Below are 55985 nucleotides of genomic sequence, written 5' to 3' on the forward strand. Positions count from 1 at the left end.
TCGAAGGCGCCTACAAGGTGACCCGGGCCGCCTGGCCGCACCTGCGTGAGCAAAACTACGGGCGGGTGATCTTCACCGCGTCCACCTCGGGCATCTACGGTAACTTCGGCCAATCCAACTACGGCATGGCCAAGCTCGGCCTTTATGGCCTGACGCGGACCCTGGCCATCGAAGGCCGCAAGAACAACATCCTGGTCAATGCCATCGCCCCCACCGGCGGCACCCGCATGACCGAAGGCCTGATCCCGCCGCAGGTCTTCGAACAACTCAAGCCCGAACTCGTCAGTCCTCTGGTGGTGTACCTGGCCAGTGAGGCCTGCCAGGAAACCTCCGGCTTGTTCGAAGTGGGCGGCGGCTGGATGGGCAAGGTGCGCTGGGAGCGCAGCCTGGGGGCGGGCTTCGACCCGCGCAAAGGCTTTTCACCTGAAGACGTCGCCGCCCATTGGCAGCAGATCTGCGATTTCGAAAATGCCGTGCACCCGAACGACAATCTGGAAGCCTTGAAGGAAATGATGGCGAATCTGCAACGTCACGCCATTTAAGACTCACTGCCCGGGCCGGTTGCTGCCAGCTGTGGCAACCGTGCTCATGGACAATGTTTTCGCTAGGGCCGCCGGGTTCTCGGCGGTCTCGATATCCATCACACCGTCATATTTCGCCGGGCGAAAGTGCCCTTGGTGATCAGTGACGAGGTCGACGATTTCAACGCCACTCGAAGTCTCGTTCAGATTGCGTCGACTCCCCAACGGCTCATCCCCGTATGCCGGGCGCGCTGTCTTTCGTTCACATAAAAAAGGCCACTGCAAAAGCAGCGGCCTAAGCGTGACGTTGCAAAGGAGCTACAAACCAACGTCGGTGAACACGGGATGATGGACCGATGCGCCAATCCATCCGAATGACGGTGCGCCAGGCAGGAGGAATGCCATGGCGACTTGGGCTTGCAGGCCCGTTGCCCTGCAAGCCCGGCCAGCATAGGGATCGAGCCCGACGGGAAACAGCCCGGATCCGGACATGCACCGTTGCAGGGCGCGTAACAGTCGCAGGCGGGACAGGAGTATGCGTGGCGCTGATGACCCATCATCCAGTCTGTCCATGCGCCGCGCAAAGGCCCGCTGCGCAGGGGCTGTAATCCTTTTGAGGTACAGCGCGAATACCTCCTTGGTGCGCTTATCGCCCATGGCGTGCGGCAGTAGGGTGAAGCCTCTGTCACTCACCGGGGAAGACGCATGACAACAATAACAATGCGCGCCATCTTCAAGCCGCAGGCGCTGGCCGTCGCGGTGGCCTTGGGTTGCTGTGCCCAGGCGCAGGCCGTTTCATTCAACATTGGCGAGATCGAGGGTCAGTTCGATTCGTCGCTGTCCGTGGGCGCGAGCTGGGGTATGCGCGATGCCGACAAGGACCTGGTCGGCACGGTCAACGGCGGGCGGGGCCAATCCTCCACCGGTGATGACGGACGGCTGAACTTCAAGAAAGGCGAAACCTTTTCCAAAATCTTCAAGGGCCTGCACGACCTCGAGCTCAAGTACGGCGATACTGGTGTGTTCGTGCGTGGCAAGTACTGGTATGACTTCGAGCTCAAGGATGAGGGGCGCGAGTTCAAGGACATCAGCGACAGCAATCGCAAGGAAGGCGCCAAGTCCTCGGGGGCGCAGATTCTCGATGCCTTCGTCTATCACAACTATTCCATCGCCGATCTGCCGGGCACCGTGCGCGCCGGCAAGCAGGTGGTTAGCTGGGGTGAGAGTACCTTCATCGGCAACTCCATCAACAGCATCAACCCGGTGGACGTGTCCGCCTTCCGTCGTCCCGGTGCGGAGATCAAGGAAGGCCTGATCCCGGTGAACATGCTGTTCGCCTCCCAGGGCTTGACTGACAAGCTGACCATCGAAGGGTTCTACCAGCTGGAGTGGGACCAGACGGTTGTTGATAACTGCGGCACGTTCTTCGGCAATGACGTGGTGGCGGACGGTTGCACCAGTGGCTACACCGTGGGCAGCCCGGCGATTGCGCCGTTCGTGCCCTTGACCCAGGCATTCGGGCAGGGGATCCAGGTGTCCAGCGAAGGGGTGATCATTCCCCGTGGCGGCGACCGCGACGCCCGCGACTCCGGCCAGTGGGGCACGGCGTTGCGCTGGCTCGGTGATGACACCGAGTACGGCCTGTACTTCATGAATTACCACAGCCGTACGCCTACCGTCGGGACGACCACGGCGGGGCTCTCGACGCTGGCTGCGTTGCCGGGCATGGTCGCGATTGCCAACGGCCTGGCCCCTGGCAGCGGTGCGGGTCTGGCGCAAAGCGTGATGCTGGGTCGCGGTGGGTATTACCTTGAATACCCGGAAGACATCCGCCTGTACGGCGCCAGTTTCTCCACCACGTTGCCCACCGGCACGGCGTGGACCGGGGAAGTCAGCTACCGTCCAAACGCGCCAGTGCAGGTCAATACCAACGACCTGACCCTGGCCCTGGTCAACCCGATTGCCGGTGGCGCGGCGTCGCCCATCGCGACCACGCCGGGTGCCGACAACACCGGTTACCGACGCAAGGAAGTGACCCAGGTCCAGAGCACCCTGACGCACTTCTTCGATCAGGTGCTGGGGGCTGATCGCCTGACCCTGGTCGGCGAGGCGGCGGTGGTGCATGTCGGCGGTCTGGAGTCCAAGGACAAGCTGCGTTATGGGCGTGATTCGGTCTACGGCCAGTACGGCTTCAACGGTGACACCGATGGCTTCGTCACCTCGACGTCCTGGGGCTATCGCGCCCGGGCGATTCTCGACTACTCCAACGTGATCGGCGGGGTGAACTTCAAGCCCAACGTGTCCTGGTCCCACGACGTGGCCGGCTATGGCCCCAACGGTCTGTTCAACGAAGGCGCCAAGGCCGTCAGCGTTGGTGTCGATGCCGATTACCGCAACACCTACACCGCCAGCTTGAGCTACACCGACTTTTTTGGCGGCGATTACAACGTTCTCGAAGACCGCGATTTCCTCGCGTTGAGCTTCGGCGTGAACTTCTGATCTGGCTGACAAGGAAAACCCAATGCGCAAGATGATCCTGCAATGCGGTGCCCTGGCCTTGAGCCTGCTGGCCGCGAATGTGATGGCGGCGGTTTCGCCGGAGGAAGCGAACAAACTGGGCACCAGCCTCACGCCAATCGGTGCGGAGAAGGCCGGCAATGCCGATGGCTCGATCCCGGCCTGGACCGGCGGCATCCCGAAAAATGCCGGGGCCGTGGACAGCAAGGGCTTTCTGGCCGACCCGTTCGCCAATGAAAAACCGCTGTTCACCATCACCGCCGCGACCGTGGACAAGTACAAGGACAAACTCTCCGAAGGCCAGGTCGCGATGTTCAAGCGCTACCCGCAGACCTACAAGATTCCGGTCTACCCGACCCATCGCAGCGTCGGCCTGCCGCCGGAAATCTACGAGTCGGCCAAGCGCAGCGCCCTCAACGTGACATCCATCAACGACGGTAACGGCCTGTCGAATTTTACCGGCAACCGCTACTACGCTTTCCCGATTCCCAAGAATGGCGTGGAAGTGCTGTGGAACCACGTCACCCGTTATCACGGTGGCAACCTGCGTCGGGTCATCACCCAGGTCACGCCGCAGACCAATGGCAGCTTCACACCGATCCGCTTCGAAGAAGAAATCGCCGTGCCGTTCCTGATCAAGGACGCCGACCCCGAAAAGGCCAGCAACGTGCTGACTTATTTCAAACAATCGGTCACCGCCCCGGCGCGCCTGGCCGGTAACGTGCTGCTGGTGCATGAGACCCTCGACCAAGTGAAGGAGCCACGCCTGGCCTGGATCTACAATGCCGGCCAGCGTCGTGTGCGTCGCGCCCCGCAAGTGGCCTACGACGGCCCGGGCACCGCCGCCGACGGCTTGCGTACCTCCGACAACTTCGACCTGTTTTCCGGCGCGCCGGACCGTTACGACTGGAAGCTGATCGGCAAGAAGGAAATGTACATCCCGTACAACAGCTACAAGCTCGATTCGCCAAGCCTCAAGTACGACGATGTGATCAAGGCCGGCCACATCAACCAGGACTTGACCCGCTACGAGCTGCACCGGGTCTGGGAAGTGGTGGGGACGGTCAAGCCCAGCGAACGGCACATCTATGCCAAGCGCCACATGTACATCGACGAGGACAGCTGGCAGGCGGCGCTGGTGGATCACTATGACGGTCGCGGCCAACTGTGGCGGGTGGCCGAAGGTCATGCCCAGTTCTACTACGACCATCAGAACCCGGGCTACACCCTGGAGGCGCTCTACGACATCATCGCCGGCCGCTACATCGCGCTGGGGATGAAGAACGAAGAGAAACACAGCTACGAGTACGGCTTCGAAGCCCGGGCAGCCGACTACACGCCGGCGGCGCTGCGCTCGACCGGGGTTCGCTAAGGTCTGCAGTCAACTGTGGCGAGGGGATTTATCTGTGGGAGCAAGGCTTGCCCGCGATGAACGATAACGCGGTTCAGCTTTTGGACCGCAGTGAGGCTATCGCGGGCAAGCCTTGCTCCCACAGTAAATCCAACCCTCGCAAGGTTGTGCCTGACTTGATAATCGTGATCGACCGGCAGTGCCCCTGCCGGTCGTTTTTTTATGGGCGCCAATCAGCGCGCTGAATACTTCTCCAAAGGTCGGCGACACAGGACTAGGGTGTTGAGATAACAATAAACAGGATCGCCCACATGACCGCCATGACCCCGTGTCCGGACCGTCCAGGATTGCTGCCTCGCCTGTCCTCGACGCATCTGCCGCGGCGGTCCCTGAGCGAGTCGCTGCTGACTTCCGAGGCGCGGGTAAAACTGCTCTGCGCGCCGGCGGGCAGTGGCAAGAGTGCGTTGTTCGCCGAGTGTTTCCTGCAGGCCCCCGGCGACTGTCGGCTGCATTGGCTGCCCCTGGGGGGCGCGGCATTGAGCGTGGTGCAAATGTGCGAGCTCCTGGCACAGACCCTCGGGCTGGCGATGCTGGATGAAGCGGGGCTGTTGGCCCACCTGGCGCGTTTGCAGACGCCTACCTGGTTATTCCTGGACGACTATTGCCGGGTGCCGAATCCCGAGCTGGACCAACTGCTCGACCGTTTGTTGAACACCAGCAGCCCGGCGTTGCACCTGTGGCTCAATGGTCGCCGCCGCCCCCACTGCAACTGGCCGCGGTTGTTGCTCGATGACGAGTTGTACGAGTTTGACCCGCAGGCGTTGTTCTTCACCCCTGACGATGTCCAGCCACTGCTTCGTCATCTGCCCGCTCCCCAGGCCGCCCGCACGGCCCGCGAGGTGATTCAGCGCAACGGTGGCTGGTGTGCCGGGGTGCGCATCACCCTGCTTGAGCGCTGCGAATGGGCGCGCAGTCATGCATCGCCAGGCCGGCCAGGGACCTTGCTCGACTACCTGGAGTACGAACTGTTCAGCACGCTGACCCCGGACCTCGCACAGGCCTGGCGGGTGCTGGCGCATCTGCCGCGTTTCAATGCCCGGCTGTGCGAGCACCTGTTCGGCGACACGGTGGGTGCGCAATGCCTGCCGTTGTTGCTGGAGCTGGGATGTTTCATCGAACCGTGGGAGCAGACCTCGGACTGGTTGCAAATCTTCCCAGCCCTGGCCCTGCTGGTGCGTGAAGAGCCCTGGTCGCAAGGCCGCTCCTGGCATCGACGGGCCTGCCAGTGGTTTGCGGCCGAGCAGGACTGGCAAATGGCGTTCGAGCAAGCCATGTTGGCCGAGGAATTCGAGACCGCCGTCAGTTTTTTGCAGCATTTGAGCTTCGAGCACGTCTTGCAGCGCCGCAACGCGGTGCTGTTGCTGAGCTTGCATGATCAACAAGGCGACGCGCTGACCCTCGGCACGCCGCAATCGGTGGGGCTGGTCACCGCTGCGCTGTTGTTCGCCGGACGCTTCGACCAGGCGTCGACCTGTATCGAGCAACTGGCCAGGTTCCTGCCGCAGCCTTCGGCCTGTCGACAGCGACAGGTGCTGGCAAGGTGGCTGGTCTTGCGCGGCTGGTTGCTGCACCTCTCGGGCGATGGTGAACCGGCGCGTGAACATTTCCTCCAGGCCCAGGCCAGCCTGGACCCCGAGGCCTGGGCCCAACGGGTGCTGTGCCTGGGTGGACTGACGCAGCAGGCGCTGCTTGCTGGAGAACTGGCCTCGGCGCACGGGCTCAACCGTCAGGCGTTATGCCTGGCGCGTGCGCAAGGCTCGCTGGTCTTCGAAGGATTGCTGGAACTGGATCACGCCCAGGTCCTGGAACAACGCGGCGCGCCGCATCGGGCCGATCATTTGCTGGCCGCCGTCCAGGCGCTGCTGGATAAACCGGGCCAGGATTTTTCTCCATTGTTGGGGCGTATTGTCCTGCGGCGCGGTCGCCTGGCGCTGCGCATGGGGTTTGAGGAACGGGCTGCCGAGCACTTTCAAACGGGCCTGGAAACGGGCCTGCACAGCCAAGACAAACAGGTGCTCTATGGTTTTCTCGGCAAGGCCTGCCTGGCGGCCAACCAGGGTGACTATGGCGAGGCCTTCATGCACCTGCGCGACGCCGAGCGGACCATGCAGCAACGGCACATCCCCGATACCGTCTACCGTGGCGTGTTGTTGCAAACCAGCTGCCAGTTCTGGTTGCAACAGGGGCGGGCGGAACTGGCCCATGAAGCCTTGACCCGCGTCTTGCGGCATTTCCGCGGGCCGCAGGCCAAGCACGCGCCTCCCGCGACCCTGGAGTTGATTGCGAAACTTGAATATCTGCTGGTGCTGGCCGAGGTCTACTTGCAGCGGGCACAGGATCCGCAGGCGCGCCTGCAGGTCCTGATCGCCCAGGCGCAGCACGGCGAAATGCACAGCCTGGAAACCGAACTGCACCTGGTGCTGACGGAGGTCGTCTGGTTGTCCGGCGATCGCGCCCAGGCCCGGGAACGCCTGCAAGAGGGGCTCAAGCGTGTCACGTGCTGGCGGGCCCACCAGGCGTTGTGGGAGCTGCGCATGCGCCAGCCCGAGCTGTTGCGCTGGGGCCAATCGGCAGAACAGGTCGAGTCTCCCGTCACCGTCGAGGACACCTTGCTCAGCCATCGCGAGTTGGAGGTCCTGGAGCTGATTGCCCAGGGTCATTCAAACCAACAGATTGCCGAACAGTTGTTCATCTCGTTGCATACGGTGAAAACCCATGCGCGGCGTATCCACAGCAAGTTGGGTGTACAACGGCGTACACAGGCGGTGGCAAAAGCCAAGGTCATGGGCGTGATGGGTTAGATGCAATGATTTCGAAACTTCACGCACGCTTACACTTGCCTTTTTTACAGTCGGGCACTGGCCTGTGTATAACTGCGTGACTGAAGTTCAAGCCTAAGTTGCCGCTTCAGTTGAACCGAGATGCCGTACTGTTGCATCAGCCGCATAACTAAAAACGGCTCGAACAGGAAGTTCGAGTCCATGAAATGACAAGGATGTCTTATGAATACCCCGTTGTTTTCTTCCCACTCCGAAAGACTGATCGCGCTGAAGAGCACCCGCGTGGATTTTGCCGTGCAGGTGCTATTGGGGCATTACCTGGAGCCGTTGGGCGTTAACCCATTCACGGCCTATGTAAATACATTGAAACCCTTTCCAAGTCCTGAAGTGGAAAGTTCTCGAACACTGTTCGACGAAACCCTGGCCTGGGTTGAAAAGCAAAACCTGCCCACTTATACGCAAGGCTCCAGCAATCTATTCAGCAAGCGTTATTCCTTCGCCGCCGAAGACCGGTTAAAGGCGCTGGACTTGATAGCCTTTGAAAAAATCGTCACCGCCGTTGTTGTAAGTTTGACTGAAGAACCTGCGATCGATTTAGCCCCGCGTACCCTCAGGCCCTTGACCGTCGAGGATATTCACGGTGCATTGAAAGTCCATGTGCCCAGCGTCGATCCGGACGGCGTGTACCTGACCAGCTTTGTTGAGGATGGCCACGGCAAGCGCCTGGTGTCGTCTTCCGAGGGACTGATCGAGTACCTACTGGGCCACTTCGAGAATGATGTGATTCCCTATCACTCCAAGGGCAGCCACCAAGGGGTCTTTACCGTCCCCTTCAATGGCGAAGATCGCTATCTCCATCCGCAACTGATCACCTCGCATCTCAACGATCTAGTGATCAGGATTGTCCCGGATTTCCTGGGCTGATCCTGGACCCGCCTCATACCCCATCCGCCAACTCACGGCCCGGGTCGCCGCCAACAGGCGTTGCGCCGCCGGGCCGTTTTCGTCGGCGTGGAACAGTGAGGTCGGGCCGACGATGGTCATCACCGCCTTCACCTCGCCGACCGCATTGAAGACCGGGGCGGACAAGGCGTCCACGCCCGGCATCAGCAAGCCATGCACATGGTGCAGGCCACGGCTGCGAATTTGCTCGCACAGCGCGGCATAGGCGCGGTCGTCGGCCAGGGCGTGGTGTTCGGTGCCTTGCACTTCCTGCTCGCGCAGGCCGATCGTCTCGCGTGCCGGCAGATAAGCGCTGAACACCAGCCCCGTGGACGAACTGAGCAGCGGCAGTACCGAGCCCAGTTGCGTCACCACGGTCACGGCCCGCACGGCGGGCTCGATGCGCACCACGGTCGCGCCATGGTTGCCCCACACTGCCAGGAAGCAGGTTTCGTTCAAGTCGTCGCGCAGTTCGGCCAGGGGCAGGGCGGCCACTTGCAGCACGTCCATGCCGTTCAGCGCTGCCAGGCCCACGCGCAGGGCTTCGCGGCCCAGGCCATAGTGGTTGGTGGCGGCGTTCTGCTCGGCAAACCCGCTGGCGATCAAGGCCTGCAAGTAGCGATGAACCTTGCTCGCCGGCATCTGCACGTGTTCGGCCAGGCGCGACAGCGACGTGGAGGGGGAGAGTTCGGCCAGGGCCTTGAGAATGTCGGTGCCGACTTCGGCCGAGCGGACTTTCTGTTTACCGTTGCTGAGCGGGGTTTCCATGGAGGCGCAGGGTCCAGAGGCGAATGGGCGTCTTTATAGCTTGACGGTCGCTGTCGAGCAAATTACGTTATGCGTAATTGGATTACGATAAAAATAACCCGGTGCGCCTCAATCACTCCGATGAGTGACGGGCCGCATCCCCAGGAGGCTCCATGAACCTCGATTCCACCGCGTCGGACCTGGTTTACCAATCAGGCTTGGGCAACGAATTTGCCAGCGAAGCCTTGCCCGGCGCCTTGCCCGTCGGCCAGAACTCCCCACAGAAAGCCCCGTACGGTCTCTATGCCGAGTTGTTCTCTGGCACTGCGTTCACCATGGCCCGCAGCGAAGCGCGGCGTACCTGGCTGTATCGCATCCGGCCGTCGGCCAATCACCCGGCCTTCACCAAGCTCGAACGGCAATTGGCGGGCGGTCCATTGGGCGAAGTCACGCCCAATCGCCTGCGCTGGAACCCGCTGGACATTCCCGCCGAGCCCACCGATTTCATCGACGGGCTGGTGTGCATGGCGGCTAATGCCGGCGCGGACAAACCGGCCGGCGTCAGCCTTTATCACTACCGGGCCAACCGCGCCATGGAGCGAGTGTTTTTCAATGCCGACGGTGAATGGCTGATCGTGCCGCAACTGGGACGGCTGCGGATCGCCACCGAGCTGGGCGTGCTGGAACTGGCGCCGCTGGAAATCGCCGTGTTGCCCCGGGGCCTGAAGTTTCGCGTTGAACTGCTCGACCCGCAGGCCCGCGGTTACCTCGCCGAAAACCATGGCGCGCCGCTGCGCTTGCCGGACCTAGGGCCCATCGGCAGCAACGGCCTGGCGAACCCACGGGACTTCCTGACGCCGGTCGCCCATTACGAGAACCTCGCGCAACCGACCACCCTGGTGCAGAAATTCCTCGGTGAGTTGTGGGGGTGCGAGCTGGATCATTCGCCCCTCGACGTGGTGGCCTGGCACGGCAACAACGTGCCGTACAAATATGACCTGCGCCGCTTCAACACGATTGGCACGGTCAGCTTCGATCACCCGGACCCGTCGATTTTCACCGTGTTGACCTCGCCCACCAGCGTCCACGGCCTGGCCAACCTCGATTTCGTGATCTTTCCGCCACGCTGGATGGTGGCGGAAAACACCTTCCGTCCGCCGTGGTTCCATCGCAACCTGATGAACGAATTCATGGGCCTGATCCAAGGCGCCTACGATGCCAAGGCCGAAGGTTTCCTGCCGGGCGGTGCGTCGCTGCACAGTTGCATGAGCGCCCATGGCCCGGACGGCGAGACCTGTACCAAGGCGATCAACGCTGACCTTCAGCCGGCGAAAATCGACAACACCATGGCGTTCATGTTCGAGACCAGCCAGGTATTGCGCCCAAGCCGTTTCGCCCTGGACTGCCCGCAACTGCAAACCGACTACGATGCTTGTTGGGCCTCGCTGCCTGTCACGTTCGACCCGACCCGGAGATAACCATGACTCAACTTTCCCCTGCCCGTAGCTGGGTCGCCAGCGCCAACGGCCATGCCGACTTCCCGTTGCAGAACCTGCCATTGGGTGTCTTCAGCGTCGATGGCGGTGCCTTGCGCAGCGGCGTGGCGATTGGCGAGCGGATTTTCGATCTGCAGGCGGCATTGCACGCGGGCTTGTTCGATGGCGCGGCGCAACAAGCCGTCGAAGCCATGGCCGGCGGCCAGTTGAATGGTTTTTTCGACCTGGGCCGCAACGCCCGGGTGGCCGTGCGTGAACGGCTGCTGGAACTGTTGCGCGAAGACAGTCCGCTGCGCGGCAAGGTCGAAGCGCTGGAGGCGAAGCTGCTGCTCGTCGCCGCTGACTGCCAAATGCACCTGCCGGCCAGGATCAACGACTACACCGACTTCTACGTCGGTATCGAGCACGCGCAGAATGTCGGCAAGCTGTTTCGCCCCGACAATCCATTGCTGCCCAACTACAAATACGTGCCCATCGGTTACCACGGTCGCGCCTCGACCATTCGCCCGTCCGGCACCGACGTGCGCCGGCCCAAGGGCCAGACCCTGCCGGCCGGCCAGACCGAACCGACCTTCGGCCCGTGTGCGCGGCTGGACTATGAGCTGGAGCTGGGCATCTGGATCGGCAAAGGCAACGCACTGGGCGAACCGATTCCCATCGGCGATGCCGCCGAGCACATTGGCGGGTTCTGCCTGCTCAACGACTGGTCGGCCCGGGATATCCAGGCCTGGGAATACCAGCCCCTGGGGCCGTTTCTGTCGAAGAGTTTCCTCACCAGCATTTCGCCGTGGGTGGTGACGGCTGAAGCCCTGGAACCGTTCCGCCGCCCGCAACCGGCGCGCCCGGAAGGCGATCCGCAACCGCTGCCGTATCTGCTGGACACCCGTGACCAGGCCGGCGGTGCTTTCGACATCGAGCTGGAAGTCCTGCTGCTGACCGAGGCCATGGTCGAGCAGAACCTGCCGGCTCAGCGCCTGACGTTGAGCAACACCCAGTACATGTACTGGACCGTGGCGCAAATGGTCGCGCACCACAGCGTCAATGGCTGCCAGTTGCAGGCCGGCGACCTGTTTGGTTCGGGCACCTTGTCGGGGCCTGAAAACCATCAGTTCGGCAGCCTGTTGGAAATCACCGAAGGCGGTAAAAAACCGATCGAACTGGCGTCTGGCGAAGTGCGCCGATTCCTCGAGGACGGTGACGAAATCATCTTGCGGGCCCGCTGCCGCCGCGAGGGTTTCGCCTCCATCGGCTTCGGCGAGTGTCGGGGCAAGATCCTGCCGGCGCGTTGAGGGGCAGTGCATGGAACTCTATACGTACTACCGCTCCACCTCGTCCTATCGGGTGCGTATTGCGCTGGCGCTCAAGGGCCTGGATTACCAGGCCTTGCCCGTCAACCTGATCGCTGCGCCTGGGGGGGAACATCGCCAGCCGGCCTACCTGGCGATCAACCCCCAGGGCCGGGTGCCGGCGCTGCGTACCGATGAAGGGGCGTTGCTGGTGCAATCGCCGGCCATCATCGAATACCTGGAGGAGCGTTATCCCCAGGTACCGCTGCTCAGCGCCGACCTGGCAGTGCGCGCCCACGAGCGTGGTGTCGCTGCGCTGATCGGTTGCGACATTCATCCCCTGCACAACGTCAGCGTGCTCAACAAGCTGCGGCAGTGGGGCCACGATGAAGCGCAGGTGACGGAGTGGATCGGGCATTGGATCAGCCAGGGCTTGGCGGCGGTGGAGCAGTTGATTGGCGACGACGGCTATTGCTTCGGCGCGCTACCGGGGCTGGCGGATGTGTACCTGATCCCGCAGTTGTACGCGGCCGAGCGGTTCAATGTTTCCTTGCAGGAATACCCACGGATCCGGCGCGTGGCGGCATTGGTGGCAGGGCATCCGGCGTTCCAACAGGCGCATCCGGCGAAGCAGCCGGATACCCCTTGATCCCTCCTGTGGGAGCGAGCCTGCTCGCGATAGCAATGGGGCAGACACAATGATGGTGAGGCTGCTTGCCTCATCGCGAGCAAGCTCGTTCCCACAGTTGATCGCATTGAACTCACTGTTGATGTTCGCCGCAGATCCAATGTGGGAGCGAGCTTGCTCGCGATAGCGATTCAACAAGCAACCTGAATCTGCACGCCTGCAACCGCTCAATGCACAACCGAATTCGGCGGCAAATGCCCCAGCCGCTCCGTCAGCCGGATTCGCTGGATCGGATCTTCACTGAGCATCAGCGCATGTTCCAGGTCGAAGCGTTCGGCGTTGGGGCAATCGAGTCGCTGATACAGGCTGGCGCGGGCCAGGTAGTCGGCGGCGCTGGCGTTGCCCAGTTCCAGCACCCGTTCGGCGTCGATCAGCGCCGCGATGTAATCGTCGTTCGCCAGATGCAGTTGGCGCAGGTTGCGCGACAGGCGCTGCAGGATCTGCGTCGGCTCGGCGTTGACCAGGTGCTCCGCCTTGAGCAACATGTTCGCGCCGTATTGGCGTTGCAGCAGTTCCCGGCAGTCATTGGGGTACAGCCGGCGCCCACCGCACGGATCGAGCAGGTGATCGGCGCCGGGCACCTTCAACAGGAAATGCCCGGGAAAATTGACACCGACCATCGGAATTTCCAGGCCCCGGGCCAATTCCAGGGCAATCAGTCCAAGGGCCAGGGGCTGCCCGCGTTTGCGGGCCAGGACTTTATCCAGTAGCGCCGCTCGCGGTCGCAGGGGCGTGAAGTCGTCCTGGGCGAAGCCCAGGTCATTGAGCCGTCGCAACAGGGGCTGGCCCAGTTCGCTGACAGGCAGCATTGGCAGGTCATGGCTGACCTGCTGTTGCAGCTCCTTGAAATCCTTCAGCAAGGCCGGGACGTCGACGTCGCGATCATGTTCGGCAGCGATCCACAACGCCGCTTCGAACAGCGCCGGCGGTGAGCGGTGCAGACAGTCAAAAAAGGCTTGGCGCGGTTTCATCAAACTCTCCGGGCTATGCTCCCGTTTTAGCCCTGCCATGGATTTTCGTCCAGTCTCGGACATGGGCTGTGACAGGTTATGCCGAAAAAGACTGACCACCCTGGCGACTTATTCCGGCGTGCTCCAGCAATTTTCGACTGCACGCCTATACTGGCGAAACAAACAAAAGTGATTCGGGAGCCTTACGATGTTTGCTCTCATGCAAAGCTCCCGCCTTGAATCGCTGCACCTAAGCGTAGACCCGACGACCGGGTTGAAGGCGGTGATTGCCATTCATTGCAGCCGTCCCGGGCCCGCCCTGGGAGGCTGTCGTTATCTTGCCTACCCCGACGACGAAAGTGCCGTGGCTGACGCCGTGCGCTTGGCCCAAGGCATGAGCTACAAGGCGGCGCTGGCCGGTTTGCCTGTGGGCGGTGGGGTGGCGGTGATCATGCGACCGGCCCATGTCGAGAGCCGGGCGGCGCTGTTCGAAGCCTTTGGTCGTTGCATTGAGCAATTGGACGGGCGCTACATCACCGCCATCGACAGCGGCACCTCGGTGGCCGACATGGATTGCATCGCTCAGCAGACCCGCCACGTCACCAGCACCACGGCCTCGGGAGATCCCGCGCCCCACGCGGCAATGGGCGTCTTCGCCGGCATCCGTGCCACCGCCATGGCCCGCCTGGGCAGCGATAACCTCGAAAGCTTGCGGGTGGCGATCCAGGGCTTGGGCAATGTCGGTTATGCCCTGGCCGAACAACTGCACGCGGCGGGTGCCGAATTGCTGGTCAGCGATATCGATCCGGGTAAGGTGCAACTGGCCATGGAGCAATTGGGCGCCCATCCGATCGCCAACGACGCGCTACTCAGTACCCCCTGCGACATCCTTGCTCCCTGCGGCCTGGGCGGGGTACTCAACAGCCACAGCGTGGCGCAACTGCGCTGCTCGGCCGTTGCCGGCTCGGCCCACAATCAGTTGAGCAACCTGCAAGTGGCCGACCAGTTGGAGAGGCGCGGGATTCTCTATGCGCCGGACTATGTGATCAACTCCGGCGGGCTGATCTACGTCGCCCTCAAGCATCGCGGCGAAGAACTGTCGACGATCACCGCGCATTTGTCGAAGATCGGTGCGCGGCTTACGGAAGTCTTCGCCCACGCCCAGGCGGAAAAACGCTCACCGGCCCGGGTGGCCGATGAGCTGGCGGAGCGCCTGTTGTACCGCTGAAAATCAAAAGGAAGTAATGGGTAGCAGTGAAGCTGCCTATCTGTGGGAGCAAGGCTTGCCCGCGATGCAGGTGCCGCGGCTGTTCAGGCTGACCGAGTCATCGTTCATCGCGAGCAAGCTTTGCTCCCACAGCTGCCATTACCTCAACAGGTACACCGGAAAGCACTCGCACAAATGCATCACCCGGCGCCGGGTGTTATCCAGGCGTGCGGCGTTGTCCGGCTGTTCCAGCAGGTCGGCGATCAGGTTCGCCACTTCGGCACATTCCGCTTCGCCAAAGCCACGTGTGGTCAGCGCTGGTGTGCCGATGCGAATGCCGCTGGTGATCGCCGGTTTCTGCGGGTCATTGGGGATCGCGTTTTTGTTCAACGTGATATGGGCACTTTCCAGCAGCGCTTCGGCGTCTTTGCCGGTGATATTCATCGAACGCAGGTCGAGCAGGAACATGTGGCAGTCGGTACCGCCGGACACCACCCGCAAGCCGCGCCGGGTCAGGATGTCGGCCATGACCCGGGCGTTGTCGATCACCCGCTGCTGGTAATGCTTGAACCCGTCGCCCAAGGCTTCGTTGAAGGCCACGGCCTTGGCGGCGATGACATGCATCAGCGGGCCGCCCTGGTACACCGGGAAAATCGTCTTGTCGAGCAGGGCGGCGTATTGCGCCTTGGCCAGGATCAAGCCGCCGCGGGGGCCGCGCAGGGTCTTGTGGGTGGTGGAGGTGATGAAGTCGGCGATGCCCACCGGCGAGGGGTATACGCCGGCAGCGATCAACCCGGCGTAGTGCGCCATGTCCACCATCAGGTAGGCGCCGATTTCATCGCAGACCTTGCGAAAGCGTTGGAAGTCGATGGTCCGCGAATAGGCCGAGGCCCCGGCGATGATCATCTTCGGCCGGTGTTCCCGGGCCAGGGCTTCCATTTCTTCGTAGTCGAGGGTTTCGGTTTCTGCGTCCAGGCCATAGGAAAAGGCCCGGTAGATTTTACCGGAAAAATTTACCGAGGCGCCGTGGGTCAAGTGGCCGCCGTGGGCCAGGGACATGCCCAGAATCGTGTCACCGGGTTCCAGTACCGCCAGGAAAACCGCCTGATTGGCCTGGGAGCCGGAGTGCGGCTGCACGTTGACGTATTCGCAGTTGAACAGTTTGCGCGCGCGTTCGATGGCCAGGTTCTCGATTTCATCGACGACCTTGCAGCCGCCGTAGTAACGCTTGCCCGGATAGCCTTCGGCGTACTTGTTGGTGAGCACGGAGCCCTGGGCCTGGAGCACCTCTTCGCTGACGTAGTTTTCCGACGCGATCAACTCCAGGTGAGTTTCCTGGCGGTTGCGCTCGCGGTCGATCAGGCGGGCAATGGTGGGGTCGAAATTTTGCAGGCTCATGGTGTGATTCCTTAGATAAGCGCTTCGGCCGGTGACGCAGTCACGTGGTGCGGCAACACCCGTGGCTGGCTTTTGGACGAATCGGATAGAAAAATGGAGGTGTCTTTCAAACCGCTGCCGGTGATCAGGATCACGGCGGTTTGCGGGGTGTCGGGGTGTGTTTGCGCGTACTGGAGCAGGCCGGCGAAGGCGCTGGCGGCGCCGGCTTCCGGAAACACGCCGGTGCTGGCGGCCAATCGGGAGGCGGCGGCGACAATGCTCGGGTCGCTGACGCAAATGAACTCGCCGTCGCTGGCGGTCACCGCACGCATGGCTTTGAGGCGATCACGCGGCAACGCCACGTTGATGCTGCTGGCCAGGCTGGTAGGTGGCACGCGTTCGGTTTGCTGCATCGAGCGATCGTAGCGCCAGGCGCGGTACATGAAGTTGCTGTGTTCGGCCTGCACGCCGATCAGGCGTGGGATGCGTTCGATCCAGCCCAATTGCAGCAAGTCGAAAAAGCCTTTGTAGACCGAACCCAGGATGCAGCCGTTGCCGACGGGCACGAACACCAGGTCCGGCACTTGCCAGTTGAGCTGCTCGCACATTTCGAAGGCGACGGTCTTCTTGCCTTCGCTCATGTACGAGTTGATTCCGGTGGTGCGGTTGTACCAGCCGTGTTTTTCGCAGGCGTTGAGGCATTGTTCGAAGGCTTCGTCGTATTGTCCGTCGACCAGCACGATCTCGGCGCCGTAGCCCTGCATCTGCGCGAGCTTTTCGCGGGGCGCGCTCCTGGGCAGATAGATGACGTTGTGCAAGCCCAGGCTGGCGCTCATCCCGGCCAGTGCCGAAGCGGCATTGCCGGTGCTGGCCACCGCCACGGTGCGGGCACCGGATTGCATGGCGTGGGCCACGGCCAGGGCGCTGGCGCGATCCTTCAATGACCCGGTCGGTTGCCGCGATTCGTCTTTTACGAAGACTTTGATCCGGGCACCTTTGCCGAGCAGTTCCGGGCGCGAGTACAGCGGCGTGTTGCCCACCAGTAATGGTGGAATGAATTGCGTCGAGCTCAACGGCATCAAGCGGTCATAGCGCCACATGCCACGGGCATGGTTATGGGCCAGGCTGTCCCGGGACCATTCGCGCTTGAGCGTCGGGTAATCGTAAAGCGCGTCCAGTGCACCATCGACTTTACAATGAGGGCAGTAGTAGCTGACCTCATGGGGCTGGTAGCTTCGATCGCAAACCAGGCACTGCAATACATACTCTCTGTACGAATTTTTCATGGTCACCCTCTGAAAGTACGCTGTGCTGGTGCTTTCCTTGCCAACGTCGGTCCGGCTCACCGGACCGACGGGCACTCCGCTGACAGAAGGTGTTTCAGATCACCATGATGGCGTCGATGGCGACCAGGGTATGGCGTGCCAGCGCGCTGGCGCCGGCGGTGGTGCGGGCCGGGTAGGGCTTGGTGAAGTACTCCTCCATGACGCGATTGAGGGTCGGGAACTCACTCAGGTCGGTAATGAACGCCGTGACCTTGACCACGTTCGCCAGGGTGCCGCCTGCCGCTTCGGCCATTTGCACCAGGTTGTCGAGGGTCTGGCGCAGTTGGCCTTCAAAATCCTTGGCCAGCACTTCGTTGTTCAGCGCCGAGACCGGGGTCTGTGCCGACAGGTAGATGGTTTGCCCGTGGCTGACCTTGATGCCCTGGGAATAGGTGCCCAGCGGCAGTGGCGCCTTGTCGGTGAAAATGACGTTCTCTTCGCCCAGGAAAGGTTTGGCGGCCGGCTGGATTTGAGCGGTGGTTTGCATGGTGACGTTCCTTGTTAAGTGGATGGGGTTAGTGCAAATCGGCAACCTGCTTGACAGCCAGGCTGGAAAATTCCTCGTCGCGGCAACGGGCCGGGGAAAAGTGCTGGTAGTTGAGTTGCAGCGCCGCCAGGTCGGCCGGCATGGCGATGCCCAGCGCCGCATGACTGCACAGGCGTGCAATGGCGGGTGCGGCCTGGATGCCGTAGCCACCCAGGGCCGCAAGCCAGATAAAGCTCTCTTGCTGCGGGTCCTGGCCGAGCACCGGCGAGCGGTCGGCGACGAAGGTGCGCAGACCGGCCCATTTATTGATGATCGAGCGGGGGCGCAGGCGCGTAGTGTTTTGCAGGCGATCCATGGTGATGGCCAGGTCAAGCTCTTCCGGCAGCGCGTCGCAGGGCAACGACGGGCTTTCATCGCAGGGGGAGACGATCAGTCGCCCAGCTTCAGGCTTGATGAAAATGTCCTCGTCCACCGTGCCCAGGTAGGGCGTGTGGTGCACGTCGCACTGTGGATCGACCGCCAGCACGGTGCGCCGCAACGGTCGGACGCCGACTTTGGGCACGCCACAGCGCTCGGCGAACTCATCGGCCCAGGCACCGGCGGCGTTGACCACAATGGCGCTTTGCAGTTGCTGGCCGTCCCGGGTGTGCAAGCGCCAGTACCCGTCGCGACGCTCGCCACGCAGTACTTCGGTCTCGCGCTTGACCACGCCACCACGGGCACGCAGGCCACTCAGGTAAGCGCCATGAATGCCATGCACATCCAGGTCGAAGGCGCTGGGCTCATAGATCCCGGCGCTCCAGGCGCCTTCGGCGAGGTAGGGGACCAGTTCCTGTACTTGCTTGTCATCAAGCAACTCGGCCGTGGGCACTTGCTCCAGCACGGCGTTGAAACGTGCTTTGAGTTTGTCCACCCGTGCCGCCTGGGCCACGATCAGTGCGCCCCGCGGCGCCCATAGCGGATGCTCGGCCAAGCCCTCGGGCGGGTTCTCGAAAAAGCGTCGGGACGCACAGGTCAGCGAGCGGATCTGCTGGTTGCCGTAGCTTTCCATCGAGATCGCGGCCGAGCGCCCCGTGGTGTGGTAGGCCAGTTGCTGTTCCTGTTCGAGCAGGCAGACGCTGCCATGGGTCGCCAGCTCATAAGCGGCTGAGACGCCGGCGATGCCGCCACCGACCACGATGAAGTCGTAACGAGCGATCATGGTCGGCTGCCCTCGGCGATAGCGGCGGCTTTGCTTTCCCGGGTGTAGGTCAGCACGAAGTGCGCCACGAGACCAAAAATCAGCCCCCAGAACGCGGCGGCCAGGCCGAGGAAACTCATGCCCGAGGCCGTCACCAGGAAGGTGATCAGTGCTGCTTCCCGCTGCTTCTCATCCGCCATGGCGCCGGTCAGCCCGGCACTGATCGCGCCAAACAAGGCGAGGCCGGCGAGGGAAGCGATCAATTCTTTTGGCAGGGCGGAAAACACCGAGGCCAGGGTCGCGCCAAAGGTGCCCATCAGAATGTAGAACACCCCGCAGGCTATCCCGGCCATGTAGCGTTTGTCGCGGTCCTCGTGGGCTTCGCGACCAGTGCAGATCGCTGCGGTAATGGCCGCCAGGTTAAAACCGTGGGAACCGAACGGGGCCATCAGGACCGAGCCAATTGCGGTGACTGAAATGATCGAGCGCGCTGGCGTGTTGTAGCCCGAGGTGCGCAACACGGCCATGCCTGGCACGTACTGGCCGGTCAGTGTCACCAGCGCCAGTGGCAGGCCGATGTTGATGATTGCGTGCCAGTTCCATTCAGGGGCGACGAAGACCGGGTGGGCCACGGCGATGGTGATCGAGCTGCTGTTGAGCTCACCGAACGAGGCGGCCACCGCGCAACCGACGATCAGCACCGACAGGATCGCGTAGCGTGGCGAAAAGCGCTTGAAGGCCAGGTACGCCGCGATCATCGCCAGCACCAATGCCGGCTGCAGCTTGATCGACGTGAACAGCTCGGCACCAAAGCGGAACAGGATGCCGGCGAGCATGGCGGCGGCAATGGCCTTGGGCAGGCGGCTCATCAGCTTGTCGAACGCCCCGGACAAACCGACCAGGGCGATGATCACCGATGCCACTACATAGGCACCAATGGCTTGGGGCAGGGTCACGGTAGGCAGCATCGACACCAGCAACGCCGCCCCCGGTGTCGACCACGCGGTGATGACGGGGGCACGCAGGCGCCAGCTCAGGAGCAGGCCGGTAATCCCACTGCCGATTGAAATGGCCCAGATCCACGAAGACACCACGTCATCGGGCAGGTGCGCTTCCTTGGCTGCCTGGAACACGATGATGAGCGGGCCGGCGTAGGAAATGATCACGGCGATGAAGCCCGCGATGATCGCTGACAGGGATAGATCCTTTCTGAGTGTGTCCATGATGTCTCGACTTGGCGCGGCAGGAGCGCGCAGTGGATGATTGAGTCGATTGCTTCGATTCGGAATCAGTGTATTTGAATGGATTGAGTTGATTCAATAGGTGGCGGGATTGTTACGAGATATTTTTCTGCTATTACGGAGCATTTTTAGGATATTTGATGGTTAATATATTGATTTTTATAATTATTATTTGTTGTAAGATTTCTTGAATCCACATTGATAAACAATTCAAAAATCGCATCAATCGACTCAATGAATCGTATGTGTCGAATTATTAGTTGCCTAACCTCCATGTGATATGCTCGGATATTCATCATTTCTACGATGGGCAGTGATCATTCATGTGGGTTCCCCAGCTAAGCGAGTTCAGCCAGCCGATGTATTTGTCGATTGCCGATGCGTTGGCGCGCGATATCAACAACGGCGTGCTGAACGAGGGCGATCGCTTGCCGACCTTGCGGGAGCTGGCCACCACCTTGAATGTCACGCCAGGCACCATCAGCCGTGCCTATAGCGAAGCCCATCGGCGTCGGTTGGTGCAGGGAGAAGTGGGGCGTGGCACTTATGTGCTCAACCAGAAGCAGCTGGAACTGCCGGCCAGCAACAGCGCCGCCGCGCCGCTGAACCTGGGGCAATCCGAACTGCTCGACCTTTCGATCATCAAGCCCTACAGCGAGACCCTGGAGTACTGGTTGCGCGGCGCGCTGGTGGGCATGGCGAAAAGCACCGACTTCGCGCGCGCGCTGGATTACGCGCCGGACGGCGGTCACCCGGCCCATCGTGAGGCGGGGGCGCAATGGTTGCGTCATTCATTGCCCGACGCGCAATGGCAGCAAGTGGTGATTACCGCCGGGGCCCAGCACGGCTTGATGGTTGCGATGAGCGCCCTGACCAACGCCGGTGACCTGGTGCTTTGCGAGGCGCTCTGCTACCCCGGTATCATTTCCCTGGCTCACGGCCTTGAGCGTCGCCTGCGCGGCGTGCCGATGGATGACGAAGGCATCATCCCTGAAGCCTTGCGCGAACTGTGCCTGCGAGAGAAGCCGGCGATGCTGGTGTGCGTGGCGACCTGCCAGAACCCGACGGCGGCGATCATGTCGCAGAAACGTCGGGCCCAGATTGCCGCGCTGGCCGAGGAATTCGACTTCATCATCCTGGACGATGACATCTATGGCTTCCTGGCTACCGATCCGTCGATCAAGCCGTTGTCGGCCTTTGCGCCGGATCGTTCGGTGTACCTGACCAGCCTGTCGAAGTCAGTCATGCCGGCGCTTCGCATCGGTTATATCTACAGTCCACCGAAATTGCTGTCACGCCTGACTTCGATGGTCCGCAGCAGTGTCTGGATGCCGTCGCCGTTGACTGCGCAACTGGCCAGCAATGTGATTACCGAAGGCCTGGACAAGAAACTGATCCGCATCCAGCGCAACGAGGCGGCGGGGCGACAAGCGATCGCCCGGGAAATTTTCGCCAATTTCGAGCTCAAGACCCAGCCGTATTCCTATCACGTCTGGTTGACGCTGCCCGAGCCATGGACCAGCGACGAATTCACCATGCTCGCCCGGGCCAACGGCGTATTGGTGCTCAGCGGCACCCAGTTCCAGGCCGAGCGTTCAGGGACCACCCGGTGCGTGCGGTTGGTATTGATGTCGCCCACCAGCCAGGACGAACTGCGCTTCGCCCTGACCAAGCTGGCGAGCCTGATCGATTCGGACCCACGTCGTTATTATTGAAAAAAAGATCGCAGCCTTCGGCAGCTCCTACGCGGTGTAGGCGCTGCCGAAGGCTGCGATCTTTTTGGTTACTCGTCCGACGGGTTGAGCAGTTCGGACAAGGCGTCCGGCTGGCTCTTGAATGCTTTGGCGAACACATCCCGATTCTTCGCCATGTAGATCCCGGCTTCCTCGACCTGTTGCTCGCTCAGCGATGGAACGGCTTTTTGCAACACTTCAGCCAGCAATTCTGCGAGTTCCAGCATTTTGTCATGACGGTCAGCTTCGGCTTTATCCATGAACAAGCGCTCCAGATCTCGGCTGCTGCGGTATACCACTTCGACGGCCATTCACCACCTCACATGCCTTCACATTGGTTTGTCTTTGCGACTACTGTATTTATATACAGGCAAAAGAATAAGCGAATCCTGTTGCTTTGGATAGTGGCTTTTTAATGTAGACCGATTTCGGCATGTGAGCGCGAAGCTAATGTGAGCAAAGCTTGTGTGGGAGCAAAGCTTGCTCGCGATCCGGCCGCATGAAGCCCCAAAAGTGCCGCATACCAGCCTATCGCCATCTCACCCTCAGTCGCTGGCCTTTTTTCTGCATGCAGAACAACCGTCACGTCCAACCCGCATCATCCGGTCGAGTCGACCTAAGGAAACTACATCGTGAAAATCAACTGGGCCGAGAACCTGCGCCAGAACGTCCATCAACTGGCCGAGTCCCTGGGAAACCTGTTCGTCGAGACCTTCCACTACCTGGCGCTGTTCGCCATCGGTGCGGTGACCGCGTGGGCCGCGGTGATGGAGTTCTTGCAGATGCTCGAGGCGGGGCACATCAAGATCGATGACATCCTGCTGCTGTTCATCTACCTGGAATTGGGGGCGATGGTCGGGATCTACTTCAAAACCAACCACATGCCGGTGCGGTTTCTGATCTACGTGGCGATCACTGCGCTGACGCGGCTGTTGATTTCCAACGTTTCCCACCACAGCCCGCCCGACCTGGGGATCATCTACCTGTGCGGTGGCATCCTGCTGCTGGCGTTTTCGATCCTGGTGGTGCGCTATGCGTCGTCGCAGTTCCCCTCGGTGAAGATCGAGCACCCGCACCGCAAGGTCGGCGCGGGTTCAAGCGAACATGCCGAAGTGGAGAAAGGCGAGATTTAAAGGCCAGCGGCAGAAGGTGCCACACCCTGTGCATGCGGTGGCGGCAGCTTGATGTTGTCGCCGCCGGTCATGGCTTCGAGGATGGCCACAGCGCTGTGGCCCTGCTCGATGGCGATGCCGAACTGAATGCTTTGCACCAGGCGCTTGAGCCGCTCCGGGTCGTTGCGTTGCTGGGCGCTGATCATGCGTTTGGCGACGATGCGCCCGCTCTTGGACAGGGTCAGCATGATGCTGCCATCCAGGCCCTGGATACTCAGGTTGATCTGATAGTGCGGCGCAAAAGCGTCGGTAATGATCTGAAAAGGGTTGTCCATGATGCGTCACCGCCTGATTGAACGTGCAGTTGTTGACCGGCCGTGATCGGGATTAGTTCGCAACACCGGACCATCGGCCATTCCATGATCGTGTTCATCTCGAGATTCCTGGGACCAGGCAGACTTCAAAAATCAAAGATCGCAGCCTGCGGCAGCTCCTACAGGGAGTTAGCAAGTGGCATGCCGGAAAAACCGTCGGACAATGATCCCGGTGCCCAAGCGCCGAACGCTCTGGAATGCGGCTGCCCGTTTCGGGGCAATAACGTGCGGATGTTCGTTGACGGTGCAGGAGGGGAGGCAATTTGCGGAGGGTGTGCAGGGCGGGGCAACTCCCGACATTAACAGTGCTTTTGCCCGTTGTCCGGCTTTATTTGCATATGAATATTTATCTTTTCCCAGGGGTTGAATTGTTCCTCCGCCAGCCCGACTCTGTATTCAAGGGGTCGTTGCATCAACGTCGACGGCCCCCGGCGAGCTAGCTGAAATAAGGGATGAACTATGCAAATCCAAGTCAACAGCGATAACCATATTCAAAGCAGCATCCGACTGGAGGAGTGGGTACGTACTACCATCGAAAGCACGCTCGAACGTTACGAAGAGGACCTGACACGGGTCGAGGTTCATCTGCGGGACGAGAATGGCGACAAGCCGGGTCCTCATGACCTGCGTTGCCAGCTTGAAGCACGGCCAAAGGGCCATCAGCCGATTTCCGTGACCCACAAGGCCGATTCGCTGGAACTGGCGATCGAAGGCGCGGCCACCAAACTTGAAAATGCCCTGGAGCATTTGTTCGGCAAACTGCGCGGCAAGCGTGCCGTGACCAACGGTCCGACCGACTCGATGGCCGTGGCTGATGCCATGCTGGAAGAAGAATTCCTGGAGAACGAACGGGCCTCGCTTCACGGCTGAAGCCTTGTTCATTTCAATTCCTACCGAAAAAAAACGGGCCTGCAATTGCAGGCCCGTTTTGCTTTTGTATGTGACCCGTTTATCTGGTGAAGAGCAATCAATGTGGGAGCGAGCCTGCTCGCGATAGCGGTGGGTCGGCTTGCATGGATGTTGAGTGTGCCGGCGTCATCGCGAGCAAGCTCGCTCCCACACTGGATCTTCAGTGGATTGAATTTTATGTTCAGCACAGAACCCCTGTGGGAGCGAGCTTGCTCGCGATAGCGGTGGGTCGGCTTGCATGGATGTTGAGTGTGCCGGCGTCATCGCGAGCAAGCTCGCTCCCACACTGGATCTCCAGTGGATTGAATTTTATGTTCAGCACAGAACCCCTGTGGGAGCGAGCTTGCTCGCGATGGCGATAGCCGGGGCTAGCGCAAAAACGCCTGCCGATACTCTCCGGGCGTCGCGCCCAGGGCCTGGCGAAAACGATGGGTGAAGTGACTGGCGCTGGCAAATCCGCAGGCCAGTGCCACGTCGCCCAACGGTTGCGAAGTGCTACGCAACAGATGCCGCGCCAGGGCAAGCCGTCGTGCCAGCACATATTGATGCGGCGGCAGCCCGAAGCTTTCGCGAAACATCCGCGCGAAGTGGTATTCGGACAATGCACACAGTGCCGCCAGTTGCCCGAGGCTAATGGCCTCGGCCAACTGGCTGTCGACGTAATCCACCAGCAACCGCCGCTGGTGAGCCGCCAGGCCGCCCTTGAGGCGAAGCCCCTGGCGCTGGCCGACCTGGCTGAGCAGCAGGTGGTTGAGCAGGTCATGGGCCAGGCTGGTGGTCAGCAGGCGTTCAGCGGGTTCGTCCCAGTTCAGTGCGATCAACTGGCGAAAGCGTTGTGCCTGTTGCGGGTCGTCGAGAAAGGTCTCCTCGTGCAGTTGCACCTGCCGGGGCTCGCGGTCCAGCAACGTGATGCAACCCAGGGCGAATTGTTCAGGGCTGAAATACAGGTGGGCAAGGCGAATGTCGCCGTTGATGACCCAGGCCGATTCATGCCCGGCGGGCAGTACGCAGAGTTTGCCCGGCGCCCCCGTGGTATCGGGTCGCTCGCGGCGAAACGTACCGGTGCCGCCGGCGATGTAGCAGGACAATGTATGGTGAGTCGGCCCCTCATAGTCCTGGGCGTCGTGATGATTGCTCCACAAAGCGGCCGCCAAGCCGTCTCCGAGCTCGGCGCTGTGCTCCAGGCGAGCGTTGGGCGAGCTGTTGAGGGCTTGAAAGACTTGCAGGCTTTGCAGTGTGGACATGATTGGTTCTCCAACGCTTGCATCCTACTCCGTAGACCGCTCCCTGCCAGCCCATCGCTCATAAAAACCGCAAGTTTACGCAAGCGACGGACAAGCATCGGCATGACACTGGGAGCCATTGCCAGGAGTCGCCGTCATGAACCTCTCGTTGTACCTGCTTACCGTGCTCATCTGGGGCACCACTTGGATTGCCCTGAAATTGCAACTGGGTGTGGTCGCCATCCCGGTTTCGATCGTTTATCGCTTTGGCCTTGCGGCGTTGATCCTGTTTGCGATGCTCTTGCTCAGCCGGCGCTTGCAGGTGATGAACCGGCGCGGCCATTTGATTTGCGTTGCCCAGGGCCTGTGTCTGTTCTGCATCAACTTCATGTGCTTCCTGACCGCCAGCCAATGGATTCCCAGTGGCTTGGTCGCCGTGGTGTTTTCCACCGCCACGCTCTGGAACGCCTTCAATGCTCGCGTGTTCTTCGGTCAGCGGATTGCACGTAACGTGCTGTTGGGTGGCGCCCTGGGGCTTTCGGGGTTGGCGCTGCTGTTCTGGCCGGAACTGGCCGGCCACAGCGCGAGTCCGCAAACTTTGCTTGGCTTGGCGCTGGCGCTGTTGGGGACGTTGTGTTTCTCGGCAGGCAACATGCTGTCGAGCCTGCAACAGAAAGCCGGCCTCAAGCCGCTGACCACCAATGCCTGGGGCATGGCTTATGGCGCAGCGATGTTGGCGGTGTGGTGTGCGGTCAAAGGCATCCCGTTCGACATGGAATGGAACACGCGCTACATCGGCTCGTTGTTGTACCTGGTGATCCCGGGTTCGGTGATCGGCTTCACCGCCTACCTGACACTGGTGGGACGCATGGGGCCGGAGCGGGCGGCGTATTGCACCGTGTTGTTCCCGGTGGTGGCGTTGAATGTCTCGGCGTTTGTCGAGGGCTACCAGTGGACGGCACCGGCATTGGTGGGGTTGGTGCTGGTGATGCTGGGGAACGTACTGGTGTTTCGCAAGCCCCGGCCAGTGGCAGCGAAAGTCGCGCTGGGTGCTCGCTGAGACACAACGTCTAGCGAACCCCCGTGGCGAGGGAGCTTGCTCCCTCCCCACGGCGTATTTCTCGTGGTATCTGCGGGTTATTTCCAGACTTGCGGGTTGACCAGATTCTGCGGTCGCTCGCCCAACAAGGCACTGCGCAAGTTATCCACAGCAAGATTGGCCATGGCCTCACGGGTTTCGTGGGTGGCGGAACCGATATGGGGCAGAGTGACGGCGTTTTTCAGCTGGAACAGCGGCGATTCGGCCAGTGGCTCTTTCTCGTAGACATCCAGCCCGGCACCGCGGATGCGGTTGTTTTGCAGGGCTTCGATCAGCGCTGGTTCGTCTACCACAGGGCCACGGGAAATGTTGACCAGGATGGCGCTCGACTTCATCAGCCCCAGTTCACGTTGACCGATCAGGTGGCGGGTTTTCTCGCTCAACGGCACAACGAGGCAGACGAAGTCGGCTTCGGCCAGCAACTGGTCCAATTCTCGGAATTGTGCGCCCAACTGGTTTTCCAGCTCGGTCTTGCGGCTGTTGCCGCTGTAGAGGATCGGCATGTTGAACCCCTGCCGGCCACGTCGGGCAATGGCTGCGCCGATGTTGCCCATGCCGACGATGCCCAGGGTCTTGCCATGCACGTCGCTGCCGAACAACTGCGGGCCAACCGTCGCTTGCCATTGCCCGGCCTTGGTCCAGGCGTCCAGCTCGGCCACGCGCCGGGCGCTGCTCATCAGCAGGGCGAAGGCCAGGTCGGCGGTGCTTTCGGTGAGTACGTCCGGGGTGTTGGTGAGCATGATCCCGCGTTCATTGAAGTAGGCCAGGTCATAGTTGTCGTAGCCCACCGACACGCTGGAGACCACTTGCAGGTTCGTGGCGTTCTGCAGTTGCTCGCGGCCGAGCTTGCGACCGACACCGATCAGCCCGTGGACGTGGGGCAAGGCTTCGTTGAACTGCGCGTTGATGTCGCCGTTCGACGGGTTGGGCACGATCACGTCGAAGTCCTGGCGCAAGCGTTCGATCATGGGCGGCGTGATACGGCTGAAGGCAAGTACGGTTTTTTTCATCGTGCAAGGCTCATCTGCAGGGAATACCAAGCACGCTAACATTCCTGGCGCGGGTTAGGCGAGAGGGGAGTTTGATTGGGATATCGCAAATTCTACCTGTGGGAGCGGGCTTGCTCGCGAAGGCGTCGGGTCAGCTTGCATTGATGTTGAATGCCAGACCGTTTTCGCGAGCAAGCCCGCTCCCACATTTGATCTGTGGTGGGCTCTGATTTTGTAACTTCTGAAAGCCCCTATGCGGCCCGCAAGGAAATGAAGGCGTAGTTGACCGGCGCTTCGCTGACAACGCTTGCTCCACTGGCCGTTACTTGGCTGGCAATGTCATCACCGGACAGATGGAACTGCCATTCACCCGCCTCTTGGTCCACCGGCTGCGAGCGAGCCTGATCGATAGCGGCGGCAAACGCAGCCATGTTCGGCAGGTAGGCCGTGAATCCGTCGCCCTTCAACGCTGTCGTGTGGATGCCCAGGGACACGCAAATGCGTTCCTTGATGGCGATTTCTTCACGATCGGCCTGGCGTGAACGCTCGATCAGCCGGGCCAGGTCCTGGTCCACCAGTTCACCGCCGACGATCAACTGCGGCCCCGTTTCCCATGACTCCGGGGGACAATCCTTGGCGGCGGTATTGAGCGGGATGTGGGGGTTGATTTCCATGGGGTAGATGCGGCAGACCAAGGGCCTGCGCTCGTAGATGCGGCACAGGTTGTCAGCGTCCAGATTATGGCAAGGGCCGGGGTTATAAGCGGCGAAGGTGATCGCCACGAGGGCCTCGCAATTGCCGCTACGGACCACCGCCGAACGGCGTTCGGCGTGTTCGCGTTGCGCCACCGGCAGACCGAGACCATTGGCCAGGAAGGCCTCGACCAAGACAATCACCTGGCCGTCGTCATTCGCCCACATCCTGGCTTCGTCGAGCGTCAGGGGAACGTGATGACCCGTGCAGCATTTACCGCACCCTACGCAGGAAAACGTTGTGTTCATTGATCGACCGAAGGCAATAGGCTGAAAGCGGCGACAGAAAAACGCCGCGATAAGCCGTGCGAAGCAAGTTATGCGCCATTCATCGAGGGGCGTCGGTCGGACGGATCGAGTCCCATTCGGTCACGAAGGCGGTCCTGGTTTTCTTGCGGTAGAGGCATAGCTCGGTGCCCGTCGCTCCCTTCATGTGTTTCTGCGGGTACTGGCCTTGCAGCAACAAAGCGGTGTAGCCCACCCGGTCGTCGAATTGCGCGGCGGTGCCGACGGGTTTGGGATCTTTCAGGCCGCTGGCCTTGAGGCAACTGGCGAGCACTTTTTTGTCGTAGGCGGCCCAGGCGTCGGGGCTGGAAGCCTGGGCCTGAAAGGCCATGGCGGCAGTGAGGCCGAGGAGGATCAGCGTAGGGGTTTTCATCAACAATGTCCTTGTTCAGGGGAATCAGGGCAGGAGTATGCCTGAGGTCAGGACAGTGTTCAGAGGCCGCGAAGATCGCAGCCTCGTTGAGCTTGGCCCGCATCGACGCGGATAGAGTTCAGCGACCTTGTTCAGCGACGGCCTTGGCCGCTGTGATCAGGCACTTGGTCAATTCGGGCGACGAGAACTTGGTGAGCACCCCGTTGGCGCCCGCCAGTCGCGCTTTCTCACTGTTCATGGCGCTGTCGAGGGAAGTGTGCAGCAACACGTAGAGGTGAGCGAAGTCCGGCGTTTCGCGCAGGGTCCGGGTGAGGGCGTAGCCGTCCATTTCCGACATTTCGATATCGGAAACGATCAGGTTGATCTCCTGCGCAGTACCTTGCAGCTCCAGCAGGCAATCGATGGCTTCCTTGGCGCTGCGGGCGGTGTGGCATTGCAGGCCCAGGTTACGCAGGGTGTGCACCGATTGCTGCAATGCCACCTGGCTGTCATCGACCACCAGGATCCGGGCGTTGCCCAGGACTTCGGCATCTTCCATGCTCAGTTCGGTCGGCGCGGTTTCGATCTGCGCCGGTGCGATGCCATGGATGACCTTTTCGATATCCAATACCTGCACCAGCGTGCCGTCCACCGAGGTCACGCCGGTGATGAACGCGCGCACACCGCCGGAACCGTAGGGCGGCGGTTTGATGTCGGTGGTCAGGCAATGCACGATCTTGCTCACCGCCTGTACATGCAGACCCTGTTTGGAGCGGCTCACGTCGGTGACGATCAGGCAGCCGCCGTCCGGGTCTTCCAGCGGCCGCTCGCCAATGGCGCGGCTCAGGTCGATCACCGACAACGATGTTCCGCGCAGGGTGGCGATGCCTTTGACGTGTGGATGGGACTCCGGCAGCTTGGTCAGCGGTGGGCAGGGAATGATTTCACTGACCTTGAGCAGGTTGATCGCCATCAGCTTGCCGCTGCGCAAGGTAAACAGCAGAAGCGAAAGTGAATCTGCGCGGGCTTTGTTGGAAGACATAAAAACCTTCTGTGGAAAAAGGTGGGGCGAGCAAAGAGATCGCCAGAACAGCTTGTGATATCGGGTTATCGACTTGTCGGGGGCAGGCTTTAGGGCGAAAGCCATCGGCGACCCAAATCACTCGATCAACCTCCTTTGAATGTGCGAACCGTGGCGAGGGGATTTATCTGTGGCGAGGGGATTTATCCCCGTTGGGTTGCGTAGCAACCCCAGAGCGGTCGAGCGCGTTCGGTCTGATACTCGCAGGCGAAAGGTTTCAGGACTGCTGCGCAGCCCAGCGGGGATAAATCCCCTCGCCACAGGTTTCTATTTCAGCCCCAACCTGCGGGCCATCCGCCCCAGGTTCGCCCGGTCCAGACCCAGCTCCCGGGCGGCGCTGGCCCAGTTGTGCTGGTGACGTTCCAGGCAGGCGGCGATCAAATTGCGTTGGAATTGGTCCACCGCTTCGCGCAAGTCCCCCGTCACGCCGGACAGGGCCGGTGCCGGGCCGGTGGACGATGGTGCAGGGTTATCCACAGGCGCCTGGGGCAAATCCAGGTCCTGGGCGCTGAGGCTGAGGATTTTCGGGCGCGTCGGGCACCGGCCCAAGGCCTTCAGGGCACTGCGACCGATCAGGTGTTCCAGTTCGCGTACGTTGCCCGGCCAGTCGTAGGCCAGCAATGCGGCCTGGGCGTCGCTGGTCAGGCGCAGGCTGCCCAGGCCCATGCGCGAACGATTCTGTTCCAGGAAGAAGCCGCTGAGCAGCAGCACGTCCCGTCCGCGCTCGCGCAGCGCCGGCACCTGCAACGGGTACACACTCAGGCGATGGTAGAAGTCGGCCCGATAATGGCCGTTGCGCACTTCGTCGGCGAGGTCGCGATTGGTGGCCGCGATCAGGCGCACATCGACCCGATGCTCCTTGTCCGAACCCAGGCGCTGCAGTTGGCCGCTTTGCAACACCCGCAGCAACTTGGCCTGGACGGTCAGGGACAACTCACCCACCTCGTCGAGGAACAAGGTGCCGCCGTCGGCCAGTTCGAACTTGCCGCGCCGGTCGTTCGTGGCCCCGGTGAAGGCGCCTCGTACATGGCCGAAGAGTTCGCTTTCCACCAGCGTATCCGGCAGGGCGGCGCAGTTGAGGCTGATGAGCGGTTGCCCGACGCGTTTCGACGCGGCATGGATGGCCTGGGCAACCAGCTCCTTGCCCACGCCGGTTTCGCCGGTAATCAATACCGTCAGGTCGCTGCCGCCCACCAGCGTGATCTCTTCCACCAGGCGCTTGTGGGCCTTGCTCTGGCCAACCATGTCGCGGTGTTGCTGGCCGCTGGCTTGGCGATAGACCTCGGCGCGGCGGTGTTCGTCCTCGGCCTTCAAGGCCAGGCGCTCGATGCGTTCGGCGGCGCTGACCGTGGCGGCAGCAAGGCTGGCGAAGGCTTGCAGGGCGCTCAGGTCGATGGGCTCGAAGCGCTCCGGATCCAGAGAGTCCAGGGTTAGCAGGCCCCAGGGGCGCTCGTCGACGAACAGCGGGCAGCCCATGCAGTCGTGGACTTCCAGATGCTCGGCCAGCCCCTCGACCAGCCCGTCGTACGGATCGGGCAGTCCGCTGTCGGCGGCGAAGCGGGTGGGCTGCGGGTTGGCCAGCAGCGCTTCGAAGCGTGGGTGCTCGCTGACGCGGAATCTCCGGCCCAGTGTATCGGTGCTCAAGCCATCCACGGCGAGCGGCACCAGGCAGTCGCCGTCCAGGCGCAACAACGCCGCCGCATCGCAAGGCAGCAGGGCGCGCAAAGTGCCGAGCAGGCGTCGATAACGTTCGCCCTCAGGCAGTTCACGGGACAAGTCGGCCACCAGCGGCAGCAGCGAGGTGAGCAGGGCAGTTGCGGTCATAATGACTCCATGTAGTCATAGCGACTATAAAACGGGTCGTGTCGATATGACTACATTGTTTTTAACTTGCTGATATTAAAGATAAAAATTTATGGCACGGAAACTGATATGAGTTACGCAACTGTTATCGGTCATACGTCAGGAGTCACCTTATGCTCAGTCGAGAAGAACGCGCCATCATTCGCTCCACCGTGCCCCTGCTTGAAAGCGGCGGTGAAGCGCTGATCACTCACTTCTACCGCATGATGCTGTCCGAATACCCGCAAGTGCGCCCGCTGTTCAACCAGGCCCACCAGGCCAGTGGCGATCAACCCCGTGCGCTGGCCAACGGTGTGTTGATGTATGCGCGACACATTGACCAACTCGACCAATTGGGCGACCTGGTGGCGAAAATCGTCAACAAGCACGTTGCCTTGCAGATCCTGCCGGAACATTACCCGATTGTCGGTGCGTGCCTGCTGCGGGCGATCGCCGAGGTGTTGGGTGCCGAGATCGCCACGCCCGAAGTGATCGCGGCGTGGGGCGCTGCCTACAACCAATTGGCCGATATCCTGATCGGTGCCGAAGCCGGCATGTACGACAAGAAAGCCGAGGCGCCGGGCGGCTGGCGTGGCGAGCGTGAGTTCATCCTGGCGGCCAAGGTCCAGGAAAGCTCGGAGATCACCTCGTTCTATTTCGAACCGGCGGACAAGGGCTCGATCCTGGTGGCCGAGCCGGGCCAGTACATCGGCATGAAGCTCATCCTCGATGGCGAGGAAGTGCGCCGTAACTATTCGCTGTCGGCCCTGGCGGACAATGGCCAGTACCGGATCAGCGTCAAGCGTGAGCCGGGCGGGCGGGTGTCGAATCACCTGCATCATCATTTCGAGGTTGGCAGCCGCATCCAGTTGTTCCCGCCGTCCGGGGACTTCTACCTGACCGCCAGCGACAAGCCCCTGGTGCTGATCAGCGGCGGCGTCGGCATCACCCCGACCCTGGCCATGTTGCAGGCAGCGCTGCAAACCGAGCGTCCGGTGCATTTCATTCACTGCGCACGCAACGGCCGCGCCCATGCCTTCCGCGACTGGATCGACGATCTGGCCAAGCGGCATCCGCAACTCAAGCGCTTCTACTGCTACGACGAAGACGACGGCTTGAGCCCGGCGGCGGACAAGGTGGGGCTGCTGAGTCAGGAGCAACTGGCGCAATGGCTGCCGGAGCAGCGTGACCTGGATGCCTATTTCCTTGGGCCGAAGGGTTTCATGGGCGCCGTCAAGCGCCACCTCAAGGCCCTGGGCGTGCCGGACCGGCAGAGCCGCTACGAATTCTTCGGCCCGGCGGCGGCGCTGGAGTAAGGTCGCGGCAAACCGGAAGACCCGGTTGCCTTCATCGCGAGCAGGCTTGCTCCCACAAGGGATTGGCGGTGGACACAACTCCTGTGAACACCACAAAAAAACTGTGGGAGCGAGCTTGCTCGCGATAGCGGCGGCAGGTCCGCCCCTGTCCAACGGACCCGCATTAATCCGCAGTTAACCTTCTTGCGGTCTATTCCCCTCCAATGTCGACGTCCTCTGCTCGTTCACTGTCATGGTCAGCGTGTAGACTTCGGTACATCCGATCGCGCGCCGGGTGTCGCGAGGCTGCGCGTCGATCCATGCAGACAAAGGGAAACGCAATGAGTGAGGAAATGATGCGATTGGGCCGTGAGCGGCGCTATCTGGTGCTGCTGGGGCTGATCTGCCTGGCGCTGATCGGCGGTGCGCTGTACATGCAGGTAGCCCTCGGCGAGGCACCGTGCCCGCTGTGTATCTTGCAACGCTATGCGCTGTTGCTGATCGCGATCTTCGCCTTCATCGGCGCCGCCATGCGCACCCGTCGCAGCCTGACGATCTTCGAAGGCCTGGTGGTGCTCTGTGCCCTCGCGGGTGCCGGTGTGGCTGGGCATCACGTGTACACCCAGTTCTTCCCCGCAGTCAGTTGCGGCATCGACGTGTTGCAACCGATTGTCGATGACTTGCCGTTGGCGAAGATCTTCCCGCTGGGTTTCCAGGTCGATGGCTTTTGCTCCACCCCCTACCCACCGATCCTGGGCTTGTCTCTGGCGCAATGGGCACTGGTGGCCTTCGTGTTGACGGCGATTCTGGTGCCGTTGCTGGTGTCACGTAACCGCAAACCGCTTCGCTGAAACGCCTCAACGAAACGCCCTGGTTTCTCTCTTGGAGAACCGGGGCGTTTTGCGTTTCACGCTAGAACCGGAGCGTCCTTGATCCGAGGCAAGAATGACCTGCGGCAATGTGCGACACGTTGTCACATATCTTGCGGCGTTCAGCCTCTGCGAAGGTGATCAAGCGCTGTTTCCTGTAACAAAAAAACGTCTGCTTTCGCAACCCGCGCATGACCTGCAGCAGGCATTTTTAACAGCGTAGCGTCAGGCGCCGAAGGCCCCGAAAACTGGGCCCTTGCCAGACGAAAAAGCCCTTCTTAATCCTCTCGAGCTGTCTAAATCGGGCGTAGTAGACCTACGTTTTTTGGGGTTCTTGTTGAGAATTAATTTCGATAAGATGCTGGCCCGTTGCAATATCGGCAAGAGATTGTTGCCGGATCGGATAAAAATTATTTCGGGATGAGACATGGTCTACAGCGCCTCACCTCACTACAATCGCCCGCACCGATTTTCCGACCCGGCTCAGGCTTGAGCATGAGAGTGGTCGAAGGGCGCCAGCGCCCCATGCGACCCCAGGTGTCGGTGCCTCCAACTACCCGCACCAAATGGAATTGGGCTTGAACTAGGCCTTTTGACCAACGAATAAGAACTCACCGCTGGCCCAGGATGTGTCGAACAGCCGCTGACGTTCGATGGGCAGCCCTTATTCAATCCAAGAAAATGCCAACCCTTGGCAGGGTGAAGTGTTGGCGATCAAAACCCAACTGCATTGCGCAAGCTGCTTTAGAGGTCGTGAGATGAGTAAAAACAGGTACCCCCGATTACTAGGCTTGTTGCCGCTGCTCGGCACGTTGCTGCTGGGAGGCTGCAACATGACCTTGCTCGATCCCAAGGGCCAGGTCGGCCTGGATGAACGAAACCTGATCATCACCGCCACGCTGCTGATGTTGCTGGTCGTCGTGCCGGTCATCGTCATGACCTTCCTGTTCGCCTGGAAGTACCGCGCAACCAACACCAAGGCCACCTACACGCCAAAATGGTCGCATTCGACCAAGATCGAAGTGGCGGTGTGGACCATTCCGGTGCTGATCATCATTGCCTTGGGTTACATCACCTACAAGTCGACCCATGCCCTGGACCCGTATCGTCCGCTGGATTCCGACGTCAAGCCGATCACCATTGAAGTGGTCTCGATGGACTGGAAGTGGCTGTTCATCTATCCGGAACAGGGCATCGCCACCGTCAACAAGATCGTGTTCCCGGCCCATACGCCGATCAACTTCAAGGTCACCTCCGACACCGTGATGAACTCGTTCTTCATCCCGGGCCTGGGCGGCCAGATCTACGCGATGGCGGGCATGCAGACCAAGCTGCACCTGATCGCCAACCAGAACGCCGAACTCGACGGTATCTCCGCCAACTACAGCGGCGCGGGCTTTACCGGCATGAAGTTCAAAGCAATCGCCACGACCCAGGAAGATTTCGACGCCTGGGTCAACGATGTGAAGAAGGCACCTAAACAGCTTGAAAAAGCTGAATACGAAGCCCTTTCCAAACCGAGCCAGAACAACCCAGTCGAACTCTACTCGTCGGTTACGCCGAACCTGTTCCAGACCATCATCGACAAGTATGAAGGGATGAATCCGGGCAAGCCGATGCACCACGAGAAGAAAGAGAAGGAAGTGGCTCACAACATGGAAGGGATGGACATGAGCTCGCATTCAGCTGCCGGGGCAGAGGAGTAAACGATGTTAGGTAAATTAAGTTGGGAAGCGATCCCGTTCCACGAGCCGATTGTCATGGTGACCCTCGCCATCATCGCGCTCGGTGGTCTGGCATTGTTCGCCGGTATCACTTATTTCAAGAAGTGGACCTACCTGTGGACCGAGTGGCTGACGTCGGTCGACCACAAGAAAATCGGCGTGATGTACATCATCGTCGCCATGGTCATGCTGCTGCGCGGTTTCGCCGACGCCATCATGATGCGTACCCAACTGGCCATGGCCACCGAGGGTTCGCCTGGCTACCTGCCGCCTGAACACTATGACCAGATCTTCACCGCCCACGGTGTGATCATGATCATCTTCATGGCGATGCCGTTCTTCACCGGCCTGATGAACCTTGCGGTGCCGCTGCAGATCGGTGCCCGTGACGTGGCCTTCCCGTTCCTGAACTCCCTGAGCTTCTGGTTGCTGGTGTCCGGCGTGGTGCTGATCAACCTGTCCCTGGGCGTTGGCGAATTCGCCAAGACCGGCTGGGTGGCCTATCCACCGCTGTCGGGCTTGCAATACAGTCCGGGCGTGGGGATGGATTACTACATCTGGGCGCTACAGCTATCCGGGTTGGGGACAACGCTGACGGGGGTCAACTTCCTGGCCACCGTGGTGAAAATGCGTACCCCGGGCATGAAGCTGATGGACATGCCGATCTTCACCTGGACCTGCACCTGGGCCAACGTCCTGATCGTCGCTTCCTTCCCGATCCTGACCGCTACCCTCGCTCTGTTGACGCTTGACCGTTACATGGATTTCCACATTTTCACCAATGAACTGGGTGGAAATCCGATGATGTACGTGAACCTGTTCTGGGCCTGGGGTCACCCTGAGGTGTACATCCTGATCCTGCCGGCGTTCGGTATTTTCTCTGAAGTCATCTCGACTTTCTCCGGCAAGAAACTGTTCGGCCACCATTCGATGATCTACGCTTCCGGCGCGATCTCGGTACTGGGCTTCATGGTCTGGCTGCACCACTTCTTCACCATGGGTTCGGGTGCCAGCGTCAACGCCTTCTTCGGCCTGGCGACGATGCTGATTTCGATCCCGACGGGGGTGAAGCTGTTCAACTGGCTGTTCACCATCTATCAGGGCCGCCTGCGTTTCACCAGCCACGTGATGTGGACCCTGGGCTTCATGGTGACCTTCGCCATCGGCGGCATGACCGGCGTACTGCTGGCCATCCCGGGTGCTGACTTCGTGTTGCACAACAGCCTGTTCGTGATCGCGCACTTCCATAACGTGATCATCGGCGGCGCGGTGTTTGGCTACATCGCCGGCTTCGCCTTCTACTTCCCGAAAGCGTTCGGCTTCAAGCTGCACGAAGGCTGGGGCAAGGCTGCGTTCTGGTTCTGGATCACCGGCTTCTTCGTCGCGTTCATGCCGCTCTATGTACTGGGCTTCATGGGCATGACCCGTCGCCTGAACACCACCACCAACCCTGAGTGGGTGCCGTACCTGTACGTCGCCATGTTCGGTGCGGTGATGATCGCTGTCGGCATCGCCTGCCAGCTGATCCAGTTGTATGTGAGCGTGCGTGACCGCAACAAGCCAGAGAACATGTGCGAACACGGCGACCCGTGGAATGCCCATACCCTGGAATGGTCGACCTCTTCGCCACCGCCGTTCTACAACTTCGCCGTGCTGCCAAAAGCCGACGTCATCGACCCGTTCACCGAAGCCAAGGAAAACGGCACCGCGTACCCGGTTCCGGCCAAGTACGAGCCGATCCACATGCCCAACAACACCGCCACCGGTGTGGTCATGGGCGCTCTGTTGACCGTGTTCGGTTTCGCGATGATCTGGCACATCTGGTGGCTGGCCATCGCCAGCCTGGTCGGCACCGTGGTGTATTTCACTATCCATGCCGCCCGTGACGATCAGGGCTACATGGTGCCGGTGGATGTTATCGAGCGCATCGAAGCCGAGCAGCACAAACGTCTGGTAGCGGCCGGGAAAGTCCCAGCCACCGCCACCCGTGTTGAAACCTCGTTGGAACAGGCTTAAACCATGTCGAACTTAGTGACCACTGTTGGACACGCCCATGGTCATGACCATGGGCACGATGACCATCACCACGACTCGGGCGAGATGACCGTATTCGGTTTCTGGCTCTACCTGATGACCGACTGCATTCTGTTTGCGTCGATCTTCGCGGCCTACGCGGTGCTGGTTAACAACGTCGCCGGTGGCCCGTCGGGCCACGACATCTTCGAACTGCCGTACGTACTGGGCGAAACCGCGCTGCTGCTGTTCAGTTCGATCACCTACGGCTTCGCCATGCTGGCGTTGTTCAAAGGCAAGAAGAGCCAGGTGCTGGGCTGGTTGGGCATGACCTTCCTGTTCGGTGCCGGCTTTATCGGCATGGAGATCAACGAGTTCCATATCCTGATCGCCGAAGGCTACGGCCCTAGCCGCAGCGGCTTCCTGTCCGGGTTCTTCACCCTGGTCGGCACCCACGGTCTGCACGTGACCAGCGGCCTGATCTGGATGGCGATCATGATGTACCAGGTCCACAAAAACGGCCTGACCGCTACCAACAAGACACGCCTGAGCTGCCTGAGCCTGTTCTGGCACTTCCTGGACGTGGTGTGGATCTGCGTATTCACCGTTGTTTATCTGATGGGGACCCTGTAAATGGCTAACGCTCATTCTCATGATGGTCACGACGCCGGCCACGGCAGCGTCAAGTCCTACGCCATCGGTTTCATCCTGTCGGTGATCCTGACCGTCATCCCGTTCGGCCTGGTGATGTACCCGTCGCTGCCCAAGAGCCTGACCCTGTGGATCATCCTGATCTTCGCCGTGGTCCAGGTATTGGTGCACCTGGTGTACTTCCTGCACCTGGACCGCTCCGCCGCCCAACGTAACAATGTGGTCGCGTTTGTCTTTGCCGCGATCGTGATTGTCCTGCTGGTCGGCCTGTCGTTGTGGATCATGTTCAGCATCCACACCAACATGATGGCGCACTGAGGAAAATCCGGATGTCCCTGAAGCACTTTATCCAAATCACCAAGCCGGGGATCATTTTCGGTAACGTGCTTTCTGTGGCAGGCGGGTTTTTCCTGGCCTCGAAAGGGCATGTCGATCTGGCCATCTTCCTGGCTGCGATGATTGGCACTTCCCTGGTGGTGGCGTCCGGTTGCGTGTTCAATAACTGCATCGACCGCGACATCGACATCAAGATGGAACGCACCAAGAATCGGGCGCTGGTCCAAGGCCTGATTCCGGTGCAACTGGCCCTGGCATTCGCCACGGTGCTGGGCGTGGCCGGCGTGGCGCTGCTGTACTGGGTGGCCAATCCGTTGGCGGCGTTGTTCGCGGTGATCGGTTTTGTTATCTACGTTGGTCTCTACAGCCTGTACCTCAAGCGCAAGTCGGTCCACGGCACGCTGGTGGGCAGTCTGTCGGGGGCGATGCCGCCGGTGATTGGCTACGTGGCGGTGAGCAACAGCTTCGACGTCGCGGCGCTGACGCTGCTGGTGATGTTCAGCCTGTGGCAGATGCCGCATTCCTACGCCATCGCGATCTTCCGCTTCAACGACTACCTGGCGGCCTCGATTCCGGTGCTGCCGGTCAAGCGCGGCATCCGCGTGGCCAAGAAGCACATCCTGCTCTACATCCTGGCCTTCCTGGTGGCGACCTTGATGCTGACCTTCAGCGGCTACGCCGGCATGAGCTACCTCGCCGTCGCCGCCGCCATGGGCATGTACTGGCTGTACATGGCCTGGACCGGCTATAAGGCGGTGGATGACACGATCTGGGCACGCAAGCTGTTCGTGTTCTCGATCTTCACCATCACCGCCCTGAGCGTCATGATGTCCCTGGACTTCAAAGTGCCGAGTGAGCTGTTGCTGACGTACGCGCCTTAAGCTTCAGACGCTGCAAAAAAAGCCCCGCCTTCGAGAGAAGCGCGGGGCTTTTTGTCGAGGAGGGCATGGATTGGCTGTCATTCGTCGCAATAGATTCTGGTTTGTTGAACTATGCGCAATTTGCCTATAGTTTCTGCCATGCGTACCCTATTTTTTGAAACGACTACGTTCACCTCTACGGTTGGCAATTACCTGACTGACGATGAATATCGCCTGCTTCAGTCCTATATGCTGCAGCATCCAGAGGTCGGTGACGTCATGCCACGTACCGGCGGCTTTCGTAAGCTGCGCTGGTTCGATGAACGTCGTGGCAAAGGGAAGCGAGGTGGGTTGCGAGTCATTTACTATTGGCTCATGAACGATCGTCAGTTCTGGATGTTCGCGATTTATGACAAGGATGAGTTGGAAAACCTGACCTCCGAGCAAGAGAAGACGCTCAAGCGTGCCATAGAAGCTGAGTTGAAAGTACGAGGTACCTTATGAAAAAGCGCGATCTGTTTGCCGAGATGATGCAAGGTGTCGAGGAGATGGCCGCTCACCGCGAGGGCAAGATTACCCTTCGCCAGATATCGATCGAAGACAAACCGGCTCCCGAGGTGTCGGCCCAGGAAATCGTGGCGTTGCGCGACAAGCTCCACATGTCTCAAGCCGTTTTCGCCAAGAGCATCAGGACCAGCCCAGGTACCCTTAGAAACTGGGAACAGGAAAAATCCAAGCCTAATGCTCAGGCGGCTTTGTTGATCAAACTGGTCGAGAAGTTTCCAGATATGGTTGAACGGCTTGGCGCTGTTTGAATAGCTGGTCCCCATTAAAAAGCCCCGCCTTCGAGAGAAGCGCGGGGCTTTTTAATGGGTATCACTTTGGACTTCTGTGGGAGCGGGCTCAACCTCGGCTTATTGCTGGGCGATGCTGTAGCCGTCGAAGGCTTTCTGCTGCTGCAATGCAGTGACGATGCCCTTGCGGGTGGCCGGTTGTTCGGTGCCGTCGTTGTCCAGGAAGGTTTCGCTTTCCAGCTCGGCTTCGTCGCCTTCGCCGACGAAGTTGAAGCCCAGGAATTCGAAGGCTTCGCGGTCGACGTTCGGCTTGGAGCGTGGTGTGCGCAGGGGCAGGGTGACGCTGATGCCGTCCTTGCTGATGACAAACACTTCGGCTTCCTTCTTGGCCCGCGAGGCCTTGCCTTTGCTGCCGCTCGGGTTGCTGATGGCCTGGTGGGTCTGGTTCAGCACTTTCAGGGCCAGGCCGTAGACCAGTTCCTGGAACGACGGGTCGTCCTTGTAGCTGGAGAGGATGCGGCTGATCGGGAAGCGGCTGCTCAGGTCTTCCAGGGCCGCGAAGTCGGCGGCTTCGGCGTCCTTGAGTTGTTTGAGCTGGCCCATCAGTTCGTAGGCCTTGTCGTCGTCGAAGGCATCGTGGGCCTGGCGGATGGCGTTGCGCAGTTCGCGGATCTGGTCGCTTTCGCGGTTCGACTGGAACGCATCGAGGACCATTTCGCTGATAGTTTTGGCCTGGGGCAGATGCTGTGAAAGATTGATGGAGTTTTCGTATTCCGCTTTGGACGACAGGGTGACTACGGATTCAGCGGTGTTGGAATCGGACATTGAAATTTCACTACTTCTGTTAGCGGGATGAGGCGAGAAAGGCATTGAGCTTTTTTCCGGTCGCCTAATCTATTGGACCCGAGCGGTGTTGTCACGGTCGGACCGGTAGCAACTGACCATTTGTTGCCGGTGGCGGGTTTCAGTCTCGCATCAGGTCCATCAGTCGCAACGCATCGGCGGTCGCGGCGCCGCTGGCGGTGTTGTCGAAAATGCACCAGGTCGGTGTGTCGGAGTCGGCTTTCAATGCTTGGGCGAGACGCTCCAGCCAGGCGTCTTCGTAGGCCGAGTAGTAAATCCGTGGCGAACCGTGCAGCCGGTAGTAGCGAATGCCAGGCCAGCCAGCGGGTTGATCGCCGCCGGGTAATGGCGACGGGTCGGCGGCGACACGGCCGATGCATTCGTCTTGCAGGATCGCGGCAGCCTGGGGGGCGAGCCAGCTCGGGTGTCGCGGCTCAAGCACCGCATACCCCTGGTAACGGTCCCGCAAGGCCTTGAAGAACGCTCCGGCCACGGCCGCCTCGAAGGCCAGCGACGGTGGCAACTGAATCAACAGGCAGCCAAGTTTTCCCCCTAGTTGCGAACATTGCCCGAGGAATTCATCCACAAGCCCTTTGCAATCGATCAGCCGCCGTTCATGGGTGATCTGCTTGGGCACCTTGACCGAAAAGCGAAAGTCCCCGGCAACACTGTCGGCCCACTTTGCATACGTGGCGGGGCGGTGCGGGCGGTAGAACGAGCTGTTGATCTCCACGGCGGGGAATCGGCTGCTGTAGCGCTGCAAATGCGTTCCTTCCGCCGCGAAGGCCGGCCAATGCTCCCGGGGCAGCGACCAGCCGGCGCAGCCCAGGTAAAGACGTGATGAGGGGGGAGAGGTCGAGTCGGCAAGGGCGAAGGCCTGATGGCGGCGGATACAGCCTATGACCTCAGCCAGCGCCTCATGTCTGCATTGTTTTTTGTCGTTGGCGGGGCACCGTTCATTCACAAATCACATTCCTGCCCGCCATCTTGGAGCGATACAGCGCCTGGTCCGCACGGTGCAACAACGTCGCGTGCTGTTCATCGTCGTACCGCTGCACCACGCCAAAACTCATGGTGATCTGAAAGTCGCCCACCGGCAGCAGGTCGGACAGGCCTCGGCGAATGTTCTCCGCCAGCAGGCAGGCGTCGGCCAGGGTGGTGTTGGGCAAGATCATGATGAATTCGTCACCGCCCCAGCGCACCAGCAAATCACCGTCGCGCTCGCAGTGCTGGACGCTCTGCACCACTTGCACCAGCGCTGCGTCCCCGAAGGCGTGGCCGTAGCGATCGTTGATGTCCTTGAAGTCGTCGACGTCCATGGCGATCAGCGACAGCGGTTCGCGGAAACGCTGTGCGCGCTCACAGGCCAGCGGCAGCGCCTGGTCCAGGCGATAGCGGTTGGCGACTCGCGTCAGGGCATCGGTTTCGGCAAGCCTGCGGTTTTCGTCGAGCTGGATCTGCAACTGATGGTTGACCCGGGACAGTTCGCGGGTGCGTTCTTCGATGATGGCTTCCAGGGATTTGTTGCGCCGTTCCAGTTGTTCGAACAGGCGCTTCTTGTCGTCGATACTGCGATGGGCGCCGATCATGCGTGCCACCGTGCCGTCCGGGTTGCGGGCGATCACGTAGCCGCGGTCCTCGATCCAGATGTAGGACCCGTCGCGCGCGCGGCAACGGTATTCGGCCTGGTAGCGGTGGGATCGTTGTTCCAGGTAGTCGTCGAACAACGCCATGACCCGTGGGTAATCCTCCGGGTGGATCACGCTTTCCCAAGTCAGCACGGTGTTGTCCAGTGAATGGGGCAGGTAGCCAAGCATCGTGTACCAGCCGGGGTTGCGGTAGACGAAGCCGGTGTTGGCATTCCAATCCCAGATGCCATCGCTGACCAGTTCCAGGATGGTGTGCAGCACGCCTTCGTCCAGATCGGACAGGTCGAACCGCAGCATGTCGATGTTCGAGGCATCTCCCATCGTCGTTTCCTCAATCAGCCTTGATATCAAAATGCTCGTCCAAGGAGAAAGAGTAGCTGATGGGGCGGGGCGTCACTAGCGGGGGATGTTCAGGCGGGATTTGCTTTTGTGGCGAGGGGATTTATCCCCGTTGGGTCGCATAGCGGCCCCCAAAGTCATCAAACCCGACTCACCTGCTATGTGAACCGACAGCCTTGGGGTTGCTGCGCAACCCAGCGGGGATAAATCCCCTCGCCACAACATCACCCGGCTGGGGGGTGGGGTTTGCCCCATTTCTCCAGCGCAAACTCGACAAAACTGCGCAGTTTCGGCAAACGGTAGCGATCCTGCGCATACATCAGGCTCATCGGCCGATGGGGCAATTGGTAGTCCTGCAGCAACGCCACCAGGTGTCCATGCTTCAGGTCCTGGGCGACCAGGGCATCGGGCAGCATCACCACGCCCATCCCGGCCAGGGCTGCGCGATGCAGACCCGAGGAACTGTTGATCAGCATCGGTCCGTTCACCGGCACTTTGATCTCGCCGTCCGGCCCGTTGATGGGCCAGTGATCCTGGGCGAAGCGCCATTCGTCTGCTGCCGAATAGGCGAACGACAGGCAATCGTGTTGCTGCAGATCCGCAGGTTGTTCCGGCGTGCCGCGCCGGGCCAGGTAAGCGGGGGAAGCGCAGATGGTCAGGGTGTAGTCCAGCAATGGGCGGGCAATCAGTTTCGGGTCGGGATGGCCGAGGCGGATGGCGACGTCGAATCCATGGTCGAGCAGGTCCAGGCGCTGGTTGGTCAGCACCACGTCGAGCTTGACCTGGGCGAAGCGCTGGCTGAATTCGGCCAGGGCCGGCGCGAGGCGTTCGGTGCCGAAGGTCAGCGGTGCGGTGATGCGCAGGGTGCCGGTGGGCTCGCCTTGGGTCTGTTCGGCCAGGCGCTCGGAGTCGGCCACCAGCCCCAGTACTTCCAGGCAGCGCTGGTAGTAGGTCGAGCCGAATTCCGTCAGGCGCTGGCGCCGTGTCGTACGGTTGATCAGGCGCACGCCGAGGCGTTGCTCCAGGGCACGAAGATGATTGCCCACCATGGTGGTGGACATTTCGCACGCCTGGGATGCCGCGGTCAGGCTTCCGGTTTCGACCACCTTCACGTAAACGGTCATTGCCTGGAACAGGTCCATTATCAAGCTCGGCTTTTAAATGATTGAAGTAAAGCAGTGTTTATCCAGTCTTGGTGGCTAACCATACTGGAAAAAACCAACCAATGGAGCCTGATGCCATGACTGCTGCCTGCCTGATGACCACTTACCAACCCCTGGCGCTGAATTTCACCCATGGCTTGGGGACGCGCCTGTGGGACCAGGACGGCCGCGAATACCTCGATGCGGTGGCGGGCGTGGCGGTGACCAATGTCGGCCATTCCCACCCGCGGCTGGTGGCCGCCATCAGCGAGCAGGCCGGCCTGCTGTTGCATACGTCCAACCTGTACAGCATCGATTGGCAGCAACGCCTGGCGCAAAAGCTCACCCGGCTGTCGGGGCTGGAGCGGGCGTTTTTCAACAACTCAGGCGCCGAGGCCAACGAAACCGCGCTGAAACTGGCGCGCCTATACGGCTGGCACAAGGGCATCGAGCAGCCGTTGGTGGTGGTCATGGACAATGCGTTCCATGGGCGCACCTTGGGCACCATGTCCGCCAGCGACGGCCCGTCCGTGCGGCTGGGCTACAACCGTTTGCCGGGGGATTTCATCAAGGTGCCGTTCGGCGATCTCGCGGCGCTGGAGCAGATTCAACAGGCTCACGCCGAACGCATCGTCGCGGTGCTGGTGGAGCCGATCCAGGGCGAAAGCGGTGTGCAACTCGCCCCACCGGGTTATCTCAAGGCCTTGCGGCAGCTGTGCAGCCGGCGCGCCTGGCTGTTGATGCTCGACGAGATCCAGACCGGCATCGGTCGCACCGGCCAGTGGTTCGCGTTCCAGCACGAGGGCATCGTGCCGGACGTCATGACCCTCGCCAAAGGCCTGGGCAACGGTGTGCCCATCGGTGCCTGCCTGGCACGGGGCAAGGCTGCCGAGCTGTTTACCCCTGGCAGCCATGGCAGTACGTTTGGCGGCAATCCGCTGGCCTGTCGGGTCGGTTGCACGGTGCTGGACATCATCGAGGAACAAGCGCTGGTGGATAACGCCAGGCACCAGGGCGAACAGTTGCTGAGCCGGCTGCGGACGGAGTTGGCGGACAACCCGAATGTGTTGGCGATTCGCGGCCAGGGCTTGATGATCGGCATTGAGCTCAAGCAACCGGTCCGCGACCTGACCCTTCGCGCCGCCCAGGACCACGGCCTGCTGATCAATGTCACCCGGGGGCAGACCATCCGCCTGCTGCCGCCGCTGACGCTCGATGGGCGGGAAGTGGAGATGATTGTCAGGGGCGTGAGCCGCTGTCTGGCGCAGGGCTGAGGGGCGTTCGCCCGGCGGACGGTTTTTATCGGTGAGCCGGGCGAAGCGCAACGCAGCGGGACGGAATTTTTAACGATTGGCGCGTTCCAACGCCTGCCAGAGTCGATTGCTTACGCCCTGGCACTTCAGACTGAAAACCAGGAGCATTCCATGTTCACCTCGCGTCGCTTGATCGTTGTCGCTACTGCTGTGGCCTTGTTGTCCGGCTGTGCGTCGCCTAACCCCTATGACAACCAGGGCCAGGCCTCTACCGAATCGTCGGGCATGAGCAAAACCGCCAAGTACGGAGGCCTTGGTGCGCTGGCGGGAGCCTTGGCCGGTGCGGCCATCGGTCACGATAACCGTGGCAAGGGCGCGTTGATCGGCGCGGCGGTGGTGGGGGCTTCCGCGGCCGGCTACGGCTACTACGCCGACCAGCAGGAAAAGAAACTGCGCGCCAGCATGGCCAATACCGGTGTTGAAGTGCAGCGCCAGGGTGACCAGATCAAGCTGATCATGCCGGGCAACATCACCTTCGCCACTGACTCGGCGAACATCGCGCCCAGCTTCTACCAGCCGCTGAACAACCTGGCCAACTCCCTCAAGGAGTTCAACCAGAACCAGATCGAGATCGTCGGTTACACCGACAGCACCGGCAGCCGCCAGCACAACATGGACCTGTCCCAGCGCCGTGCCCAGAGCGTGGCGACCTACCTGACGTCCCAGGGCGTGAGCGGTGCCAACCTGTCGGCCCGTGGCGCCGGCCCGGACAACCCGGTGGCGAGCAACGCCGACGTCAATGGTCGTGCGCAGAACCGTCGGGTCGAGGTCAACCTCAAGGCCATTCCGGGCCAGAATTACCAGCAGGCACCGCAGCAGCAGGGCCAGACTTATCAGCAATACCCGTAAACCGCTGGGTGGTAAATGAAAGGGGCCCTCTGGAAACAGGGGGCCCTTTTTTTGCCGCTAGTGTTTAGACCTTTGTGATGAGCCGCATCGCCAGCGCCTGGGCAATCGCCATCCGTCATCGCGAGCAAGCTCGCTCCCACAGGGAGTTTGTGGTGGACGCAGCATTTGCGCATGCCCCGATCACACCTGTGGGAGCGAGCTTGCTCGCGATAGCGATCTGCCTGAACCGATGATGTTGGATATGCCACCGTCATCGCGAGCAAGCTCGCTCCCACAGAGGGGTTTTCTTAAGTCAATAAAAAGCCCGCCCGATCAGGTAATCGGGCGGGCTTTTGGGTGTCGCTCGGTATTACTTCTTCAAACCGTAATGCTCATCGAGCATGCCGGGTGAATTCGGGGCCTTGGGGGCGTAGTCCCGCGGCGGTTCCTGAATCCCTTTGGGTGGGGTCAGGCGTTCCCGTGGAGTCTGTGCCGCATCGGCTTGCAGGGCGGCCAGCAGGCGCTGGCGAGTCTGCTCGTCCAGGGCCAGGCGATTGGCACCCTCGGACAAATGATCCTGGACATCCTGGTAGCTCTGGGTGAGTTTTTTCACCAGAGAAGCGGTGCTGTTGAAGTGAGTGACCACTTCATTCTGATAACTGTCGAAACGTTCCTGAATGTCGTCCAGCTGACGTTGCGTGCTGTTGGGCACCGCGTTGGGCAGCAGTCGGGCAAGCAGGAATCCAATGGCGACACCGGCAACCAGGGCAAGAGTCGGCAACAACCAAACTAAGAGCGAGTGTTCCACGAGTCCTTCCTCTATAAACGGCTTTGCTTTACGTTAACGGCTCGGACCTGCGCTGTATACCGCGAAGAACATCGCAATCATGCCAGGCACAGACTTTAGCTAGACGAGTCGACCCAATTCGGGGTCACGGAGTTCTTTCCCTTGCTTATGCGCGAAACCCCTGTCGTCATCGATGGCCCCGTGGGCCAACTGGAAGCCTTGTACCTGGACAGTGAGGCCCCCCGTGGCCTGGCGCTGATCTGCCACCCGAACCCGGTGCAAGGCGGGACCATGCTCAACAAAGTAGTCTCGACCCTGCAACGCACTGCCCGTGATGCTGGCCTGGTTACGTTGCGTTTCAATTATCGTGGCGTGGGCGCCAGTGCAGGCAGTCATGACATGGGCACCGGCGAGGTGGACGATGCCCAGGCGGTCGCCCAATGGCTGCGTGAAAAATACCCGCAACTGCCCCTGACCCTGTTCGGTTTTTCCTTCGGCGGCTTTGTCGCCGCCAGCCTGGGCGGGCGCCTGGAAGCCCAGGGGCAACCGGTCAAGCACCTGTTCATGGTGGCCCCGGCGGTGATGCGCCTGGACGAGCAATCGCCCTTGCCGACCGGTGGCGAGTTGACCGTGATCCAGCCGGAAACCGACGAAGTGGTCGATCCGCAGCTGGTTTACGCATGGTCCGATACGCTTCAGCGCCCCCATGAGCTGCTGAAAGTGGCAGAATGCGGACACTTTTTTCATGGCAAGCTGACCGATCTCAAGGATCTGATCCTGCCGCGCCTCTCGAATTGACAGCAGTCTGACAAGCGATAACCCATGACGACGCGTACCCGTATCCTGACCGGCATCACCACCACCGGCACCCCGCACCTGGGCAACTATGCCGGCGCCATCCGTCCGGCGATCCTCGCCAGCCGCGACAGCAACGCCGATTCGTTCTACTTCCTGGCCGACTATCACGCCCTGATCAAGTGCGATGACCCGCTGCGTATCCAGCGGTCGCGTCTGGAGATTGCCGCCACTTGGCTGGCCGGCGGCCTGGACGTGGAGCGTGTGACGTTCTATCGCCAGTCCGATATTCCCGAGATCCCGGAACTGACCTGGCTGCTGACCTGCGTCGCCGCCAAGGGCCTGCTCAACCGCGCCCACGCCTACAAGGCCTCGGTGGACAAGAACGTCGAAGTCGGTGAAGACCCGGACGCCGGCGTCACCATGGGCCTCTACAGCTACCCGATCCTCATGGCCGCCGACATCCTGATGTTCAACGCCCACAAGGTGCCGGTCGGCCGCGACCAGATCCAGCACGTGGAGATGGCCCGCGACATCGGCCAGCGTTTCAATCATCTGTTTGGCCAGGGCAAAGAGTTCTTCACCATGCCCGAGGCGCTGATCGAAGAAAGCGTGGCCACGCTGCCAGGCCTCGATGGCCGCAAGATGTCCAAGAGCTACGACAACACCATCCCGTTGTTCACCAGCGCCAAGGACATGAAAGACGCGATCTCGCGGATCGTCACCGACTCCCGCGCCCCGGGCGAAGCCAAGGATCCGGACAATTCGCACCTGTTCACCCTGTTCCAGGCCTTCGCCACTGCCGAACAGTCCGCCGAGTTCCGCAGCGAGCTGCTGCAAGGCCTGGGTTGGGGCGAAGCCAAGAACCGTCTGTTCCAGTTGCTCGACAGCGAGCTGGGTGAAGCGCGCGAGCGTTATCACCAATTCATCGAGCGTCCATCGGACCTTGAAGACATCCTGCAACTGGGCGCGAGCAAGGCCCGGGCCGTGGCAACGCCGTTCCTCAACGAATTGCGCGAGGCTGTTGGCCTGCGTTCGTTTGTCAGCCAGGTCCAGGTGGCCACCCAGACCAAAAAGAAAGCGGCCAAGGCGGCACGTTTCGTCAGCTTTCGCGAGGAGGACGGCAGCTTCCGTTTCCGCCTGCTTTCTGCCGATGGCGAGCAACTGTTGCTGTCGAACAATTTTGCCGACGGCAAGACCGCCGGGCAGGTGACCAAGCAATTGCAGTCCGGCCAGCCCTTGGACGTGCGCAGCGACGACCTGAGCTTCAGCGTCTGGCTCGAAGGCGAGTGCGTGGCGAACAGCCCGGCCTTCGCCGACAGCGCCGCCCGGGATGCGGCCATCGATGCGCTACGCGTCGCCCTGACGCCTGCCCAGGACTGACTCCAGCGCGTCACCCGACCATCGGCCCGAATAAGGGCCGATTGCCATTCCTCTGGGCCATCGCTACAGTGACGGCCCGTTTTTGTTGCCTTGCTAACGAATATGACGCCCCTAGAACGATATCAAGCTGATCTGAAACGCCCGGAGTTCTTCCACGACGCAGCCCAGGAAACGGCGGTGCGGCATTTGCAGCGCCTGTACGACGACCTGGTCGCGGCCTCGAACAACAAGCCGGGCCTGTTGGGCAAACTGTTCGGCAAAAAAGACCAGGTACCGGTCAAGGGCCTGTACTTCTGGGGCGGCGTCGGCCGTGGCAAGACCTACCTGGTGGACACCTTCTTCGAAGCGTTGCCGTTCAAGGAAAAGACACGGACGCACTTCCACCGCTTCATGAAGCGCGTGCACGAGGAAATGAAGACCTTGGGTGGCGAGAAGAACCCGCTGACCATCATCGCCAAGCGTTTTTCCGACGAGACCCGGGTGATCTGCTTCGATGAGTTTTTCGTTTCCGACATCACTGACGCCATGATCCTCGGCACCTTGATGGAAGAGCTGTTCAAGAACGGCGTGACCCTGGTCGCCACCTCGAACATCGTGCCGGACGGCCTGTACAAGGACGGCCTGCAGCGGGCGCGGTTCCTGCCGGCCATTGCGCTGATCAAGGAACACACCGAAATCGTCAATGTCGACAGCGGCGTCGACTACCGCCTGCGTCACCTCGAACAAGCGGAGCTGTTCCACTTTCCCTTGGATGCCGCCGCCGAAGAAAGCCTGCGCAAGAGCTTTCGCGCCCTGACGCCGGAGTGCACCCAGGCGGTGGAAAACGATGTGCTGATCATCGAAAACCGCGAGATCCGCGCCATCCGCACCTGCGACGACGTGGCCTGGTTCGACTTCCGCGAACTGTGCGACGGCCCGCGCAGCCAGAACGACTACATCGAACTGGGCAAGATCTTCCACGCCGTGTTGCTCAGCGGCGTCGAGCAGATGAGCGTCACCACTGACGACATCGCCCGGCGCTTCATCAACATGGTCGACGAGTTCTACGACCGTAACGTGAAGCTGATCATTTCGGCCGAAGTCGAACTTAAGGACCTCTACACCGGCGGTCGCTTGACCTTCGAGTTCCAGCGGACCTTGAGTCGTTTGCTGGAGATGCAATCCCACGAGTTCCTGTCGCGGGCGCATAAGCCATAGATGACTCGGAGCACAAAAAAAGGCCTGCGATTGCAGGCCTTTTTTGTGCGCGTGAGATTGAGCAGTTCACTGCATAACCCTGTGGGAGCGAGCTTGCTCGCGAAGGGGGCGGCATGTTCAGCATAGATGCAAGCTGATCCACCGCTTTCGCGAGCAAGCTCGCTCCCACATTGGACTGTATTCAACCCTTGATTCACGCCGCCTGCTGAAACTGCTGCCGATACTGGTTCGGCGACAGGTCGGTATGTTGCCGGAACAGCCGTGCGAAAAAGCTCGCGTCGTCATAGCCAACTTCGTAGCTGATGGTCTTGATGCTCTTGCGGCTGCCGGAAAGAAGGCCCTTGGCGGTTTCGATCCGCAGCCGTTGCAGGTAATGCAGCGGTTTGTCGCCGGTAGCGGTCTGGAAGCGGCGCATGAAATTGCGGATGCTCATGCCGTGTTCCCGGGCAACGTCCTCGAAGCGGAATTTATCGGCGAAGTGCTCTTCGAGCCATTGCTGGATCTGCAGGATGATCACGTCCTGGTGCAATTTCTGCCCGCCGAAGCCGATCCGTCCTGGCGAATAGCTGCGTTGCACTTCATACAGGATGTCCCGCGCCACGGCCTGGGCCACGTTGGCGCCACAGAAGCGTTCAATGAGGTAAATGTAGAGGTCGCAGGCTGAGGTCGTGCCGCCGGCGCAGAACAGGTTGTCGGCGTCGGTCAGGTGCTTGTCCTGGTTCAGGTGCACCTGGGGGAAGCGTTCCTTGAAGGCATTGAAGAAACGCCAATAGGTGGTGGCTTCCTTGCCGTCGAGCAGCCCGGCCTCGGCCAGCCAGAACACCCCGGTGGCTTCGCCGCAGAGCACCGCGCCGCGAGCGTGTTGTTCGCGCAGCCAGGGCAGGATCTGGGGGTAACGTTGGCAGAGGCTGGCGAAATCATCCCAGAAGGCTGGCAGGATGATGACGTCGGTATTTTCCAGGCCACCGTCCACCGGCATGATCACATCGCTGAAGCTGTTCACCGGTTTGCCATCGGGGCTGACCAGGCGGGTTTCAAACGCCGGCGTCAGGCCTTGGCCCAGTTGTTTGCCATAGCGCAGGCTGGCCAGGTGGAAAAAATCCTTGGCTTGCATGAGCGTGAAGGCGAAGACCCGGTCGATTGCCAGGATGCTGACGCGCCGCAAGGGCGTGGAGACGTGCATAGACATAGTTCATCTTTATTTTTATAGGGGAAAGTGGTCAACAGACGGCTGGATCGTCTTATTTTTTGTCGGATGTGTCCAGTGTCCTGTCGCACACCGCAGGCTTAGGCTCTGTCGGATAACCACGTCCAACAATAACCAAAGGTGAGCCATGATCCCAAGAACACTGTTCAGTCCCGAGCACGAATTATTTCGCGACAGCGTACGAACCTTCCTCGAAAAAGAAGCCGTGCCGTACCACAGCCAGTGGGAAAAACAGGGGCATGTCGATCGCCAGCTCTGGAATAAGGCAGGGGAGGCGGGCATGTTGTGCTCGCACCTTCCAGAAGCCTATGGCGGGCTGGACGCGGACTTCCTCTACAGCACGGTGGTGATCGAGGAGATCGGGCGCCTGGGGCTGACGGGGATCGGTTTCTCGCTGCATTCCGACATCGTCGCGCCGTACATCCTGCATTACGGCAGTGAAGCGCTGAAACACAAGTACTTGCCCAAACTGGTGTCCGGCGAAATGGTCACGGCCATCGCCATGACCGAGCCGGGCGCCGGTTCCGACCTGCAAGGCGTGAAGACCACGGCGGTGCTCGACGGCGATGAGTACGTCATCAACGGCTCCAAGACGTTCATCACCAATGGCTTCCTGGCGGACCTGGTGATCGTGGTCGCCAAGACCGATCCCAAGGCTGGCGCCAAGGGCACCAGCCTGTTTCTGGTGGAAGCGGGCACACCGGGCTTCGAAAAGGGCAAGCGCCTGGAAAAAGTCGGCATGAAAGCCCAGGACACGTCGGAATTGTTCTTCCAGGATGTCCGCGTGCCGAAGGACAACCTGCTCGGGCAGGCCGGAATGGGCTTTGCCTACCTGATGCAAGAGCTCCCCCAGGAGCGCCTGACGGTTGCCATCGGCGGCCTGGCTTCGGCCGAAGCGGCGCTGCAATGGACCCTGGATTACACCCGCGAGCGCAAGGCGTTCGGCAAAACCATCGCCGACTTCCAGAACACCCGTTTCAAGCTTGCGGAAATGGCCACCGAAATCCAGATTGGTCGGGTCTTCGTCGACCGTTGCCTGGAATTGCACCTGCAAGGCAAGCTGGACGTGCCGACGGCGGCGATGGCCAAGTACTGGGGCACCGACCTGCAATGCAAGGTGCTCGACGAGTGCGTGCAGTTGCATGGCGGCTACGGCTTCATGTGGGAATACCCGATCGCACGGGCGTGGGCGGATGCGCGGGTGCAGCGGATCTATGCCGGGACCAATGAAATCATGAAGGAGATCATTGCGCGGTCGCTTTGATGCGGTGGTGAGCCTGGGGCCGCTATCGCGAGCAAGCTCGCTCCCACAGGAATTCATGTCTGATCGCTATTTCGTAATCAGCATCGAACCCTGTGGGAGCGAGCTTGCTTGCGATGAGGCCTGCGGATCAAGGCGCCGGGTTCGGCTGATCCTTGTGAATCGCCTCGATCCCCGCCAGCACTTCATCGGACAGCTTCAGGTCGAAGCTGGCGATATTGCTGTCCAGTTGCTCCAGCGTGGTGGCGCCAATGATGTTGCTGGTCACGAACGGCTGTTGGGTGACGAACGCCAGGGCCATCTGCGCCGGGTCCAGGCCATGTTCAAGGGCCAGGGCGACATAACGGCTGCAGGCCGCTTCCGATTGCGGGTTGAAGTAGCGCATGAAGCGGCTGTACAGGGTCAGGCGGCCCTTGGCGGGGCGTGCGCCGTTTTCGTACTTGCCCGACAGGAAACCGAACGCCAGTGGTGAATAGGCCAGCAGGCCGCATTGCTCGCGAATGGCGATTTCCGCCAGGCCGATCTCGAAGCTGCGGTTGAGCAGGTTGTAGGGGTTCTGGATCGACACCGCCCGCGGCCAGCCACGGGCCTCGGCCAGGGCGAGGAACTTCATGGTGCCCCACGGCGTTTCGTTGGACAGGCCGATATGGCGGATCTTGCCGGCGCGGACCTGTTCGTCCAAGGCTTCGAGGGTTTCCTCCAGCGGAGTGAACGTTTCGTCGGCCTTGTGCTGGTAGCCCAGTTGGCCAAAGAAATTGGTGCTGCGTTCCGGCCAGTGCAGTTGGTAAAGATCGATCCAGTCGGTCTGCAGGCGCTTGAGGCTGGCGTCCACGGCTTCGACGATATGGCGGCGGTTGTGCTTGAGGTTCTTGTCGCGGATGTAGTCGATGGTGTTGCCGGGGCCGGCGATCTTGCTCGCCAGGATCCAGTCGGCGCGGTCGCCGCGGCTTTTGAAGTAATTGCCGATGTAGCGCTCGGTGGTGGCGTAGGTCTCGGCTTTGGGCGGCACCGGGTACATCTCGGCGGTGTCGATGAAATTGATGCCGGCACCCTTGGCGCGTTCGATCTGGGCGAAGGCCTCGGCCTCGCTGTTCTGCTCACCCCAGGTCATGGTGCCGAGGCACAGGGCGCTCACGTTCAGGTCGGTACGGCCTAGCTGGCGATAGTCCATCGGGAACTCCTTGGGCAAAACAATCATAAAAGCAGGTTGAAATATTTTTCGCAATCTGCATAATTGCGCACCTCTTTCTGCAGTGGAAGTGATGCGCCGCCGCCGAAGAATCTTGCCGTTGAACGGACGCGCCGACCCGAGCCCCCGAAAGCGTCTGTATCCGGCTGCCTTTGACTTGTCAAAGTACGCACTATTCAGTAAGATCCGCCGTCTAATTTACAGGGCGGCCCCTGAGGCTATAAAGAATGAAAACTTTTACTGCTAAACCGGAAACAGTAAAGCGCGACTGGTTTGTCGTCGACGCTGCTGGTCAGACCCTGGGTCGTCTGGCCACCGAAATCGCGAGCCGTCTGCGTGGCAAGCACAAGCCTGAGTACACCCCTCACGTTGACACCGGTGACTACATCGTCGTGATCAACGCTGAGCAAGTACGTGTTACTGGCGCTAAAACCACTGACAAAATGTACTACTCCCACTCCGGTTTTCCTGGCGGCATCAAGTCGATCAACTTTGAAAAGCTGATCGCCAAAGCCCCTGAGCGCGTGATCGAGACCGCGGTTAAAGGCATGCTGCCTAAAAACCCACTGGGTCGCGACATGTATCGTAAGCTGAAGGTTTATGCGGGCGCTGCTCACCCTCATACTGCTCAGCAGCCCCAAGAACTGAAGTTTTAACGGAATAGTTCATTATGTCGGCGACTCAAAATTACGGCACTGGCCGTCGCAAGACTGCAACCGCACGCGTTTTCCTGCGTCCGGGCACTGGTAACATCTCCATCAACAACCGCTCCCTGGATAACTTCTTCGGCCGCGAAACTGCCCGCATGGTAGTTCGTCAGCCGCTGGAACTGACCGAGACCGTCGAAAAATTCGACATCTACGTCACTGTTATCGGTGGTGGTGTAAGTGGTCAAGCTGGCGCAATCCGCCACGGCATCACTCGCGCCCTGATGGATTACGACGAGACTCTGCGTGGTGCTCTGCGCAAAGCCGGCTTCGTAACTCGCGATGCTCGCGAAGTTGAACGTAAGAAAGTCGGCCTGCGTAAAGCGCGTAAGCGTCCGCAGTACTCGAAGCGTTAATTTCGCTTCCGCTTTCAAAAGGCGCCCAGTTCCTCACGGAGCTGGGCGTTTTTTTATGGGCAAAATAATTGCTCTGTGACAACTTGCCACATTCGTAGAGCCCCTATACTACAAGGCTTGGCGGTTTGGCCGCTTGGTAATTACCTTGTCAGAATTGGGGCTTTTCATTACCATTCGGCAAAATTTTTATAAGTTCAGATTTTTACTTAGTAGACGCCTGATCTAACAGGCCACAAAGCTGATGGGAGAGGACTGAATGAGCAATGACGGCGTGAATGCAGGCCGGCGTCGCTTCCTGGTAGCAGCCACATCCGTGGTGGGTGCTGCAGGAGCGGTGGGGGCTGCGGTCCCGTTCGTGGGGTCATGGTTTCCCAGCGCCAAGGCGAAAGCCGCAGGTGCACCGGTGAAAGTGAATGTCAGCAAGATCGAGCCAGGCCAGCAGATGATTGCTGAGTGGCGCGGCCAGCCGGTGTTCATCGTCCGCCGTACAGAGGAAATCCTGGGGAATCTGAAAAAGATCGAGGGTCAGTTGTCCGACCCG

53 protein-coding genes (2 of these 53 running past the window's edge) are annotated in these 55985 nt (G+C 60.7%); 31 read left to right on the forward strand and 22 right to left on the reverse strand.

All coding sequences use genetic code 11. The features are described from left to right. From AB4N80_RS10585 to AB4N80_RS10605, 5 genes are all read left to right on the forward strand, one after another. Positions 1 to 542 carry the 3' portion of an SDR family oxidoreductase gene (locus tag AB4N80_RS10585; protein ID WP_122567064.1) on the forward strand. Its footprint begins 370 nt before the window's first position, so 542 of the gene's 912 nt are visible here — the last part of the coding sequence; its start codon lies off the left edge, out of view; it ends in the stop codon at positions 540 to 542. Positions 543 to 1226: 684 nt separating this feature from the next. Then, a complete protein-coding gene (locus tag AB4N80_RS10590; protein WP_122567061.1) occupies positions 1227 to 3020 on the forward strand; it encodes a DUF1302 domain-containing protein in 1794 nt (597 codons plus the stop codon). 22 nt (positions 3021 to 3042) lie between these two features. Next, positions 3043 to 4410 (forward strand): DUF1329 domain-containing protein, encoded by a 1368-nt coding sequence (locus AB4N80_RS10595; protein ID WP_305482180.1) that lies wholly within the window; start codon positions 3043 to 3045, stop codon positions 4408 to 4410. A gap of 290 nt (positions 4411 to 4700) precedes the next feature. Next, on the forward strand, positions 4701 to 7250 hold the full coding sequence (locus AB4N80_RS10600; RefSeq protein WP_305468404.1) for a helix-turn-helix transcriptional regulator: 2550 nt from the start codon (positions 4701 to 4703) through the stop codon (positions 7248 to 7250). 201 nt (positions 7251 to 7451) lie between these two features. After that, positions 7452 to 8153, forward strand: a complete 702-nt coding sequence (locus AB4N80_RS10605; RefSeq protein ID WP_460081896.1) for a hypothetical protein — start codon at positions 7452 to 7454, stop codon at positions 8151 to 8153. Here AB4N80_RS10605 and AB4N80_RS10610 read toward each other — a convergent pair. Continuing rightward, a complete protein-coding gene (locus AB4N80_RS10610) occupies positions 8118 to 8939 on the reverse strand; it encodes an IclR family transcriptional regulator (RefSeq protein WP_305482181.1) in 822 nt (273 codons plus the stop codon). The two genes, AB4N80_RS10605 and AB4N80_RS10610, sit on opposite strands and share 36 nt — an antisense overlap. 152 nt (positions 8940 to 9091) lie before the next feature. Here AB4N80_RS10610 and hmgA point away from each other — a divergent pair, with 152 nt between their 5' ends. The 3 genes from hmgA to maiA are packed head-to-tail and all read left to right on the forward strand — an operon-like array spanning position 9092 to position 12349. Beyond that, the gene (gene hmgA, locus AB4N80_RS10615; protein WP_305491075.1) at positions 9092 to 10396 is read left to right on the forward strand and encodes a homogentisate 1,2-dioxygenase; all 1305 of its coding nucleotides are present in this window, start codon (positions 9092 to 9094) and stop codon (positions 10394 to 10396) included. A 2-nt stretch (positions 10397 to 10398) separates the two neighbouring features. Further along, positions 10399 to 11703 carry a fumarylacetoacetase gene (gene fahA / locus AB4N80_RS10620; protein ID WP_460081901.1) on the forward strand — a complete coding sequence of 435 codons (1305 nt, stop codon included), beginning with the start codon at positions 10399 to 10401 and terminating at the stop codon, positions 11701 to 11703. A 10-nt stretch (positions 11704 to 11713) separates the two neighbouring features. Beyond that, entirely contained in the window at positions 11714 to 12349 is a 636-nt protein-coding gene (gene maiA / locus AB4N80_RS10625; RefSeq protein WP_122567054.1) for a maleylacetoacetate isomerase, read from the forward strand. 206 nt (positions 12350 to 12555) lie between these two features. On the opposite strand, the gene AB4N80_RS10630 is transcribed toward maiA, so the two are convergent. Next, entirely contained in the window at positions 12556 to 13359 is an 804-nt protein-coding gene (locus AB4N80_RS10630) for a SirB1 family protein (RefSeq protein ID WP_122567053.1), read from the reverse strand. Between the two features lie 187 nt (positions 13360 to 13546). On the opposite strand from AB4N80_RS10630, the gene AB4N80_RS10635 reads away from it, so the two are divergent. Further along, positions 13547 to 14566 carry a Glu/Leu/Phe/Val dehydrogenase family protein gene (locus AB4N80_RS10635; protein ID WP_109754854.1) on the forward strand — a complete coding sequence of 340 codons (1020 nt, stop codon included), beginning with the start codon at positions 13547 to 13549 and terminating at the stop codon, positions 14564 to 14566. A gap of 138 nt (positions 14567 to 14704) precedes the next feature. Here AB4N80_RS10635 and glyA read toward each other — a convergent pair whose 3' ends face one another. The 5 genes from glyA to AB4N80_RS10660 form a co-directional block, all read right to left on the reverse strand. Then, on the reverse strand, positions 14705 to 15943 hold the full coding sequence (gene glyA, locus AB4N80_RS10640; RefSeq protein ID WP_122567052.1) for a serine hydroxymethyltransferase: 1239 nt from the start codon (positions 15941 to 15943) through the stop codon (positions 14705 to 14707). Between the two features lie 11 nt (positions 15944 to 15954). Next, positions 15955 to 17208: a threonine synthase gene (gene thrC, locus AB4N80_RS10645; protein ID WP_122567051.1), complete on the reverse strand. Its 1254-nt coding sequence runs from the start codon at positions 17206 to 17208 to the stop codon at positions 15955 to 15957. A gap of 94 nt (positions 17209 to 17302) precedes the next feature. Beyond that, positions 17303 to 17734: a Rid family detoxifying hydrolase gene (locus tag AB4N80_RS10650; protein WP_122567050.1), complete on the reverse strand. Its 432-nt coding sequence runs from the start codon at positions 17732 to 17734 to the stop codon at positions 17303 to 17305. A gap of 28 nt (positions 17735 to 17762) precedes the next feature. After that, entirely contained in the window at positions 17763 to 18935 is a 1173-nt protein-coding gene (locus tag AB4N80_RS10655; RefSeq protein ID WP_122567049.1) for an NAD(P)/FAD-dependent oxidoreductase, read from the reverse strand. Then, positions 18932 to 20137, reverse strand: coding sequence for a benzoate/H(+) symporter BenE family transporter (locus tag AB4N80_RS10660; protein WP_122567048.1), 1206 nt, complete (start codon positions 20135 to 20137; stop codon positions 18932 to 18934). The genes AB4N80_RS10655 and AB4N80_RS10660 overlap by 4 nt, the downstream gene beginning before the upstream one ends. Positions 20138 to 20478: 341 nt before the next feature. Here AB4N80_RS10660 and AB4N80_RS10665 point away from each other — a divergent pair, with 341 nt between their 5' ends. Next, positions 20479 to 21870: an aminotransferase-like domain-containing protein gene (locus tag AB4N80_RS10665; RefSeq protein ID WP_060740717.1), complete on the forward strand. Its 1392-nt coding sequence runs from the start codon at positions 20479 to 20481 to the stop codon at positions 21868 to 21870. Positions 21871 to 21938: 68 nt separating this feature from the next. On the opposite strand, the gene AB4N80_RS10670 is transcribed toward AB4N80_RS10665, so the two are convergent. Then, positions 21939 to 22199, reverse strand: coding sequence for a YebG family protein (locus AB4N80_RS10670; protein WP_003205410.1), 261 nt, complete (start codon positions 22197 to 22199; stop codon positions 21939 to 21941). 321 nt (positions 22200 to 22520) lie between these two features. Between AB4N80_RS10670 and AB4N80_RS10675 the strand changes: the two genes are divergently transcribed. Continuing rightward, entirely contained in the window at positions 22521 to 23021 is a 501-nt protein-coding gene (locus AB4N80_RS10675) for a phosphate-starvation-inducible protein PsiE (RefSeq protein WP_053125067.1), read from the forward strand. Here AB4N80_RS10675 and AB4N80_RS10680 read toward each other — a convergent pair. Then, entirely contained in the window at positions 23018 to 23335 is a 318-nt protein-coding gene (locus AB4N80_RS10680) for a DUF3509 domain-containing protein (RefSeq protein WP_122567047.1), read from the reverse strand. The genes AB4N80_RS10675 and AB4N80_RS10680 overlap by 4 nt on opposite strands. A 498-nt stretch (positions 23336 to 23833) precedes the next feature. Between AB4N80_RS10680 and AB4N80_RS10685 the strand changes: the two genes are divergently transcribed. After that, entirely contained in the window at positions 23834 to 24244 is a 411-nt protein-coding gene (locus AB4N80_RS10685) for an HPF/RaiA family ribosome-associated protein (RefSeq protein WP_122567046.1), read from the forward strand. 407 nt (positions 24245 to 24651) lie between these two features. Here AB4N80_RS10685 and AB4N80_RS10690 read toward each other — a convergent pair whose 3' ends face one another. After that, positions 24652 to 25527: a helix-turn-helix domain-containing protein gene (locus tag AB4N80_RS10690; protein ID WP_122567044.1), complete on the reverse strand. Its 876-nt coding sequence runs from the start codon at positions 25525 to 25527 to the stop codon at positions 24652 to 24654. Between the two features lie 136 nt (positions 25528 to 25663). Here AB4N80_RS10690 and AB4N80_RS10695 point away from each other — a divergent pair, with 136 nt between their 5' ends. Then, positions 25664 to 26566, forward strand: a complete 903-nt coding sequence (locus tag AB4N80_RS10695; RefSeq protein WP_122567043.1) for a DMT family transporter — start codon at positions 25664 to 25666, stop codon at positions 26564 to 26566. Between the two features lie 77 nt (positions 26567 to 26643). On the opposite strand, the gene AB4N80_RS10700 is transcribed toward AB4N80_RS10695, so the two are convergent. The 5 genes from AB4N80_RS10700 to norR form a co-directional block, all read right to left on the reverse strand. After that, complete coding sequence (locus tag AB4N80_RS10700; protein ID WP_122567042.1) at positions 26644 to 27615, reverse strand: 2-hydroxyacid dehydrogenase; 972 nt, start codon at positions 27613 to 27615, stop codon at positions 26644 to 26646. 230 nt (positions 27616 to 27845) lie between these two features. Beyond that, positions 27846 to 28595, reverse strand: a complete 750-nt coding sequence (locus tag AB4N80_RS10705; protein WP_122567041.1) for a YkgJ family cysteine cluster protein — start codon at positions 28593 to 28595, stop codon at positions 27846 to 27848. Positions 28596 to 28674: 79 nt separating this feature from the next. After that, on the reverse strand, positions 28675 to 29004 hold the full coding sequence (locus AB4N80_RS10710) for a hypothetical protein (protein WP_122567040.1): 330 nt from the start codon (positions 29002 to 29004) through the stop codon (positions 28675 to 28677). 118 nt (positions 29005 to 29122) lie between these two features. Beyond that, positions 29123 to 30025: a chemotaxis protein CheV gene (locus AB4N80_RS10715; RefSeq protein ID WP_030139917.1), complete on the reverse strand. Its 903-nt coding sequence runs from the start codon at positions 30023 to 30025 to the stop codon at positions 29123 to 29125. A 306-nt stretch (positions 30026 to 30331) separates the two neighbouring features. After that, positions 30332 to 31888 carry a nitric oxide reductase transcriptional regulator NorR gene (norR, locus tag AB4N80_RS10720; RefSeq protein WP_305468383.1) on the reverse strand — a complete coding sequence of 519 codons (1557 nt, stop codon included), beginning with the start codon at positions 31886 to 31888 and terminating at the stop codon, positions 30332 to 30334. 152 nt (positions 31889 to 32040) lie between these two features. On the opposite strand from norR, the gene hmpA reads away from it, so the two are divergent. The 9 genes from hmpA (at position 32041) to AB4N80_RS10765 (ending at position 40469) form a co-directional block, all read left to right on the forward strand. After that, complete coding sequence (gene hmpA, locus AB4N80_RS10725) at positions 32041 to 33222, forward strand: NO-inducible flavohemoprotein (protein ID WP_122567038.1); 1182 nt, start codon at positions 32041 to 32043, stop codon at positions 33220 to 33222. A gap of 320 nt (positions 33223 to 33542) precedes the next feature. Continuing rightward, complete coding sequence (locus AB4N80_RS10730) at positions 33543 to 34052, forward strand: disulfide bond formation protein B (RefSeq protein ID WP_122567036.1); 510 nt, start codon at positions 33543 to 33545, stop codon at positions 34050 to 34052. Positions 34053 to 34828: 776 nt separating this feature from the next. Beyond that, positions 34829 to 35776 carry a ubiquinol oxidase subunit II gene (cyoA, locus tag AB4N80_RS10735; RefSeq protein ID WP_122567035.1) on the forward strand — a complete coding sequence of 316 codons (948 nt, stop codon included), beginning with the start codon at positions 34829 to 34831 and terminating at the stop codon, positions 35774 to 35776. A 3-nt stretch (positions 35777 to 35779) separates the two neighbouring features. After that, a complete protein-coding gene (gene cyoB, locus AB4N80_RS10740) occupies positions 35780 to 37810 on the forward strand; it encodes a cytochrome o ubiquinol oxidase subunit I (RefSeq protein ID WP_122567034.1) in 2031 nt (676 codons plus the stop codon). A gap of 3 nt (positions 37811 to 37813) precedes the next feature. Beyond that, the gene (locus tag AB4N80_RS10745; RefSeq protein ID WP_122567033.1) at positions 37814 to 38440 is read left to right on the forward strand and encodes a cytochrome o ubiquinol oxidase subunit III; all 627 of its coding nucleotides are present in this window, start codon (positions 37814 to 37816) and stop codon (positions 38438 to 38440) included. Beyond that, complete coding sequence (cyoD, locus tag AB4N80_RS10750; RefSeq protein ID WP_014340102.1) at positions 38441 to 38776, forward strand: cytochrome o ubiquinol oxidase subunit IV; 336 nt, start codon at positions 38441 to 38443, stop codon at positions 38774 to 38776. It abuts the gene before it with no gap. Positions 38777 to 38787: 11 nt separating this feature from the next. After that, the gene (gene cyoE / locus AB4N80_RS10755; protein ID WP_122567032.1) at positions 38788 to 39675 is read left to right on the forward strand and encodes a heme o synthase; all 888 of its coding nucleotides are present in this window, start codon (positions 38788 to 38790) and stop codon (positions 39673 to 39675) included. A 138-nt stretch (positions 39676 to 39813) separates the two neighbouring features. After that, entirely contained in the window at positions 39814 to 40158 is a 345-nt protein-coding gene (locus AB4N80_RS10760; protein ID WP_122567031.1) for a toxin, read from the forward strand. Then, on the forward strand, positions 40155 to 40469 hold the full coding sequence (locus tag AB4N80_RS10765) for a helix-turn-helix domain-containing protein (RefSeq protein ID WP_122567030.1): 315 nt from the start codon (positions 40155 to 40157) through the stop codon (positions 40467 to 40469). Before AB4N80_RS10760 ends, AB4N80_RS10765 begins: the two co-directional genes overlap by 4 nt. A gap of 99 nt (positions 40470 to 40568) precedes the next feature. Here the strand turns inward: AB4N80_RS10765 and AB4N80_RS10770 are convergent, their stop codons facing one another. The 4 genes from AB4N80_RS10770 to AB4N80_RS10785 all read right to left on the reverse strand — a co-directional run bounded on the left by AB4N80_RS10770 (position 40569) and on the right by AB4N80_RS10785 (position 44421). Then, positions 40569 to 41273 carry a hypothetical protein gene (locus tag AB4N80_RS10770; RefSeq protein ID WP_046063592.1) on the reverse strand — a complete coding sequence of 235 codons (705 nt, stop codon included), beginning with the start codon at positions 41271 to 41273 and terminating at the stop codon, positions 40569 to 40571. A 139-nt stretch (positions 41274 to 41412) separates the two neighbouring features. Further along, positions 41413 to 42120, reverse strand: coding sequence for a DUF72 domain-containing protein (locus tag AB4N80_RS10775; protein WP_460083051.1), 708 nt, complete (start codon positions 42118 to 42120; stop codon positions 41413 to 41415). Between the two features lie 127 nt (positions 42121 to 42247). Beyond that, the gene (locus tag AB4N80_RS10780) at positions 42248 to 43261 is read right to left on the reverse strand and encodes a sensor domain-containing diguanylate cyclase (RefSeq protein ID WP_460081929.1); all 1014 of its coding nucleotides are present in this window, start codon (positions 43259 to 43261) and stop codon (positions 42248 to 42250) included. Between the two features lie 242 nt (positions 43262 to 43503). Then, positions 43504 to 44421, reverse strand: coding sequence for a LysR family transcriptional regulator (locus tag AB4N80_RS10785; protein WP_122567027.1), 918 nt, complete (start codon positions 44419 to 44421; stop codon positions 43504 to 43506). 98 nt (positions 44422 to 44519) lie between these two features. Here AB4N80_RS10785 and AB4N80_RS10790 point away from each other — a divergent pair, with 98 nt between their 5' ends. Together AB4N80_RS10790 and AB4N80_RS10795 are read left to right on the forward strand one after the other, a co-directional pair. Then, positions 44520 to 45695 (forward strand): aspartate aminotransferase family protein, encoded by a 1176-nt coding sequence (locus tag AB4N80_RS10790; protein ID WP_305468374.1) that lies wholly within the window; start codon positions 44520 to 44522, stop codon positions 45693 to 45695. Positions 45696 to 45845: 150 nt separating this feature from the next. Continuing rightward, positions 45846 to 46583: an OmpA family protein gene (locus AB4N80_RS10795; protein ID WP_122567025.1), complete on the forward strand. Its 738-nt coding sequence runs from the start codon at positions 45846 to 45848 to the stop codon at positions 46581 to 46583. A 349-nt stretch (positions 46584 to 46932) separates the two neighbouring features. Here AB4N80_RS10795 and AB4N80_RS10800 read toward each other — a convergent pair whose 3' ends face one another. Next, a complete protein-coding gene (locus AB4N80_RS10800) occupies positions 46933 to 47370 on the reverse strand; it encodes a Z-ring associated ZapG family protein (protein ID WP_003205372.1) in 438 nt (145 codons plus the stop codon). A 147-nt stretch (positions 47371 to 47517) separates the two neighbouring features. Here AB4N80_RS10800 and AB4N80_RS10805 point away from each other — a divergent pair, with 147 nt between their 5' ends. The 3 genes from AB4N80_RS10805 (at position 47518) to zapE (ending at position 50724) form a co-directional block, all read left to right on the forward strand. Continuing rightward, entirely contained in the window at positions 47518 to 48147 is a 630-nt protein-coding gene (locus AB4N80_RS10805) for an alpha/beta hydrolase (RefSeq protein WP_122567024.1), read from the forward strand. Between the two features lie 24 nt (positions 48148 to 48171). Then, positions 48172 to 49527, forward strand: a complete 1356-nt coding sequence (locus AB4N80_RS10810) for a tryptophan--tRNA ligase (RefSeq protein ID WP_122567023.1) — start codon at positions 48172 to 48174, stop codon at positions 49525 to 49527. A gap of 102 nt (positions 49528 to 49629) precedes the next feature. Further along, positions 49630 to 50724 (forward strand): cell division protein ZapE, encoded by a 1095-nt coding sequence (gene zapE / locus AB4N80_RS10815; RefSeq protein ID WP_122567022.1) that lies wholly within the window; start codon positions 49630 to 49632, stop codon positions 50722 to 50724. 193 nt (positions 50725 to 50917) lie between these two features. Here zapE and AB4N80_RS10820 read toward each other — a convergent pair whose 3' ends face one another. Then, a complete protein-coding gene (locus tag AB4N80_RS10820; RefSeq protein ID WP_205929626.1) occupies positions 50918 to 51814 on the reverse strand; it encodes a GlxA family transcriptional regulator in 897 nt (298 codons plus the stop codon). A gap of 244 nt (positions 51815 to 52058) precedes the next feature. On the opposite strand from AB4N80_RS10820, the gene AB4N80_RS10825 reads away from it, so the two are divergent. Further along, entirely contained in the window at positions 52059 to 53195 is a 1137-nt protein-coding gene (locus tag AB4N80_RS10825; protein ID WP_060740744.1) for an acyl-CoA dehydrogenase family protein, read from the forward strand. 127 nt (positions 53196 to 53322) lie between these two features. Here AB4N80_RS10825 and AB4N80_RS10830 read toward each other — a convergent pair whose 3' ends face one another. Then, positions 53323 to 54363 carry an NADP(H)-dependent aldo-keto reductase gene (locus tag AB4N80_RS10830; protein WP_305468371.1) on the reverse strand — a complete coding sequence of 347 codons (1041 nt, stop codon included), beginning with the start codon at positions 54361 to 54363 and terminating at the stop codon, positions 53323 to 53325. A 245-nt stretch (positions 54364 to 54608) separates the two neighbouring features. On the opposite strand from AB4N80_RS10830, the gene rplM reads away from it, so the two are divergent. The 3 genes from rplM to petA all read left to right on the forward strand — a co-directional run. Continuing rightward, the gene (rplM, locus tag AB4N80_RS10835) at positions 54609 to 55037 is read left to right on the forward strand and encodes a 50S ribosomal protein L13 (protein ID WP_003205365.1); all 429 of its coding nucleotides are present in this window, start codon (positions 54609 to 54611) and stop codon (positions 55035 to 55037) included. Between the two features lie 14 nt (positions 55038 to 55051). Further along, the gene (rpsI, locus tag AB4N80_RS10840) at positions 55052 to 55444 is read left to right on the forward strand and encodes a 30S ribosomal protein S9 (RefSeq protein WP_003205364.1); all 393 of its coding nucleotides are present in this window, start codon (positions 55052 to 55054) and stop codon (positions 55442 to 55444) included. Positions 55445 to 55700: 256 nt separating this feature from the next. Then, positions 55701 to 55985: the start of a ubiquinol-cytochrome c reductase iron-sulfur subunit gene (gene petA / locus AB4N80_RS10845; RefSeq protein WP_008060255.1), read on the forward strand. 309 nt of this gene lie beyond the right edge of the window; 285 of the gene's 594 nt are visible here — the first part of the coding sequence; it begins with the start codon at positions 55701 to 55703; the stop codon falls past the right edge of the window.

Source organism: Pseudomonas sp. H3_A02 (assembly GCF_054671965.1).

Excerpts from the sequence above, each read along its gene's own strand:
- AB4N80_RS10590 (WP_122567061.1), top strand. The coding sequence starts at position 1,227 with ATGACAACAATAACAATGCGCGCCATCTTCAAGCCGCAGGCGCTGGCC.
- AB4N80_RS10595 (WP_305482180.1), top strand. The coding sequence starts at position 3,043 with ATGCGCAAGATGATCCTGCAATGCGGTGCCCTGGCCTTGAGCCTGCTG.
- AB4N80_RS10600 (WP_305468404.1), top strand. The coding sequence starts at position 4,701 with ATGACCGCCATGACCCCGTGTCCGGACCGTCCAGGATTGCTGCCTCGC.
- AB4N80_RS10605 (WP_460081896.1), top strand. The coding sequence starts at position 7,452 with ATGAATACCCCGTTGTTTTCTTCCCACTCCGAAAGACTGATCGCGCTG.
- AB4N80_RS10610 (WP_305482181.1), bottom strand. The coding sequence starts at position 8,939 with ATGGAAACCCCGCTCAGCAACGGTAAACAGAAAGTCCGCTCGGCCGAA.
- hmgA (WP_305491075.1), top strand. The coding sequence starts at position 9,092 with ATGAACCTCGATTCCACCGCGTCGGACCTGGTTTACCAATCAGGCTTG.
- fahA (WP_460081901.1), top strand. The coding sequence starts at position 10,399 with ATGACTCAACTTTCCCCTGCCCGTAGCTGGGTCGCCAGCGCCAACGGC.
- maiA (WP_122567054.1), top strand. The coding sequence starts at position 11,714 with ATGGAACTCTATACGTACTACCGCTCCACCTCGTCCTATCGGGTGCGT.
- AB4N80_RS10630 (WP_122567053.1), bottom strand. The coding sequence starts at position 13,359 with ATGAAACCGCGCCAAGCCTTTTTTGACTGTCTGCACCGCTCACCGCCG.
- AB4N80_RS10635 (WP_109754854.1), top strand. The coding sequence starts at position 13,547 with ATGTTTGCTCTCATGCAAAGCTCCCGCCTTGAATCGCTGCACCTAAGC.
- glyA (WP_122567052.1), bottom strand. The coding sequence starts at position 15,943 with ATGAGCCTGCAAAATTTCGACCCCACCATTGCCCGCCTGATCGACCGC.
- thrC (WP_122567051.1), bottom strand. The coding sequence starts at position 17,208 with ATGAAAAATTCGTACAGAGAGTATGTATTGCAGTGCCTGGTTTGCGAT.
- AB4N80_RS10650 (WP_122567050.1), bottom strand. The coding sequence starts at position 17,734 with ATGCAAACCACCGCTCAAATCCAGCCGGCCGCCAAACCTTTCCTGGGC.
- AB4N80_RS10655 (WP_122567049.1), bottom strand. The coding sequence starts at position 18,935 with ATGATCGCTCGTTACGACTTCATCGTGGTCGGTGGCGGCATCGCCGGC.
- AB4N80_RS10660 (WP_122567048.1), bottom strand. The coding sequence starts at position 20,137 with ATGGACACACTCAGAAAGGATCTATCCCTGTCAGCGATCATCGCGGGC.
- AB4N80_RS10665 (WP_060740717.1), top strand. The coding sequence starts at position 20,479 with ATGTGGGTTCCCCAGCTAAGCGAGTTCAGCCAGCCGATGTATTTGTCG.
- AB4N80_RS10670 (WP_003205410.1), bottom strand. The coding sequence starts at position 22,199 with ATGGCCGTCGAAGTGGTATACCGCAGCAGCCGAGATCTGGAGCGCTTG.
- AB4N80_RS10680 (WP_122567047.1), bottom strand. The coding sequence starts at position 23,335 with ATGGACAACCCTTTTCAGATCATTACCGACGCTTTTGCGCCGCACTAT.
- AB4N80_RS10685 (WP_122567046.1), top strand. The coding sequence starts at position 23,834 with ATGCAAATCCAAGTCAACAGCGATAACCATATTCAAAGCAGCATCCGA.
- AB4N80_RS10690 (WP_122567044.1), bottom strand. The coding sequence starts at position 25,527 with ATGTCCACACTGCAAAGCCTGCAAGTCTTTCAAGCCCTCAACAGCTCG.
- AB4N80_RS10695 (WP_122567043.1), top strand. The coding sequence starts at position 25,664 with ATGAACCTCTCGTTGTACCTGCTTACCGTGCTCATCTGGGGCACCACT.
- AB4N80_RS10700 (WP_122567042.1), bottom strand. The coding sequence starts at position 27,615 with ATGAAAAAAACCGTACTTGCCTTCAGCCGTATCACGCCGCCCATGATC.
- AB4N80_RS10705 (WP_122567041.1), bottom strand. The coding sequence starts at position 28,595 with ATGAACACAACGTTTTCCTGCGTAGGGTGCGGTAAATGCTGCACGGGT.
- AB4N80_RS10710 (WP_122567040.1), bottom strand. The coding sequence starts at position 29,004 with ATGAAAACCCCTACGCTGATCCTCCTCGGCCTCACTGCCGCCATGGCC.
- AB4N80_RS10715 (WP_030139917.1), bottom strand. The coding sequence starts at position 30,025 with ATGTCTTCCAACAAAGCCCGCGCAGATTCACTTTCGCTTCTGCTGTTT.
- norR (WP_305468383.1), bottom strand. The coding sequence starts at position 31,888 with ATGACCGCAACTGCCCTGCTCACCTCGCTGCTGCCGCTGGTGGCCGAC.
- hmpA (WP_122567038.1), top strand. The coding sequence starts at position 32,041 with ATGCTCAGTCGAGAAGAACGCGCCATCATTCGCTCCACCGTGCCCCTG.
- AB4N80_RS10730 (WP_122567036.1), top strand. The coding sequence starts at position 33,543 with ATGAGTGAGGAAATGATGCGATTGGGCCGTGAGCGGCGCTATCTGGTG.
- cyoA (WP_122567035.1), top strand. The coding sequence starts at position 34,829 with ATGAGTAAAAACAGGTACCCCCGATTACTAGGCTTGTTGCCGCTGCTC.
- cyoB (WP_122567034.1), top strand. The coding sequence starts at position 35,780 with ATGTTAGGTAAATTAAGTTGGGAAGCGATCCCGTTCCACGAGCCGATT.
- AB4N80_RS10745 (WP_122567033.1), top strand. The coding sequence starts at position 37,814 with ATGTCGAACTTAGTGACCACTGTTGGACACGCCCATGGTCATGACCAT.
- cyoD (WP_014340102.1), top strand. The coding sequence starts at position 38,441 with ATGGCTAACGCTCATTCTCATGATGGTCACGACGCCGGCCACGGCAGC.
- cyoE (WP_122567032.1), top strand. The coding sequence starts at position 38,788 with ATGTCCCTGAAGCACTTTATCCAAATCACCAAGCCGGGGATCATTTTC.
- AB4N80_RS10760 (WP_122567031.1), top strand. The coding sequence starts at position 39,814 with ATGCGTACCCTATTTTTTGAAACGACTACGTTCACCTCTACGGTTGGC.
- AB4N80_RS10765 (WP_122567030.1), top strand. The coding sequence starts at position 40,155 with ATGAAAAAGCGCGATCTGTTTGCCGAGATGATGCAAGGTGTCGAGGAG.
- AB4N80_RS10770 (WP_046063592.1), bottom strand. The coding sequence starts at position 41,273 with ATGTCCGATTCCAACACCGCTGAATCCGTAGTCACCCTGTCGTCCAAA.
- AB4N80_RS10780 (WP_460081929.1), bottom strand. The coding sequence starts at position 43,261 with ATGGGAGATGCCTCGAACATCGACATGCTGCGGTTCGACCTGTCCGAT.
- AB4N80_RS10785 (WP_122567027.1), bottom strand. The coding sequence starts at position 44,421 with ATGGACCTGTTCCAGGCAATGACCGTTTACGTGAAGGTGGTCGAAACC.
- AB4N80_RS10790 (WP_305468374.1), top strand. The coding sequence starts at position 44,520 with ATGACTGCTGCCTGCCTGATGACCACTTACCAACCCCTGGCGCTGAAT.
- AB4N80_RS10795 (WP_122567025.1), top strand. The coding sequence starts at position 45,846 with ATGTTCACCTCGCGTCGCTTGATCGTTGTCGCTACTGCTGTGGCCTTG.
- AB4N80_RS10805 (WP_122567024.1), top strand. The coding sequence starts at position 47,518 with ATGCGCGAAACCCCTGTCGTCATCGATGGCCCCGTGGGCCAACTGGAA.
- AB4N80_RS10810 (WP_122567023.1), top strand. The coding sequence starts at position 48,172 with ATGACGACGCGTACCCGTATCCTGACCGGCATCACCACCACCGGCACC.
- zapE (WP_122567022.1), top strand. The coding sequence starts at position 49,630 with ATGACGCCCCTAGAACGATATCAAGCTGATCTGAAACGCCCGGAGTTC.
- AB4N80_RS10825 (WP_060740744.1), top strand. The coding sequence starts at position 52,059 with ATGATCCCAAGAACACTGTTCAGTCCCGAGCACGAATTATTTCGCGAC.
- AB4N80_RS10830 (WP_305468371.1), bottom strand. The coding sequence starts at position 54,363 with ATGGACTATCGCCAGCTAGGCCGTACCGACCTGAACGTGAGCGCCCTG.
- rplM (WP_003205365.1), top strand. The coding sequence starts at position 54,609 with ATGAAAACTTTTACTGCTAAACCGGAAACAGTAAAGCGCGACTGGTTT.
- rpsI (WP_003205364.1), top strand. The coding sequence starts at position 55,052 with ATGTCGGCGACTCAAAATTACGGCACTGGCCGTCGCAAGACTGCAACC.